We start from the raw sequence: 55,648 nt of genomic DNA, 5'->3' as shown, positions 1-55,648 counted from the left end.
CCTGCCGGACGACCTGATCCACGCCGCCCGAATGGACGGAATCGGGGAGGCGGAGATCGTCTGGCGCATCGTGCTGCCCAATGCCTGGCCCGCCGCCACCGCCTTCGCGATCTTCTCCGTCGTCGCGCATTGGAACGACCTGTTCTGGCCGCTGATCGTGGTGAACGGCCCGAACTACGCCACCCCCGCGCTCGGCGTCCTCTACTTCCGATCGGATGAGGCCGGCGACGATTTCGGCGCGCTGATGGCGGCCGCGGTGCTGATGACGGCGCCGCTCGTCCTCGCCTTCCTCCTCGCGCAGCGCCGCTTCATCGAAGGCATCGCCACCACCGGCCTCAAAGGCTGAGGCCGCCCCAAAAGGAGTCCCCCATGTTCGCTTCCCCGCAGCTCAGCCGCCGCGTGGCGCTGTCCGCGCCGGCCGCCATGCTCTTCGCGCCGCGCATCCTGCGCGCCCAGGCGCCGGTTGAGATCACCGTGCACTACGCGCAGCCCTTCATCTACAAGGAGGCCTATGGCGCGCTGCTCGCCGCCTTCGCCCGGCGCGAGCCGAACATCAAGGTGAACTACGTCACCACCCCGAACTACGAGGAGGGCGCGCAGCTCATCCTGCGCCAGGCCGCGACGAACCAGCTGCCGGACCTCTCCTACCAGGGCTTCAACCGCCTGCGCGTCTTCGCCGAGCGCGGCATCGCCCAGGACCTGCTGCCCCTGCTGAAGGCCGAAGCGACGGACCCCGCCACGGCCGGCTACACGCCGAACCTCCTCGCCCTCGCCCATTTCGGCGGCTTCCAGTCCGGCCTTGCCTTCGCCGCCTCCAACCCCGTCACCTACTACAACGCCGATCTGGTCCGCCGCGCGGGCGGCGACCCCGACAACTTCCCGACGAACTGGAACGACGTGCTGCAGCTCGCCGGCCGGATCGACCGCCTCGGCGACGGCAATGAGGGCATGTGGTTCACCTGGAACGGCGACGACTGGATGTTCTCCGCCCTTCTCTTCGGCCATGGCGGCCGAATGCTGACGGAGGATGAGCGCGATGTCGGCTTCGCCGGGCCGGAGGGGCTGGGCGCGATCCGCCTGATTGACCGCATGGTGAAGGAGGGCGGCATGCCCAACCTCTCCGCCGCCGCGGCGCGCCAGGCCTTCACCGCCGGCAAGCTGGGCATAATCTTCCAGACCACGGCGCTGGTGCGCGGCATGGTCGCCGGCGCGGGCAACAACTTCGTCCTCCGCACCACCGGCATGCCGGTGATCGACCCCGGGAAGGGGCGCCTGCCCACCGGCGGCGCGGCGGGCATGCTGACCGCCAAGGACCCGGCGAAGCGGGACGCGGCCTGGAAGTTCCTCCGTTTCTCCACTGGCCCCGAAGGCCAGGCGCTGATGGTGAGGAACACGGGCTACCTGCCCTGCAACCAGATCGCGATCGACGACCCGCAGTATCTGGGCGAGTTCTACCGCGCCAACCCGCTCTTCATGGCGGCGGTGCGCCAGATCCCGATCTCCATCCCCTGGTATGCCTTCCCCGGCACCAACAGCGTGCGCGTGACGCAGACCATGGTGGACAACCTGGCGCGCATCGTCGAGCAGCGCGCGACGCCGGAGGAGGTGCAGCGCGACATGGCGGCCGAGGTGCGCCGCCTCCTGCCGCGCCGCTCCTGAACGTCTCGTGCGGCGCCGGCGGGGCACCCGCCGGCGCCCATCCTTCCCAGCAGCCGGCGCCGCAGCGCCTGAGGATGGTTCCATGGCCTTCCGTCTCGCCCAGATCAGCGACACCCATCTCTCCCCCCGGGTGCCCGCCTTCAGCGCGAATTTCAGCATCCTGGCGGACCACCTTCGCGGCCTCCGGCCGGACCTGGTGGTGAATACGGGCGACCTCTCGCTCAACGGCGCCGACGACGCGGCGGATCTCGTCCTGGCCCGCACCGCGCATGACGGCCTCGGGCTGGATTGGCTGGCGGTTCCGGGCAACCACGACCTCGGCGATGATCCCCTGCCAAAATGCCGTCAGCCCGCGAACGCGGAGCGCCTGGCCCGCTGGCGCGCGCAGATCGGCCCGGACCTGTTCCTGCGCGATGTTCCCGGCTGGCGCCTGATCGGCCTTAACAGTCAGATCACGGCGACGGAGCTGCCGGAGGCCGAGGCGCAGATCGAGGCCCTGGCGCGTGCTCTGGAAGGCGCTGCCGGCCGCGCCGTCGCCATCTTCCTGCACAAGCCGCTCTGCGAGGAGCGGATGGACGAGACCGGCGTCACCTACTGGTGCGTCCAGCACGCCCCGCGCCAGCGCATCTTCGATCTCCTCTCGCGCCATCGCCCGGCCTTCGTCGCCAATGGCCATGTGCACCAGTGGCGGGACCGGGGCGTCAGCGAGGGGCTCCGGCAGATCTGGGCACCCTCCGCCGCTTTCATCGTGGGCGATGCTTATCAAGCTGTCGTCGGTGAGAAGCAGCTCGGCTATGTCGAGCACCTGCTGCACGCCGACGGCACCTTCGAAAGCCGGCTGGTGACGCTGCCGGGCCTGATGCGCCACGACATCGGCGAGATGCCGGAGCTCTACGGGCCTCAGAAGCGGCTGGCGGCCTAGGTGGGGGACTCATTCAGGTCCACTCTGCGACGGCGGCGACGAGTGCGAGACTGGCGAGGTAATTTCGGGCCAGCCGATCGTAGCGCGTGGCCAGCCTTCGCCAGTTTTTGAGGCGGCAGAACAGGCGCTCGATGACGTTGCGGCGCTTGTAGGCGCGCCGGTCGAGTGGGTAGGGCACGGTGCGGGTGGCGGTGGAGGGGATGACGGCCTTGATGCGCCCCTCCTTCAGCCAGCGGCGCAGGCTCTCGGCGTCATAGGCCTTGTCCGCGATGAGACGGCGTGGCCGGGCCGCCGCCTGGAGCAGCGGCAGGGCCATGGTGATGTCGGCGATGTTGCCGGGCGTCAGCGCAAAGGCAATCGGGCGGCCACGATCATCGGCCAGGCAATGGATCTTGGAGGTGCGACCGCCGCGCGAGCGCCCGACCGCTTGCGTCCACTCCCCCCTTTTCCACCCGCGGCAGATCGGTGGGCCTTCACGTGGGAACTGTCGAGGCTCAGTTCCTGCGGAACCTCGCCGCAGGCAGCTACCTTTTCGAACAGGCGCTGCCAGAGACCGCGCTGGGACCACCTGTTGAAGCGGTTGTAGACGGTCGTTGGCGGGCCGTACTCGGGCGGCACATCGCGCCAGCGGCACCCTGTCTTAAGCACGTGCAGGATGCCGCTGATTACCCGTCGGTCGTCCACGCGCGGCTTGCCTGGTCTGCCACGCGGCAGGTGCGGATCGACCGCCGCCCAGGCCTCGTCTGAAAGCCAGAACAGACGCGCCATCTCAGCCTCCTGGTCACTCAAACCCCATCAGGAGGTAAAACGCCAGCAAACCCATGAAGTTGTTTGGGTTCCCTACCTAGGGCCCCAGCGCGGCGCCGTAATCCGGCATCACCAACCCGTCCGGCAGTCGGCGGAAGTCCAGCCCATAGACCTCCCGCAGCCGCGGGGGGTCCAACACCTCCGCCACGCTGCCCTGCCCCGCCACGGCGCCGTCCCGCAGCATCAGCACCCGGTCGGCGCCGATCGCGGCCTCGTTCAGGTCGTGCAGGATGACCATCACGGCCAGCCCCTCCCCCGCCAGCTCCCGCAGGATGCGCAGCAGGGCCACGCGATGCGCCACGTCGAGGCTCGCCGTGGGCTCGTCCAGCAACAGCGCGGCCGGGCGCGGCGCGCCATCCAGTTGCGCGAGCGCGCGGGCCAGCTGCACCCGCTGCTGCTCCCCGCCGGACAGGGTGGCATAGGCCCGGGCCGCCAGGGGCAGCACACCCGCCCGAGCCATGGCCTCGCGCACCGCCTCCTCGTCCCGCGCCGAGCCGGGGTGGCCGTGCCAGGGCAGTCGGCCGAGGCCGACCACCGCCCGCGCGCTCATCGGGAAGGCCAGGTTCGCGTGCTGGGTCATCACCGCGCGGCGCCGCGCGAGGTCCAGCGGCCGCCAGGCCGGCAGCGCCCGCCCCTCGGCCAGCACCACACCGGCATCGGGCCGCAGGTCGCCGCAGAGCAGCCGGAGCAGGGTGGACTTGCCCGCACCGTTCGGCCCCACCACCGCCAGCACCTCGCCGGCGGCCAGTTGCACGGAGACATCCCGCAGCAGCGCCCGCCCGCCTCGGCGAAGGCTCAGGCCCTCCCCCGTGATCATGCCGATTGCCGCCGCAGCAGCAGCAGGAAGAAGGGCGCGCCCAGCAGCGCGGTGACGACCCCCACCGGCAGCTCCGCCGGCGCCGCCAGACTGCGCGCCACGAGATCGGCCGCGACGAGCAGCGCGCCGCCCAGAAGCCCGGCGCAGGGCAGCACGATCCGGTGCTCCGCCCCCACCGCCATGCGCACGAGATGCGGCACCAGCAGCCCGATGAAGGCGATGATGCCGGAGAAGGCCACCCCCGCGGCCACCGCCACGGCGGCCAGCACCACGGCCACGCGCTTCGCCGTCTCCACCTGCACGCCGAGATGGAAGGCCTCGCGCTCGCCCAGCATCAGCGCGTTCAGCGGCCGGGCCAGCCGCAGCAGCCCAAGGCAGGGCAGGCCCACCAGCGCCAGCAGCACGGGAAGATGCACCCAGCGCGCCCCGGCCAGGCTGCCCAGCAGCCAGAAGTTAATGTCGCGCGCCTGCCGGTCATCCGCGATCGCCACCAGCAGCCCCAGCCCGGCGACGCAGAGCGCGTTCACGCCGATGCCCGCGAGAAGGAGGTTCGCCACGCCCACGCTGCCCTCCCGCATCGCCAGCCGCGCGATGAGGAAGGTGGCGCCGAGCCCGCCCGCGAAGGCCAGCAGGGGCAGCAGCCACAGGCCGAGCAGGCCCGCCCGGCTGCCCATCAGCCCGCCGCCGAAGACGATGCCCGCCGCCGCCATCAGCGCGGCGCCGGAGGAGACGCCGATCAGCCCCGGATCGGCCAGCGGGTTGCGGAACAGCCCCTGCATCACCGCCCCCGCACAGGCCAGCCCCGCCCCGATCAGCGCGCCCATCAGCGCCCGCGGCGCCCGGACGACGGAGAGGATGGCTCGGTCTCCCGCAAATTCGGCGGGCAGCGGCGCGAGGCCCAGCAGGTCCGCGACCACGGCCAGAAACCCGGCCGGGGAGACGCGCGCCGGCCCCAGCAGCACGGCGGCCAGGAGCGAGGCGAGCAGCAGCCCCGCCGCGAGCGGCACTGCCCGTGCCGGCGCCCGCAGGGCCAGGCCGGTGCCGCCGATTCCGTCTACCCCCGCAGCCATGGGCGCTCCGGCAGGGCGGGAAGGGTGGCGCCGGGGCGCAGGGCAAGGGCCAGGGCCCGGCGCGCCTCCGCGGCGCGCGGACCGAAATTCAGGTGGGAACCGGGCATCGGCACCACCCGGCGCGCGGCGGCGGCCGGCGTCACCGCCAGGGCGGGCATGCGCAGCACTGCCTCCGGGCCGCCCGCCGCCTCCAGGGCATGATCCATCATCAGGATGAAATCGGGCGCCATGCGCGCCGCCATCTCCGGCGAAAGCGGGCGATAGCCGCGATAGCCCTCCACGAGGTTCACGGCCCCCGCCGCGCGGATCGCCGCATCCGCATGTGTATCCCGCCCCGAAACCAGGGGAGCCCCGGACGAGCCGGACAGGACGAAGATCCCGCGCGGCCGCGTCGGCAGGGCGGCAATCGGCGCGTCCAGCGCGGCCCAGTCCTCGGCCAGGGCGGAAGCCATGGGCTCCGCCGGCAGCTCCAGCGCCTCGGCCACGGCGCGGAGCTTCGCGACGGCAGCCTCCCCGCCCGCCCCGTCGGGCACGGTGCGGATGGGCATGCGGGCGGCACGAAGCACCTCGATCGCAGCTGGCGGCCCCGCCTCTTCCGACAGAAGGAGCAGGTCCGGATGGAGGGCGACCAGCCCCTCCGTCGGCAGGGCGCGCATATAGCCGATATTCGGCAGGCGCTGCGCCGCGGGCGGGACAAGGCTCGTCGTGTCCACCGCCACGAGGCGGCTCCCGGCCCCCAGGGCGAAGGCGCATTCCGTCAGCGCGCCGCCCACGCAGACCACGCGGGAAGGCACGGCGCGCGCGGCCCGGGCGGCAAGCAGCGCCGGCCCGGCCGCCAGGAGAGAGCGGCGCCGCATGGGCTTCAGGCGGCCGCGCCGAGCGGCGTGGTGCCCACCACCTGTTCCACCAGCGCGCGCCAGTCCTCGCGCTCCGGCACGCCCGGCTTGCGCGCGCCGAACAGGAGGGCGACCGGCGCGCCATGCGCGTCCAGCAGCTCGATGCTCGTCACCGGCCCGTCCGTGGTCGGCTTCACCACGCGCCAGGCCTCGGCCACCCCGGCTTCGCGCAGATGCAGGTTGAAATCCGGGTCCAGCACGTTGAACCACCCCGGGATATCCATGAGGCGGCTCACCGGCCCCGTATGGATCTGGATGGCGTGGCGGTTGCCGACGAAGACCATCACCGGCTGGCCGGAACCGGCGGCGAGGCGCAGCGCGGCGGAACCGGCGATGCTGTCCAGCCGCAGCGCCAGGTCCTCCCCGGCCAGGCGGAAGGCCTGGCGGCGGCTTGCCTTATGGCGGCGCAGCAGGGTCACGAAGTCATGCGTGTCCTGCAGCGCCAGCCAGTCGTCCCGCAGCGCCTTGGCATCCACCAGCGTCTCGGCCGCCGGGGGGGTCGGGGCGGCCGCCTCCTGGGGCGGGAGCGGGGCATCGGGGGCGGCGTGGCGCGCGACCAGGGCGGCCCAGGCGTCGCGGTCCGTCGCCTCGGTCGCATAGACCTTGTGCACCGCGTTGCCGTCCCGGTCGAAGATCTGGATCGAGCGGCGCTCCCCCTCCAGCGCATAGGCATGGGCCCAGGCGCCGGGGAACAGCCGCAGGTCGATATCCGGCCCCACCACCAGGATATGGCCCGGGCCGGAGGAGACATCCTGGAAGGCGCCGTGGCGCTCATGCACCGCATGGTCGTTGCGGGTCAGCGCCATGATCCGGCCGAGCTGCGGGAACTCCGCGAAGAGCGTGCCCCAATCGGCGCGCAGCGGCGTCGCCCTTCCTTCCGTGCCGGCGGCCACCAGCGCGGCCTCGGTGGTGCCGAGGGCCGCGGCGGCATCCCGCACCCGCAGCCGCGGCTGCTCCCGCCGGAGGGTCGAGTGGCGCTCCAGAAGTTCGTTCATCCTGTCCTCTCCCTACCAGCGCATCACGACGTTGACGGCGACGTATCGCCCGGGCTGCGCATAGAGATCGCGCGTGGCGCTGTTCGCCGCCACCCCGACCACATCGGTGGCCAGGAAGTACTTCTCGTTCGTCACGTTGAAGAGGCCCGCATTGATCGAGAGATTGCGACCCAGGTCGTAATGCACGGCCAGGTCGACCACCGTGTAGGACGGTGCGCGGAAATAGGTGCCGGTGCTCACCTGGTTGTGCCGCAGGGCGTGGGTGACGTTCACCTCCGCCCCCAGCCCCGAGCCGCTGCTCCAGGCCAGGCCGCCGACCACGCGGAAGGGATCGACGGAGTCGATGGCGGTGCCGGTCTCCTTGTCGATGCCGCGGGCATAGGCCGCGCTGCCCCGCAGCGCCCAGCCGCGCGCGAACTGCCACTCGCCCCGCGCCTCCACGCCATAGATGTCGACGCTGCTGAGGTTGCGGTACTGGAACTGCGTGAGCCCGGCGGCGGTGGTGCCGATCACCTTCGTGTCGATGAAGTCGGAATAGTGGTTGTAGAAGCCGCTGATCTGGAAGTTGCTGCCATCCGCGAAGCGGCCGCGGATGCCCGCCTCGAAGCCGTCGCTCGTCTCCGGCTTCAGGTCGAAGCTGGGCAGGATTTGGTAGCGCTGGACCGAGTTGGTGAAGCCGAAATTGGCCGTGTCATAGGGCGGCGCGCGGAAGCCATGCGCATACTGGCCGAACAGGCTGATATCGTTGTCCAGCCGGTAGAGCGCGCCGAGCTTGGGCGATACGGCGAACTCATCCATGTCGCGTACCCGCGCCGCGATGGCGGCGCCGGCCGAGTTGATGAAGGCCTGGTCGGGCGAGACGCGCAGGGAATACTGGTCCAGCCGCAGCCCGGGCGTGATGGAGAGGCGCCCGATGGTGATCTCATCCTGCACATAGGCGCCGAACTGCGTGGTTTCCGTATCCGGGAAGTTCTTGTTCGGATAGGTCTCGCCCGCGATGGCGTTGGTCACCGCGCCGGTCTGCAGGTTCTGCTCGAAGCGGTTGCGCGGCCGCGCGGTCTCGATCCGCTCGAGCGTCGCGCCATAGATCACGCTGTTGGGCAGGCCGAAGGCGGTGAAGTCGCTGCGGAGCTGCACCTCGCCGCCATAGATGTCCTGCTGGAAGCGGAAGTCGCTGTAGCGCAGCCGGTTGGCGCCCGCCGCGGCGGTGGTGGTGGACCGGTACTGCTCCGTCCGCTCCCGCCGGTCGAGGCTCACCACCCAGCCCCGCAGGTCAATGCGGTCTGCGAAGAGGAAGGGCGCGTCATGCGTGTATTGCGCGCTGATCCGGGCGCGCCGGCTGTAATCCTCCCCGAAGGAGGAGAGAACCGCCGCCCCCGCGGCGTTCGACAGCTCGGAGTTCAGCGTGGTGTCCACCTGGCGCTCGAACAGCTCGCCCGTCACGCGCAGATGGTCCGCCGGCGTCAGGTGCCAGATGCCGGTGCCGAGAAAGTTGTTGACGGTGTAGTCCTGCGGGTTCGGCAGCACATTGCCGTTCGGCCGTACCTCGCTCCCCGTGCGGTTGGTGAACTGCGCCAGCGCCTCCACATCCCCCGCGCGCGCCGCGCCCGTGATGGTGCGGGAAAAGGACTGGTCCGCGCCGCTATAGCCGAAGCGCAGGTTGAAGCCGAGGTTCCGCCCCTCCTCGATATAGTCCGAGGGATCGCGGGTGATGTAGCTGACCACGCCGCCCAGCGCGTCCGAGCCGTAGAGGGCCGAGGCCGGGCCGCGCAGGATCTCGATCCGCTTGACGCTCTCGAGGTCCACGAAGTCGCGGGTGTAGTTCCCCGCCCCGCTGTTGCTCTCGGGGAAGTCGGGGATGCGCACGCCATCCACCTGCACCCGCACGCGGTTGCCGCCGATGCCGCGGATGTAGAAGTTCGTGCCCCCGTTGCGCGCGGGCTGGTTGCCGAAGGAGACGCCGGGCTCGTAGCGCAGCGCCTCGCGCGGGCTGTTGGCGTTCTGGCGGTCGATCTGCTGCGTGTCGATCACCGTCACCGTTGCCGGCACGTCATCGACCGAGCGCTCCTCGCGCGTCGCCGTCACCGTCACGGGCGGCACGGCCACAGGATCGGCGGCGGGGGTCACGGCCGCCTGGGCCAGGGCGGCGCCCGGCAGAAGGACGAAGGCGGTGAGGGCGGCAGGCGCGCGTCGCGGGAGCAAGGTTGTCTTTCCAGAAGATCGAGATCACGGATTCTCTATCCAAAATGCGACTGATTTGCAAAGCCATTCGCAACGCAGCGATACACAAGCTCTTGCGTCAGCTGAAACGAAGGTAGCCCGCCATCTGGAAATGCCTCGCTGGCCCGCGAAGGCAGCTTTCGCCCGCCCGCCGGCCGCCGGGCTGGCCCAGGCAGCGCCGAAGCCGGGGGCGGCTACCCCGCCGCCGCGGGCGCCCCGGCGCTGCCTGGGCGCTGGGCGCGCAACAGCATCAGCGCGAGGAAGGAAAGCGCGGTCAGACTGCCGGACAGCGCCAGCGCCCAGTACGGGCCCGCTCCGTCCAGCACCATGCCGAAGAGCAAGGGTGCCCCACCCTGCAGGATGCGCGCCGGCGCCGCGATCAGCCCGCTGCGCAGCCCGTATCCCGCCGGCCCGAACAGGGCCAGCGGCAGCGTGCCGCGCGCGATGGTCAGAAGCCCGTTCCCCGCGCCATGCAGCAGGGCGAAGGCCATGGCGGCCGGCGCCCCCAGCAACGCCACCACCGCCACGCCGCAGGGATGCAGCGCCGCGGCCAGCCGCGCGGAGGTAAGCGGCGAGAAGCGCCGCAGCAGGCCGTATTCCATCAGCCGCGCCGCCACCTGGGCCGGCCCGATCATGGCGGCCGCCGCGATCGCCGCGGCCGGCGCCGCGCCCAGCGCCAGAAGCAGCCGCGGCAGATGCGCCGCCATCGCCGCCGCGACGAACCAGCAGGCCGCGAACACCCCGGCCAGGATGTACATCGCCCGTGGCGTGGCGGCGGGATCGGCCTCTGGCTCCGCCTCCACCACCGGCGGCGGCGCCTTGGGCACGAGGAGCCGGTTCAGCGGCAGCCCCATGGCCAGGTGCAGCACCGCCCAGGCGATGCAGGCGCCCCGCCATCCCAGTGCCTCGATGAAGAAGGCCGTGGCCGGCCAGCCCACCGTGCTGGCGAAGCCGGCGATCAGGGTGATGCCGGTGATCGACCCCCGCGCCGCGCGGCCGTAGAGGCCCGCCAGCGTGGCGAAGGCCGCCTCATAGAGGCCGAAGCCCATCCCCGCCCCGATGACCGCCCAGGCCAGCACCAGCCCGGCCAGCCCATGCGCCGCCGAAAGCAGCAGCAGCCCGGCGGCGAAGACAAGATTCGTCAGCACCAGGATGTCCCGCCCGCCCCGGCGGTCGATCGCCGCGCCCGCCATGGGCCCGAGCAGGCCGGAAAGCAGCAGGGCCGCGGAGAAGACGCCGAAGAACCAGTCGCGCGAGAGGCCGAGCTCCGCGGCCACCGGATCGGCGATCACCGCCGGCAGGTAGTAGGTGGAGGCCCAGCTCAGCGTCTGGGTCAGGCCAAGGGCGACGACGACCGCCCGGGGCGAGGTGGTTGGCACCTCCGGCGGCTCAGGCCGGCTCGCGCCGGGGGGCGCAGCAGGCCACCACAGGCGCGGGCGCCACGGCCGGCGCCACCCCGCAGCAGCCCCCCGCACCGGCCGGTTGCAGCGGCGCCACCGCCGGGCCCGCATGGCATACGCCGGTTTCCGGCAGGACCAGCTCCACCCGCCCTGCCGCGTCCACGTCACCGGCCAGGGCGGCCGCGATGGAGCGCACCTGCTCGTGCCCCGTGGCCAGCAGGAAGGTCGGCGCGCGGCCATAGCTCTTCATGCCCGCGATGAAGAAACCGGGTTCCGGATGCGCCAGTTCCCGCGCGCCATGGGGGCGCACCGTGCCGCAGCTGTGCAGGTTGGGGTCGATCAGCGGGCCGAGCGCCGCCGCGCATTCCAGCCAGGGATCGAGCCCCAGGCGGATCTCCCTGAACATGGAGAGATCGGGCCGGAAGCCCGTGGCCACGACGAGGGTATCGGCGGTGAAGGCGCGCGGATGCCCGGCGCCCTCCCCCAGCACCCGCAGGCCCTTCCCCTCCCGCCGAATCTCCGCCACATGAAAGGGAGAGACGACCTCCACGGCACCGCTTTCCACCAGTTGCCGCGCCGCGCTGCCCAAGGCGCCCCGGGCGGGCAGCCCGTCCGCCGCCTCACCGCCGAAGGCCTCCTCCAGCCGCTGCTTCCGCGTGACCCAGAGGATACGCGTGCTCGGACACTCGCGCCGCAGCGCGGCCAGGTCGATCAGGGCGTTCAGCGCGGAATGCCCGGCGCCGATCACCGCCGTCACCCGGCCGGCATGGCGGGCGCGATCCCGGCCGAGAACATCGGGGATGCCGGTTGCGATCCGGTCGGCCGCCGCCGCCTCGCCGATCGCGGGCAGCCCATCGGCACCGGCCGGGTTCGGCGTCGTCCAGGTGCCGGAGGCGTCGATCACCGCCCGCGCCTCGATCAGCCGCAGCGCGCCGTCCGGCTCCTCGACCCGCAGCACGAAGGGCAGCGCCTCCCGCCCCGCCGTTCGCATCTTGTCCGCCCCGCGCCGAGTCACCGCCACCACGCGGCTGTTCAGCCGGATGTGCGGGAGCAGGGCGGCCAGAGGTTCGAGGTAGCGCGCCACCAGCTCCGCGCCCGTCGGCACGGCTTCGGCGGGCGGATGGACCCAGCCGGCCTCCTCCAGCAGCGCCCGTGCCGCCGGATCCACGCAGTAGCGCCAGGGCGTGAACATCCGCACATGCGCCCAGGCGCGGATGCTGTGGCCGACCGCCGGCCCCGCCTCCAGCACCAGCGGGGTGAGACCGCGCGCGCGGAGATGCGCAGCCGCGGCCAGCCCGACCGGACCCGCGCCGATCACCGCGACGGGAAGCGCGCCGTCCGTCATGCCCGAAGCCCTTCCTCTCGGGAAAGGCCGCCCAACCCGGAGCCGCAACCCCGGTCACGGCCGCAGCAATTCTCGGTCAGGAAGCCGACCAGCCCGTTCATGGCCGCGTATTCAGCGGCATAGATCAGGGACCGCCCCTCGCGCCGGAAGGTGACCAGCCCCGCCTGGCGAAGCTGCGTCAGATGGAAGGAGAGGGTGGCGGAGGCCAGGCCAAGGCTCTCCCCGATGGCGCCGGCCGGCATACCGGCCCCGCCGGCCTGGACCAGCAGCCGGAAGATATCGAGCCGCGTCTCCTGGGCCAGGGCTCCAAGGGCGGCAATGACGGCCTTCTTATCCATATCTCCACAATATTGGAGATATGGAGATGGTCAAGCCGGGTCCCGGGCGCCGGTCAGAACCCGTAGAGGCGGGCCGGATTCTTCACGAGCAATCGTTCCAGCCCCGCCTGATCGGCCATCAACGGCAGCAGTTCGAGAAGGCTGGCATCGTCCTCCACGATGTGACGGGGGTTCGAATGCGGGAAATCCGTCCCCCACAACACGCGGTCCGGCGCCGCCGCGATCAGCGCGCGGGCGAAGGGCAGCGCGTCGTGGAAGGGTGGGCCGGCGGTGGAAACGCGGTCCGCACCCGAGACCTTCACCCAGCAATTCTCCCGCCGTACCTGCTCCAGCAGCGCAAGGAAGGCGGGCTGCTCCACGCCGCCCGCCGCATCCACCCGGCCCATATGGTCGATCACGAAGGGGATGCGCAGCGCGTCCAGCTCCTCCCGCAGCTCGATCAGGTCGGCCGCGTCCAGATGGATCTGCGCGTGCCAGCCCAGCGGGGCGATGCGCGCGACGATGCGGCGGAAGAAGCCGAGATCGGGCCGCGCCTTCAGGTGCTTCACGAAGCCGAAGCGCACGCCGCGCACCCCGCCCTCATGCAGAGCCTCCAACGCGCGCTCGTCGAAGCTGTCATCCACCAGCGCCACGCCGCGGTAGCGGCCACCGCTGGACGCGATGGCGTCCAGCATCGCGCCGTTGTCCGTGCCATGCACGATCGCCTGCACGATGACGGACCGCTCGATGCCCAGCCGCGCATAGAGCGCCGCCAGATCCTCCTTGCCACGATCCGGCGGCGTGAAGGGGCGGCCCTCCGCGAAGGGGAAGCGCGCCGCCGGACCCCAGATGTGGCAATGCGCGTCGCAGGCGCCCGGGGGCGGGGTGTATCGGGGCGCCATCAGTCCGGCTTCACCCCGGCGGCGCGCACCACCTCCGCCCAGCGCCCCACCTCGTCCCGGATGAAGGCCAGCGCCTCATCCGGCTTGCTGACGATGATCCGCGCGCCCTGGCTCGTGAACTGCCCAGCCGTCGCCGGCTTCGCCATGGCGGCAGCCGTTGCGCCATGAAGCCTGGCCACCCGCTCCGCCGGCGTGCCGGCGGGCGCGAGGATGGCATACCAGTTCTCGATCTCCATGCCGCTCACCCCCGCCTCCGCGAAGCTGGGCACGTCCGGCAGGGCCGGGGAACGCTGCGCGCTCGTCACCGCCAACGCCCGCAGCCGCCCCTCCTGCACATGTGGCAGCAGCACGGGCAGGTCGAGGAAGGCGATCTCCACCTCATTCGCCAGAAGCGCGGTGATGGCGGGCGCCGCCCCGCGATAGGGCACATGGGCGATGTTGACGCCCGTGTTTAGCTTGAAGCGCTCCCCCGAGAGATGCGGCGTTCCGCCCGGCCCCGAGGAGCCGAAGTTCAGCCGGCCCGGCCGCGCCTTCGCCAGCGCCACCAGCTCCGCCACGCTGCGCGCCGGGAGCTGCGGATGAACGCAGAGCAGCGTCGGCACGCCCGCCACGATGGAGACGGGCGCGAAATCCTTGCGCGAATCATAGGGGTTGTTCGGCATCAGCGTGACGTTCACCGCCACCGCGCCGGTGCTGCTGAAGCCCAGCGTGTAGCCATCGGGCGCGGCCTTGGCCACCGCATCCGTGCCCACGACCCCGCCGGCTCCCGAGCGGTTCTCCACCACCACCGGGCTCTTCAGCTCCTCGGAGAGGGCCTGCGCGACGATGCGCGCGGAAAGATCGACCGGCCCGCCCGGCGGAAAGGGCACGATCAGCCGGATCGGCCGGTCCGGGAAGGACTGCGCCAGGACGCCTGAGGGGCGCAGCGCCGGCAGGGCGAGAGAGGCGCCCAGCAGACCCCGGCGCGTCGGCATGAGATGGTTCAGTCGCATCGGACGGACATTCCTCCATCGACCACGATTTCCGTGCCGGTGATGAACCGCGCTTCGTCGGAAGCGAGGAACAGCGCGGCATTGGCGGTATCCCGCCCATCTCCGGCGAAGCCCATGGGAATGCGCTTCACGCGCGAGGCCAGCAGCGCCTGCGCGTCACCGCCCGCGCGCTGCCCGGCGAGGCGCACCTCCACCATCGGCGTGTGCATCTGCCCCGGTACCACCGTGTTCACGCGGATGTTGCGGCTGGCATATTCCACCGCGACGACTCGGGAGAACTGGATGATCCCCGCCTTGGAGGCCGCATAGGCCACCTGCGCCGCGCCGGTCCAACGGATACCGGAGGTGGAGGCGGTGTTGACGATCGCGCCCCCGCCCTGCGCCTCCATGATCGGCAGCACATGCTTGCAGGTCAGGAAGACGCTCTTGAGGTTGTAGTCGATCTGGGTGTCCCAGACCTCCTCGCTCATCTCCACCGGCCCGCCCTTGGCGGAGCCGCCGACATTGTTCACCAGGATGTCGATGCGCCCGCATTCCTTGTGGGCGGCCTGCACCATGGCGGCGATGGAGGCGCCGCTCATCACGTCGCATTCGCCCATGACGAAGCGCCCGCCTTCCTCCCGGATGCGGGCGGCGGTCTCCTCCATGGCGGAGAGGTTCTTGTCCACGCCATAGACCAGCGCGCCTTCGCGCGCGAAGAGCACGGCGGCGGCACGCCCGTTCCCCCAACCGGGACCGACCGATCCCGCCCCGGTGATGATGGCGACCTTGCCTGCCAGACGTCCTGCCATGGTGCTGTCCTGCGTTCCGTTCATGCGGCCGGCGCCGGGCCGGCGGGAGGGGCCGGGCGAGGCCCGGAGGGGAGGGAGAGCGTCACGCGCCCCGGTCCCGGCGGGGGATGCGAACACCTCACCTCGCTTAATCCATCGTCACATTGGCGCGCCGGCCGATGGCTCCCCATCGCTGCGTCTCCGCCACGATGAAGTCTCGGAATTCGGCGGGGCTGTTCCCCACAGGGCGCGCGCCCTGCTCGCCATACGCCTTGACCAGCTCCGGGTCCTTCAGCGCGCGGGCCGCGGCCTCATGCAGCAGGTTGCGGATCGGCTCCGGCGTGCGGGCGGGGGCGACCAGCCCGTACCAATTCTCCGCCTCCACGCTGGGCTGGCCCGCCTCGGCCAGGGTCGGCGTTTCCGGCAGCAGCGGGGAACGCTCCTTGCTGGCCAGCGCCACGGGCCGCAGCGCGCCGGACTGCACCTGCGACATCATCGCCGGCATGTCCGCGAACATCATCTGCACCTGGCCCGCCATCAGGTCCGTCACGGCCGGCGCGGCACCGCGATAGGGCACGTGCACGATGTCGATCCCCGCCGCGGCCCGCAGCGATTCCCCCGCCAGATGCGGCATGGAACCATTGCCCGAGGAGGCGAAGTTCAGCTTGCCCGGGTTCCGCTTCGCATAGCCGATCAGCTCCGCCAGCGTCCGCACGGGAAGCGAGGGCGTGACGGCCAGCAGTTCCGGCATCAGCGCGACAAGGGTGATCGGCGCCAGGTCCTTCGCGGCGTCGAAGGGCATCGGCGCGCCCAGGGCGGGGGAGATGGCGATGGCTCCGGCGCTGGTCAGCGCCAGGCTGCGCCCGTCCGGCGCGGACTTCGCCACATTGTCCGTGCCCACCACCCCGCCGGCGCCGGAGCGGTTCTCCACCACCAGGTTGCGCTCGAGGATCGGGCCCAGCTTCTGGGCCAGCACGCGGGCCACCAGGTCGTTCGGCCCGCCCGGCGGGAAGGGAACGACCAGCCGCATCGGGCCGTCCGGCAGGCGCGCGGGCTGGGCGATGGCCGGGCGCGCGAGCGGCAGCAGCGCCGCGCCGGCCATGATCGCGCCGAATTGGCGACGGGTATTCATCTCGTGTTTCCTCTCCCAGTTCTGGTTGCTTGCTTCCGGGCGCGGCTCAGCCGCCGGGCGCCCCCTGCGTGTTGACGTAAAGCGCGTAAAGGGAGTGGCTGGCGGCCATGAAGAGCCGGTTCCGGTGCCGCCCGCCGAAGCAGAGATTCGCACAGCGCTCGGGCAGCGCGATATGCCCGATCGGCTGGCCCGACGGGTTGAAGACCCGCACGCCGTCCAGCTCCGGGTCGCCCATGCCCCAGCCGCACCAGAGGTTTCCATCGACATCCACGCGGAAGCCATCCGGCGTGCCCGCCCCGGCCTCCAGCAGCACGCGCCCGTTGCGCAGCCGGTCTCCCTCCACGTCGAACACCCGGATGGTGCGCGGACGGGAGCGGGATTCGATGACGTAGAGCCTGGATTCATCCGGCGAGAAGGCGAGCCCGTTCGGCCCGCTCACATCATCCGCCACGACCGTGGCGCGGCCCGTCGCGCCGTCGATGCGATAGACCCGCTCCGGCAGCTCCTGCGGCGCCTTCACCCCCTGGTAGTGGCCCAGGATGCCGAAGGGCGGGTCGGTGAACCAGATGGAGCCGTCCGACTTCACCACCACGTCGTTCGGCGAGTTCAGCCGCTTTCCCTCGAAGGAATCGAGCAGCACGGTGATGGCGCCGTCATGCTCCGTGCGCGTCACCCGCCGCCCGCCGGAATCCCCGCCATGCTCACAGGTCACCAGCCGCCCCTCGCGGTCCCGCGTGTTGCCATTGGCGTTGTTGGACGGTGCGCGGAACGGCGTCACCTGCCCCGTCACCTCGTCCCAGCGTAGGATCCGGTCGCTCGGCACGTCGCTCCAGAGCAGGCTGCGCCAGGCGCCGAACCAGACCGGCCCCTCCGCCCAGCGGCAGCCGGTGTGCAGGCGTTCCACCCCCGCCAGGGCGAGGTGGTATTTTTCGAAGCTCGGATCCAGCGCGCGGATGGCCGGATCGGGGTAGCGCAGGCTCGGCTCCCACATTGGCGCGTCAGCCTACCGGCATGGGGTCGCCCGGCTCCGCCCCCAGCTCGGGTGCGAAGGCTTCGGGCAACCCGATCTCGAAGACATTCAGCGTCATCGCGACCAGCGCGTAATAGCCCAGGATTCCCACCAGCTCGACCATGCCGCGCTCGCCCAGCGCCGCCACGCCGCGCCAGTATAGCGGCTCCGGCACGCGGCGCGTGGCAAGCAGCGTGGAGGAGACGTCATAGACCGCGCGCTCGGCGTCGTCGCGCAGCGCGGGCTCGCGCCGCGCCGCGATCGCAGCCACCACCTCCGGGTCCATCCCGGCCTTCAGCCCCTCGCGCTTGTGCACGGTCCATTCGTAATGGGCGGTCCAGTGCCGGGCGGTGACGAGGATGGCCAGTTCGCTGAGGCGCGGTTCCAGCGTAGTCTGGTAGCGCAGCAGCTCGCCGAGCTTCTGGCCGCGCCGCGCCAGCTCGGGGTTCTTCAGCCAGGCGATCATCGGCGCGGGCACGCGGCCGCGGATGCCGGAGATGGCCTCCTGGCAAACCGCCTGTTCCTCGGGGCTCCGCTCCGCCTCCGGCGTCAGCTCAATCCGGGCCATGCTTCTTGTCCTCTCCCCTTGCCGCCTCAGCGCGCGGCTGCCTGGAGGCGCGCAGGATCGCCACCCAGATCGCGCGTCATCGCCGCCGCTTCCCGCATCACCAGCGGAACGCAGAGCGCCTCCACCTCCGGCGTGAAGCGGTAGAGCGGCACGGAAATGCCGATGGAGCCCGCCACGCCGCCCGCCGAATCCAGCACGGGGCAGGCAATCGCGGCGATCTGCGGCAGGCGCTCGCCACGGCTCACCACGGGCAGGCTCTCGCCATTCTCCAGCGCAATCAGGGATCGCCCATGCGCGCCGCGCCCCAGCGGCTGCGCCTCGCCCACATGCGCGACATCCCGCACCAGCTGCGGGGAATCGAGGCGGAACACGCAGCGGCGCTGGTCGCCCTCGCGCACGAAAAAGGCCGCGCTCTCCCGGCTCTCGGCGCGCAGCCGCTCCAGCGCGGGCATCACATGGTGCTCCAGCCGGAGGGAGCGGCGGAACAGGTCGCCGAGCAGCAGCAGAGTCGGGCCGAGAAGATAGCCGCCGGAGGGGAGGCGCTTGACGAAGCCATGCCCCTCCAGCGTGCCGAGCAGCCGCAGCGCCGTCGTCATGTTCAGCCCGGCCCGGCGGGAGAGTTCGGTCAGCCCCAGCGGGCCGTCCTCCTCCCGGAAGGCCCGCAGGATCACCAGCGCGCGGTCCACGGCCCGCACGCCGTCGCCGCCAAGCCCGCGCACCTCCGGCGCCGGCGCGACGGAGCGCAAGGCACGCGGGGCCGTCCCCGCGGTCGCGTCCTCTACCAACTTCTCGGCCCCTGGCTGCGCCCTGGCGCGTCGCGGCTGCTTTCCCATGCGCCGAGCCTAGCACGACTTCCGTCAGATGGAAGTCACTTGCATATGATGAAAGTTGCCGCCTAGGATGGCCGCAGGCCGCCGGCACAGGCGGACCGGCAGCTGTTGCCGGAACGGACGGAGGAAGCTTGATGGTGATCCGGCGGCGCGGCGCGCTCGGCCTCATGGCGGCGGGCATGGCAACCGGCCTGGCGCGGCGCGCGGCCGCGCAGCCCGCATGGCCCTCCCGGCCCGTGAGCTTCATCGTTCCCTTCGCGGCCGGCGGCGCCTCGGATGTCGTGGCGCGCGCCAGCGGCAACCAGATGTCCCAGGCCATCGGCCAGCCGGTGGTGGTGGAGAACAAGCCCACCGCGAACGGGCAGATCGCCGCGCGGCAGCTCGCCCGCAGCGCGCCGGACGGCTACACGGTGCTTGTCGGCTCCATCGGGGTTTTCGCGCTCAACGCCGTGCTCTACCGCGACCCCGGCTACGACCCCCTGCGCGACTTCGCGCCGGTCACGCTGGCCGTCACCACCCCCAACGTGCTCGTCACGAACCCCGAGAAGGTGCCCGCCACCGACCTGCCAGGCGTGATCGCCTGGATGAAGGCGAATGCGGGCCAAGTCTTCCACGCCACCAGCGGCATCGGCTCCTCCCCGCACCTGACCATGGAGCTGTTCACGCAGAAGACGGGCACGGAGGCCACCCATGTCCCCTCCCGCGGCGGCGCGGCGGCGGTGACGGACCAGTTGGCCGGCCGCACCCAGATCTCCTTCCAGGGCCTCGGCACCATCATCGAGCCGGTGAAGGACGGGCGGCTGCGCGCCATCCTCGTCACCTCCGCCGAACGGAACCCGTTGCTGCCCGACGTGCCCACCGCCCGGGAATGCGGCCTTTCGGACTTCGAGGTCAGCTCCTGGCAGGCGGTCATGGAGCCGGCCGGCCTTCCCGCCCCGGTGCTGCGCCGCCTGCATGAGGAGGTGGTGCGCGCCCTGCGCCACCCGGAGGTGGCGCCCCGGCTGGAAGCGGCCGGCTATGGCGTGGTGGGCAACACGCCGGAGGAATACGGCGCCTTCCAGCGTGCCGAGATCGAGCGTTGGCGCCGCGTGGCCAGCGCGGCGCGCATCTCGCTCGACTGACGGCGGAGGACGGATCGTGACGCAACGCCGCAGCCTGTTGCCGCTCCTCGCCACGCCCTTCGTCGCCGGCCTGGCGCGGCCCGCCTCGGGCCAGCCGGCCTGGCCCAGCCGCCCCGTGCGCGTGGTGGTGCCCTTCCCGCCCGGTGGCAGCAACGATGCCGTCGCGCGCCCCCTCGCCGAGGAATTGCAGCGCGCCCTCGGCCAGCCCTTCATCGTGGAAAACAAGGGCGGCGCCGGCAGCACGCTGGGCACGGCGGAGGTCGCGCGCGCGCCGGCCGACGGCCACACGCTGCTCGTCACCTCCTCCACCTTCGCCACCAGCGCGGCGGTGCAGAGCACGCCCTATGATGCCGGGCGCGACCTCGCCATGGTTGGCCTCCTTGCCACCGCGCCCCTCGTGATGCTCTCCGGCCCGGATTTCCCGCCCGGCACCATGGCGGAGGCCATCGCCTATATCCGCGCCCGTCCGGGCAAGGTGGATTACGGATCGGCCGGCATGGGCAGCATCGGCCATATGGGCGGCGCGCTCTTCGCCCTGAAGGCGGGGCTGGACATGCAGCACGTGCCCTATCGCGGCACCGGCCCCGTGCTGAACGACATGATCGCGAATGTCATCCAGCTCACCTTCACCACCGCCACTGCCGCCGCCGGGCTGATCAGCGGCGGCCGGGTGAAGCTGCTGGGCTGGACCTCCGAGGATCGTCCCGCTGCCGGCCCCGCGGCCCCCACGCCGCGCGAAAGCGGCCTGCCGGATTACGAGGCCGGGATCTGGTGGGGCCTGATCGGCCGCCGCGACATTCCCGAACCCATCCGCGCCCGGATCAACGCCGCCGTGAACACCACCCTGTCCGGCGGAAGGCTGGCCACGAACCTGGCGAATGAGGGCGCGACGGCCCGCCCCTCCTCGCTCGAGGCCGGGGAGGGGTTCCTGCGGCAGGACCTGGCCCGCTGGCGCGAGGTGGCGCAGGCCGCGAACATCCGCCTGGAATGACGGGGCGCGGCGCCTCCCTTCAGTCCGCGGCCGAGGAGGGCGCCGAGGCCCCTCCCCGCCCACCGCGCAACCGCCCCAGCAGGGCCTGCACCGGCGGTGCAAGCGTGCCGACGAGCGGGATCAGCGCGGCCCCGACCAGCAGCCCGAAGATGCCGGAGGCCGCGGCCGTCACCAGCCATTCCGCCATGCCCGCGGCGGCCGGTGCCGCATGGCCCACCGCCTCCGCTGTCCGGTGCACCGCATGGCCCACCATGCCCAGGTGGAACGCCTCCAGCCCGTGGATGATGATGCTGCCGCCCACCCAGACCATGGCGGCCGTGCCCACGATGCTCAGCACGCGCAGGAAGACCGGCATGCCCAGCACCAGGCCGCGCCCCAGGCCCTGGGTGAGCGGCCGCAGCAGCCGGTCCGCCGCGCCGGGCTCCCTGGCCCGCCCCCCCAGGCCGGAGACCGGCCGGTCGTTCCGCGCCAGGGCCACGCCCACGTCATCCGCCTTCACGATCAGCGCCACCCCGCCATAGACGAGGGCCGTCAGCGCCAGCCCCACCACAGCCAGCACCGCCACCTGCGTCAGCAGGGAGGAATCGGGCACCGTGCCGAGCGTGATGGCCATGATCTCGGCCGAGAGGATGAAGTCCGTATGGATCGCGGAGCGGACCTTCTGGTCCTCCAGGCGCTTCGGATCGAGCCCCGCAGCCCCCGTCGCCACTTCATGGGCCTCGGCCCGGTGCGGCAGGATGGCGTGGTAGACCTTCTCGCTCCCCTCGTAGCAGAGATAGGCGCCGCCCAGCATGAGCAGGGGCGTGATGAGCCAGGGTGCGACGGCGCTCAGCAGCAGCGCCGCGGGCAGCAGGTAGAGCAGCTTGTTCTTCACCGAGCCGAGCGCGATCCGCCCGACGATCGGCAGCTCGCGGGCGGCCGAGAAGCCGGTGAGGTAGCGCGGCGTCACCGCCGCGTCGTCGATCACCACCCCCGCCGCCTTGGCGCCGGACCGGGTGGCCTGGGCGGCCACGTCGTCCAGGGATGCGGCGGCGACCTTGGCCAGCCCCGCCACGTCGTCGAGCAATGCGATGAGGCCTGTGCTCATGGGGACTCCTGCCGAACAAGGCCCTATAACCGGCCGCCGCGCCGGGCGTTTCGGTCCATGGTTCAGGCCCCCTCCGCAAAGCGGTCTCGCCCGCCCCTCAGCCGCTCGCGCGCCGCATCGATGATCGGGGCGGCGAAGCGGATGCCGCCGGCCGCGCTGAGCTCCTCCGCCTCCTCCAGCAGGCCCGCCGCCTCGGCCTCCCGCCCCGGCGGCAGGATCCCGGCCAGCAGCGCCAGCCCATAGGGACGCAGCAGCCCCGCCCCCATGGCGGCATAGTCGCGCAGGCCCTGGCGCAGCAGCGTCTCGCCCTCCGCCGCGTCGCCCATGCGGGCGCGCGCCCATCCCTCCAGCATCGCGCCCCAGGCCGACCAGTATGGAAACTCCGGGGCGGCCGCGACGGCCTGCAGCTCGCGCGCGGCGGAGAGGCAGGCCGCGGGATGCCCGGCGAACTGCGCCAGCGCGCAGCGGAAGGCGAGTGCGAAGCAGAGGCTATGCGCATGGCCCATCGCCCGCGCGGCCGCCACCCCCTCGGCATCCGCCGCGAAGGCGCCGTCGGCATCCCCCTGGAACCAGCGCGCCCAGCCCAGATGCGCCCGCGCCAGCACGGCCGGGTCGGAGCCGTAGTCGAAGCGTTGCGGCTCGTCCCGCGCCGGGTCGTACAGCGCCAGCACCCGCTCCAGATGCACCTGCGCCTCCGCATGGCGCCCGAGATAGAGAAGGCCGAGCCCGAAGGGCCGGTGCGCCTGCAGCAGCACCGCGGCATCCCGCTCCCCCGCCATCAGCGCCATGATCCGCTCGCCGATCGCATGGCCCTCGAGCACCGCGCCGCGGACGAGGTGAAAGGTCTGCAAGCCCCGCAGCGTGCGCAGCAGCAGGGACCGGTCGTCCAGCCGCAGCGCCGCCGCATGGGCGGTGGCGAAGGCCTGGCCCACCTCCGGCACGGCATTGCCCCGCGTGATCGTCAGCTGGGATGCCAGCCCGATCTGCAGCGGCGCCTCCATCGTGTCGCGCTGGGTGGCATCATCCAGCTTCGGCAATTCCGCGATGGCGGCGCGGAAATGCCCGGCGGCCTCGGCATGGGCGCCGGCGCGCATGGCTCGCCCGGCCGCCTTCTCATAGGCCACGATGGCCTCCCGGGCCGCGCCGCCCGCCGCCAGATGCCGCGCCAGCATCTCGGGGCGGGCCGAGACCATCTCCCCGAACCGCTCCGGCAGCAGGCGCGCCAGGGCCAGGTGCAGGCTCGCCCGCCGGCTTCGCAGCAGCGTCTCATAGGCCATGTCGCGCATCAGCTCGTGCCGGAAGGCATAGCCCGTGGGGGCCTCCGCCGGCCCCTCCGGCTCCATCAGCCCGGCCTCCACCAGCCGCCGCAGCGGCCGGCGCGGGGAGGGTAGCCCCACCGTCTCGGCGAGGGCCGTGATGAGATCCCCCCGGAAGGACCGGCCGATCACCGCGGCAAGCTGCGCCACCGGCTTGGCCTCCGGCATCGCGTCCAGCCGCGCGGTCAGCCCCGCGCGGAGGCTCAGGGGCAGCGTGGCGTCGGATTGCGCGTCCCGCGCCGCCTCCACCAGGAAGATCGGCACCCCGCCCGCGCGGCTGATGATCCGGTCCAGCAGGCCGGGATCGGCTCCTTCCGGCGCGGCGGCGGCGGCGAGATGCCTCGCCTGCTCCTCGCCCAGCCTGGCCAGGCGCAGGGTGAGAGGCGCGGGCCCGGGCAGGTTGGCTCCCTCGGTCCGCCGGGTCAGCAGCAGCAGCATCGGCGTCTCGGGGGCCGCGCAGGCATCGGCCAGGCTCCGCAGGACGGCCAGCGTGCTCTCATCCGCCCAGTGGATGTCCTCGGCGATGAAGAGCGGGGTGGGCCCGGCCGCCCCGGCCCGCAGCGCCGCCAGCAGCGCGGCCAGGTTCCGCCGCCGCCGGCGACGCCCCGCCGCCTCCATCTCCGCCGCCTCCTCCGGGGTCGCGCAGTCCATCAGCACGGCCAGCGGCGCCGCGTGCTCGCCGCCTTCCAGGCCACGGCCCGCCATCCATGCCCGCAGCGCCTCCCGTGCCGCCGCCGGCGGGGTGGCCGGGTCCGTCCCCGCGGCGCGGGCCAGCCAGGCGAGCAGCGGGCGGAAGGCGCTGGCCTCCTCCCCCGCGCTGCAGGCGACCAGCACCGCCCCGGGGCCCGCCTCGCCCAACCGCAGCCGGAACTCCTCGATCAGCCGGCTCTTTCCATGCCCCGGCTCGGCCTCGATCATCACCGCCGTGCCCGCGCCCTCCTGGGCATCGCGCCAGGCGGCGAAGAGGCTTCGCAGCTCGTCCTCGCGCCCCACCATCGGCAGCACGGGCGGGACCAGCCCGGGCGGCAGCTCCGCCTCCAGGCGATGCGCGAGCACGGGCCGGGGCAGCCCCGCCAGCGTCACTTCCCCCTGCGGCGCGTAGCGGAAGCGCCGCGGGGCCAGCCGGCGCGTGGCCTCGCTGACCCAGACCTCGCCCGGGCCGGCCGCATGCTGCAGCCGGGCGGCGATAGTGGTGGCCTCGCCGACCATGGCCCCGGGTTCCGCCGCCGCCCCATGGCCCAGCGTGGCCACGACGACGATTCCGCTGTGCACCGCCACGCGCACCCGCAGCGCGGGTTCCAGCCGTTCCCGAAGCCGCCCCACGGCGGAGACCAGGTCCAGCCCCGCCCGCAGGGCCCGCTCCGCATCGTCCTCACGCGCCAGGGGGAAGCCGAAGCGGGCCAGCAGCCCGTCGCCCTGGTGCTGCGCCAGGCTTCCGCCATGCCGGGCCACGACGGCCGCCGCCGCCTCCCGATAGGCCAGCAGCAGGCGGCGGAGATCCTCGGGGTCCAGCCGCGCCGCCAGGGCGCTCGATCCCACGAGGTCCGCGAAGAGGACCGTGACGGGCCGCCGCTCCCCCGCCTCGGCCGTCACGCCCCCCGCCGGCTCGCGCAGCCGGACCCCGCACCCGCCGCAGAACCGCATGCCCGGAGGGTTGGCGAAGCCGCAGGCCTGGCACGGCTCGATGGGCGGAAAGCGGTTCAGGGCCGGGCCTCCAGGACGGGGCGGAGCAGAGCCGGAGCCCGGCGGCAGTGCCCTTCAGAGGCCGCCGGGAGGTGACGAAAGTTGCTGCGGGGCAACATTAGGCCCTGCTAGCCTCCGGGGACCAGGGGGAGGGGTGAACGCTGTTCGAAACGGACACCGCGGGCCCTGGTGCGGCCCGCTTCGGCGTCGATCCGGTCCTCCGCGCGGCCGCCTTCGCCCTGGCCATGAATCCCGGACAGTCGGAATTCGGGGTGCTCGCCCGCATCCCGGAGGGCGGCACCATCCGCCCGCGCCCCGGGATCCGCTTCGGCCATGCGGTGCGGGAGGCGGACGGCACGGTCCTGCCACCGGACGGCAGTGCCCCGCGGGCGGAGGGCCCGCTCTATGTCTCCCTCCGCATCGATCTTGCCCCCGGTCCGCCGGAGGAGATGATGCGCGGCCTCCTCACCACGCTGGGGGATCTCGCGGAACAGGGCTGGGCCATGCAGGTGCAGCAGCTGGCGGGCAGCCCTTTCTCCACGACCCTGGCCGCCCTCCACGCGGAGCCCGCCGCCCTGCCCCACTTGCCGGGCGGCCCCGCCGATGGCGCCGGGGTACTGGTCGGCGTGGTGGATTTCGGCTGCGCCTTCGCCCACCCCGCCTTCCGCCACGGGCCGGATGGGCTGGGCGGCACGCGGCTGCGCCTCCTCTGGGACCAGAACGGTCCCACCCAGCCCGGCGCGGCCCTGCCCGGCCGCTTTCTGGACCCGGCCGAGCTGGACGGGTTCCTCGCCCGGCCGGATCCCTATGCGGCGGCGGCCTACCTCCCCTGGGAGAACGGCTACCGGCTGCAGGACCCGGCGACGCGCGGGGATCCGGCGGCGGAGCTGGAATTCCGCACGGCCGTCCACGGCACGCATGTGCTCTCCCTGGCCGGCGGCCGGCGCCCGGCCCAGGGGCCCTGGGCCGTTCCCACCCCGCCCGGCGTCGCCCCAGGGGCCGCCCTCGCCTTCGTGCATCTCCGCCCGCGCGCCCTCGTCTCGGAAGGCGACGCGACGGATGTCTTCGACGGCGTCTGCGCCCTGTTCCACCTGGCCGCGCGGGAGGGAATGCCCGCCGTGGTCAATCTCAGCATCGGGGCCAACACCGGCGCGCATGACGGCCAGGGGCTGATGGACCGCGCCTTCGATGCGCTGCTCGCCACTCCCGGCCGCGCCATCACGGTCGCGTCCGGCAACATGCGGGAAGCCGGGCTGCACCGGGCGGGGGAGGTGACGCCGGAGAAGCCGGCCACCCTCACCTGGCGCTTCGCCGCCGGGGACCGCACCGCCAACATGCTCCGCATCTACACCCCGATGCAGGAGGGCATGCCGGCGCTCGACCTCTCCCTCGGCCGCCCGGGCGAGGCGCCGGACTCCCTGCTCGAGCCCGGGCGCCTCCGCGACGACCCCGCCATCGTGCTGCGGGACCGGGAGGACGCGATGATCGGAACCGCCGTCTCGACCACCCGCCCGCCCCATACCGAGGCCCCCCTCCAGCATTTCGAGATCCGCCTCATGCCGTCCGGGGCCGAGGAGAGCTGGCAGGTCACCCTGCGGCTGGCGCCCGACGCCGTGCCCGCGCCCCGCCCCTTCCAGGCCTGGATCGAACGCGACGACCGGCGCCCCGACAGCTCCTCCTGGTTCGAGCCGCGGCTTCCCCCGCCGGGGGAGACGCTTGACGGGGCCGGCTGCTCCCTGGGCTCCCTGGCCTGCGCCGAGCGCCCGGTTTGCGTTGCCGCCTATGCCCTTCCGGGTCAGGCTCCCGCGCAGTTCAGCTCCATGGGCCCGACCGGCAGCGGGACGGAGAAACCCGACCTCGCCGCCCCCGGCGTGAATGTCCCCGGCGCCTCGGGCCTGGGCGGGCTGCGCGACGGCGACGGCATGACGCATCGCGCCAGCGTCCCCATGACAGGCACCAGCATGGCGGCACCGCAGGTGGCCGGCATCGTCGCGCTCATGCTCCAGGCCCGGCCGCACCTGCCCGCCGAACGCATCCGCGCCATCCTGCGCGAAACCACGCGGGAGGCACGGGCGGGCGCGGCATGGACCCCCGAACTCGGCGCGGGCCGCGTGGACGCGGCCGCGGCCCTCGCCCGCACGCTGGAGGAACCCGCATGAGCCTCGTCGGCGGCTCCCCGCCCCTGCACCGGCCGATGAAGGTGACGATCGGCTACACCCAGTCCTGCAACCTCGACTGCCGGGTCTGCTACGCCGACTGCACGCGCACCCCCTCCGCGCGCGAGCTGCCCGCCGCGACATGGACCGGCCTGCTCGACGAGTTCTTCGAGGCCGGTGTGATCTCCGTGATGATCGAGGGAGGCGAGCCGCTGCACCGGCCGGATGTGCTGGAGGTCATCGCCCATGCCGCCCCGCGCGCCATGACGCGGCTGCGCACCAACGCCACCCTGGTGGACGACGCCATGGCCGCGCGGCTGAAGTCCATCGGCCTCGGCGATGCGATGGTCGATCTCCTCGGCGCCACCGCTGCGACGCATGACGGGCTGACGGGTGTGCCAGGAAGCCAGGCGCGCAGCCTGGCCGGAATCCGCGCCCTCCGCCGGGCCGGGCTTCCCGTGACGGTGCTCGTCATCATGAACCGCGAGAACCGCCGGGAGCTGCAGGCCCTGCTGGAGCTTGCCCATGCGGAGGGCGTGGAGGCCGTGGGCGTGCTGCGCCCCTATCCGCTCGGCCGCATGCGGCGGGACTGGGCCACGCTCTCCCTCTCGCTGGAGGAGATGATGACGGCCATCGCGGCGCTTCGCCCGCCGCAGGGGCTGCGCCTCATGCAGTCCTGGCACCCGAACGACGCGAATTGCTGCTGGCAGATGGCGGCGGTGAATGCCTATGGCCGCTCCATCGGCTGCATGTACCTGCGCGAATATGTGGACTACGGCGACGTCACCACCACGCCCTTCCTGGAAACCTGGGAGCATCCGCTCTACCGCCGCCTGCGCGCGGGGCAGGTGGAGGCGAGCTGCGCCGGATGCGCCTCCACCCAGCACACGCATGGCGGCTGCCGCTCCACCGCCTATGCCTTCCACGGGCGCTGGGACGCGCCGGACCCATTCGATGCGGGGCTGAACGACGGCACCGACCTTCGTGTCCTGCCCGCGCGGGAGGCCCTGCCCGATGCGCCATAGCCGCGCGCCCGGCCTGCGGCTGCGTCCCGTGCCCGAACTCGGCGCCTGCCTGGCCTACACGCCCGCCGCACCGCGGTTGCACCAGCTCAACGCCACCGCCTGGCTGATCCTCGAGCTCGTGGACGGGCGGGACGATACCGCGCTGGAGGCAGCCTTCTTCGAGCGCACGACGCCTGCCCTGAACGCGGAGACCGCGCGCCAGACCCTGGAGGCCGGCCTGGCCGATCTCCGCGCCGGCGGCCTGCTGCAACGCATCCCCTTCCCGGAGTGTCTCCCATGAGCGACGCAGCCGATCCAGCCCGTGCCGCCGAGGCCCTTCTTCGCGCCCAGGGCCATGTGCCCCCGGCCAGCGTGGCGCCGCTCGTCTCCGTGGTGCGGAGCGGCGAGCAGTTCCTCCTCGTGCCACCGGCCTCCAGCAGCGGGACAGGCGGCGGAACGGCGCCCGGCACGGGGGCGGCGAACACGCGCCGCATCCTCCTCGAATGGGGCTATGAGGTGCCGCGCGAGCAGTACGGCGCGTTCCAGACCTTCATCAGCGACAGCAACGCCACGCTCCTCGCATGCCCGGCCGGCATCGCCTATCTCGGCACCTACACCGTCTTCCAGCAGAGCGAGCGCAGCCTTGGCAGCTTCCGCACGATCTGGGGCTTCGAGCGCCTCTCGCTCATGGAGGAGATGACGCTGCGCGTGGCCGACCCGAAGGACGACTGGGGCAAGGCCGTGAAGCAGCTGATGGCCTTCCGTGACCCGAGCTACGCGGCGGGCCGGAGCCAGGTGATCCTGCAGCTCGCCGCGGCGACGCTGATGGCGTGATCCCTCATCCGCGGGAAGCGGCGGCGTAGCCCTCCTCCACCTCCGCCTCCAACGCCTCGGGCCGCAGCAGCAGCACGCCGCCGCGCGTGGAATCGGCCAGCCCCTCGCGCTGCATCGCGCTCAGCGTGCGGGACACCACCTCGCGCCGCGTGCCGATGCGCGATGCGAGCTCGTGATGCGGACGCGGCGGGGAGACGATGCGCCCGCCCCCTTCCCTCGGGCGGGAGAGGCGCAGCAGCAGCGCCGCCAACCGCGCGCGCACCGGCAGCACGGCCAGCTCCAGCAGCCGCGCATCCTTCTCCCGCACCAGCCCCGCCAGCATGCGCATGAGGTGATGCGATGCCTCGGGGGTGGAGAGGGCGAAGGCCATGAAGGGTGCCGCCGCGATGGAGCAGACCCGCGCGCGGGTCAGCGCCACGATGCTCACCGATCGCGGCCCACCATCGATGGCCGCGATCTCGCCGAACACGCCGCCGGGACGCAGCTCGTTCAGGATCATCTCATGCCCGCCGCTGCTGCGCGCGACCACGCGCAGCTCTCCCTCCGCGATGAAGCACACGTCCTGGGCCACATCGCCGGCTTCCAGCACCGTCTGCCCGGCCGTGAATCCGCGCCACCGCGCCACCGCGACCAGCGGCTCCAGCGCATCTTTACCGAAGCTCCGGAAGAAGGGCAGGCGAAGGAGATCGTCCATCACACAGGGCTCATCCGGCCAGATTGGCGCCGCGGCACGCCGCCGTAAATGCACGGACGCCCCGTTCGCCCTGGCGTAGCGGCGGCCATCCCGGAACCTCGCCGCGGAGGAGTCCTCCGCGCGGCAGCAGGCGGACATCTTGCGCGGATCCATCCGGCGCCTCCGGAAAGGGGAAGGGCCGGAGTCTCCTCACGCCGCCCTCCGCGCGGTGTGACGAAGCGCACAGCGCCCGGAACGGCGGCGCGGCCAGTCTCCCCGCCTCCGACCGGAGGAGTGATCCCATGTTCGCGCCGACTGCCCTCGCTGTCCTTCTGCTGGCCCCCGCGGCCGCCGCGGCCTGCTGCCAGGGAGGATTGCAGATCGAGCTGACGGGCTGGCCCGGCCTCGGCGCGCTGCACATCGCCCGCCCCGACCTCCCGCACGCTCCGCCCCTCGTCGTCATCCTGCCGGACCGCCTAGGGCGCGACCGCCGCGCGGATGTCTATGTCGAGCGCCTGAACGCCGAGGGGATGGCCACACTGGAATTCGACCCCGGCGACGAGGACGAGGCGGAGCCTGATCCCGGCCGCCTCGCGGAGGCCCTCGCGGCGGTGGTGACGGAATCGCGGCTCGACGCGCGGCGCATGGCCTTCCTCGGCTTCGGCCGGGGCGGCCGGCAGGCTCTCGCGCTGGCCCAGGGACGGCCCGCGGCGGCCCTCTATCCCGGCTGCCCGCCATCCTCCGCCATCACCGCATTCCCTGCCCTCATCCTCTCGCCCGGCCTCCCCTGCGCGGCCGGAGCCCCGGGACTCGCCGAGCATGCCTATCCCGGCGCTACCCATGCCTGGGATTATGCCGACGGGGCCTGGCCAGAGAGCCACCAGAGCCTGCCGGCGCCCGAGGGCGGGATGCGCCTTCCCTCGCGCAGCGACCCGCAGGTGACGGAGAACGCGGTCGGGCGGGTCGCAGCTTTCCTCCGCGCGGCGCTACGGCCGGTGCCGGCGGAGCTGCGCCGATGACGCGCGTCGCAGGCCAGAGGTCCCTGAGGCGCCCGCCCCTGGCATTCCGCGGCTGGGCTGTGGTGGCGGGCTCCTTCACGGTGCAGGCCATCAGCTTCGGCGCCATCTACTCCTTCCCCGCCTTCGCCGTGCCGGTGCGGGAGAGCTTCGGCGCCTCCCATGCCTCGGTCACCCTGCTCTACGCCATCAGCGGCGCCATGGCCTTCGCCGTCGGTGCGATCAGCGGCCCAATCTCGGACCGCTTCGGGGCCCGCTGGCCTGTCTCCATCGGAATGGCCACCATCGCGCTCGGCTTCCTCCTCGCGGCACGGGCAGAGAGCTTCGCGGAGGTGCTGCTCTGCTACGGGCTGATGGTGGGGACAGGTGCCGGCCTGGCCTATGTGCCGGCGCTGGCCGTGGTGCAGCGCTGGTTCGTCGCCTGGCGCGGCCTGGCCTCGGGCATCGCGACGGCCGGGGTGGGGGTCGGCACCGCGCTCGTCCCCCTTTCCGCGACCCTTCTCTCCGCCTGCGGAAGCTGGCGCGCGGCCTTTCCCGTGGCGGGCCTCGCCATCGCCATCCTCGGCCTGCTGGCGGCGCAGCTCCTGGCCCCCTCTCCCGAACGCTGCGGCCTGCGCCCCGATGGCCTGGATAGCCCGGCCCGGGAGCCGGTGCCCTCCAGTCTGGAGGGGGTGAGCATCGGCCGCGCCATGGCCGGCCGGCGCTTCCCCTGGCTGATGGCCGGCTGCCTTCTCGTCTCCGCGCCGATCGCCCTGCCCTTTGCCGAGATCGTCAACACCGCACGCGCCCGCGGCCTCGACGCGGCGGAGGCGCTCTGGCTCCTCGGCCTCATCGGCCTCGGCTCCATCATCGGCCGCCTGGCCCTCGGCGCCGTGGCCGACCAGCACGGGCGGGGGCAGACCCTGCTCGCCTGCTGCCTGGGGGTGGCGGCCAGCATGGCTTGGTGGGCCCAGGCCAGCAGCGCCCTCGGCTTCGCCGCCTTCGCCCTCGCCTTCGGCATATTCCAGGGCGGCTTCGTCGCCCTGCTGCCCAGCGTGGTGGTGGATCTGTATGGCCGCCGCTGCGCGGGCGGGGTGATCGGCGCCCTCTTCGCCGGGCGTGCCCTGGCGGTGCTCCTCGCCCCGCCCGGCATGGCCGCCCTGGCCGGCATCACCGGTCCCGATGCCCCGCTTCTCCTCTCCGGCGGCCTCGCCCTGCTCGGCACGGCCGCCCTGGCCCTCGCGTTGCGGGCGTGCCCGGCCGCGGCGCCCCTGGGCGGCCGCTATTCCTCGCCCCGGCCCTGAAGCGCCAGGGCCCCGCGAGGGCATGCAAGGAACCGGATGGGCCGAGCCCGCGTTTGCCGCCTGCCCACAGCATGCACCGGGGAGAGAGATGACGGCGAAGAGGAAGGGCCTCGAATGGCTCGCGCGCCTCGGCTACGCGGCACGTGGCCTTGTCAGCCTCCTGGTCGGCCTCATCGCCCTCCTCGCCGCGACCAGCGGCGGCGGCGAGGTGGCCGGCTCCAAGGGCGCGCTGCAGGCCATACCCTCCCAGCCCTGGGGCGGCGCCCTGCTGCTGGTGGTCGCCCTCGGGCTGTTCGGTTTCGCACTCTGGAGGGCCATCCAGTCCCTCACGGATGCGGACGGACTCGGCACGGGGTGGCGCGGCCTCGGCCCACGGATCGGTCAGCTTGTCTCTGCGATCATCTATGTCGGCCTTGGCCTTTTCGCCCTCGACCTTCTCCTTGGCTCGGCCCCGCGCGGCGGCGAGGAACAGGCGGCGAGGGACTGGACCCGCTGGCTCCTCGCCCAGCCCTTCGGCCGCTGGCTGGTGGCCGGCGCGGGAATCGCGGTGCTCGGCGCCGGCCTCGGCATGGCGGCGAAGGCCTGGACCGCATCCTTCCGGCGCCATCTCGTCTGCGGGCCTGGCACAGCGGGCTGGGTGGTGCCGCTGGGCCGCGCCGGCTATGCGGCGCGGGCGGTGGTCTTCGTCATCATCAGCGCCTTTCTCGTCATCGCGGCCGTGCAGGCGGATCCGAGCGAGGCGCGCGGCCTGGGCGGCGCCCTGCTCGCCCTGCAGGAACAGCCCTTCGGGCGCGTCGCCTTCGGGCTGGTGGCGCTCGGCCTCGCGGCCTTCGGCGCCTTCCAGTTCGCCGAGGCCCGCTACCGGCGGATCGCCACCTGAGCGGCTTGCAGGGCCTCAGCTCTTCAGCCGCGCGTCCTCCACGCCTTCCAGCGTCGGTGTGCCGCGCGGCGCGGCGGGTTCGTCCGGCCGGGCCGGCGGAAGGGCTGCGGGCAAACCCGCAGCCCCGGGGCGCCCTTCGGGCGGGTTGGCGCTAGAAGAGGGCCGAGGGCGCGACGGTGGAACCCGTGCCGCCCTGGATCTTCAGCGGCTGCACGGCGAAGGCGAACTCGTATTGCCGCCGCTGCGCCAGCACATCCAGCTTCATGTTCTCCAGCAGGTGAACGCCGTGCACGGCCAGGGCCAGCTGATGCACCGGCAGGCTTGCATCGGGCATGGTCTTGGAGGGCGCGCATTCCACCGGCCAGTTGTCCGAGCCCATCAGCATCGGGTTCTGGCGGATGATCCATTCCGCGGCCGCCACGCCCAGCCCGGGGCAGGAGGCGACGTAGCGTGCGTTGTCGCGGGCCCAGAGCAGCCCCCAGCCCGTGTGGATGAGGACGGCATCCCCCTCCTCGATCCGCGTGTTCTGCCGGGCCAGCGCCTGCTCCAGATCCGCCGGGGTGATCTCATAGGTGTCGGGCAGGGTCGCCACGCCCTTCAGCGCCGCGACATCGATCAGCACGCCGCGCGTGAAGATCGTGCCCACGCGGTCCACGCCCATCTCGGTGAAGCCGTTGCGGCTGGAGATGCGCGGGATGTTGACGCAGTTGTAGCCCTCATCCCCAATGGTCTGGTGTGGGAAGGCGTCGAGCTGCGTGCCCACCTGCGCGATCTCCGCCACCACCAGCTCCTCGTTGGAACCGCGGCGGTTCGGCTCGGGGTTCATGAAGGTGCGCTTGAGATGCACGTCGAAGCGGCGCGTGCCGAAGAAGGGCATGGTCTGGGCCAGGGTCTGCCCGCATTCCACGATCTCGCCCGTGCGGATGAGTTGCGCGGCGCGCTTGGCGCGTTCGGGCGTCATCAGGTTCATGGAGCCGCGGCGGTCGGCCGCGCCCCAGCGCGAGGGGCAGCGATCGGCCGCGGCCGGCGGCGACCAGCGCTGCGCCTCCTGGGCCTGCACGGCGGAGGCGAACAGCCCGTGCATCCCGGCACAGGCGAGGCAGGCCGTGCCGAACAGGGTCTTGCGGCGCGATAAGATGGTCATCTGGCATTCCTCCCGGCGCGCTCTCCGGCCATGATGCATGGCTTCGGGCGGCCAGGGCCCAGCATGACGGGAGGAATGGGCGCGGGCCTACACCATCCCGCCCTGCCGGGGCGTTGAATTGACCCTTGCGCGATCAAAACCGCTTGCGCATTCCGCCGCGCGGCATGAGGGATGGGAGTGAGACACCTTGGGACAGCTGCGCATCTGGGGTCGGTCCAATTCGGTCAATGTGCAGAAGGTGCTGTGGGGCTGCGACGAGCTGGGCCTGCCCTTCGAACGCCTCGATGCCGGCATGCAGTTCGGCGTGGTGGACTCCCCCGAATACCGCGCGTTGAATCCGAACGGGCGGGTGCCGACCCTGGTGGACGGGGACGTGGTGCTGTGGGAATCGAACAGCATCCTCCGCTACCTCGCGCTGCGGGAGATCGAGCGGACCCCGGATTCCGAAGCCCGCCTTCTCTACCCCACCGGCGCCGCGGACCGCGCGCGGGTGGAACGCTGGATGGACTGGACGCTTTCCACCATGCAGCCGGCCGAGCGCCCGCTCTTCTGGGGCCTGGTGCGCACACCGCCGGCGGAGCAGGACTGGGCCGCCATCAACGCCGCCGCCAAGGCGACCGGCGCGGCCTGGGCCGTGGTGGATGCGCATCTCGCCGGGGGCCAGGGCTATCTGGAGGGGACGGACTTCACCCTCGCCGACATCGTGCTCGGCTCCTATGTCCGCCGCTGGTTCGCCATGCCGGTGGAGGGCCGCCCGGAACTGCCTGCCCTGCGCCTCTGGCATGACCGCCTGGCCGGGCGCCCGGCCTTCCAGCGCCATCTCGGCATGCCTCTCTCCTGAGACGCCACGCCCCGGCCACCACCCCGGTGTCATCAGCCGGCAACAGGGCTGACACCATGCTGTAGCGCCCGCGCACTAAGGGTCCGCCGCCTTCGGACCTTTTCGCGGACAGCATGCCCTCCTCCTCCAGCTCCCCACGCAACGTGCTGCTGGTCGTCGTCGACCAGTGGCGCGCCGACTTCGTCCCCGCCCTCGGCGCCGGCTTCCTGAAGACGCCGAACCTCGACCGGCTCTGCCGCGAGGGCGTGACCTTCCGCAATCACGTCACCAACACCGTGCCCTGCGGCCCGGCGCGCGCGAGCCTGCTGACCGGCCTGTACCTGATGAATCACCGGGCGGTGCAGAACACCGTGCCGCTGGATGCGCGGCACACCAACCTGGCGAAGGAGCTGCGGCGTATCGGCTACGACCCGGCGCTGATCGGCTACACCACCACCACCCCCGACCCGCGCACGACGGGCGAGCGCGACCCGCGCTTCACCACGCTGGGCGACCTGATGGACGGCTTCCGCGCCGTGGGCGCCTTCGAGCCGACGATGGACGGGTATTTCGGCTGGCTGGCGCAGAAGGGCTACGAACTTCCGCCGAACCGCGAGGATATCTGGCTGCCCGAAGGCGAGGACAGCCTGCCCGGCGTAACCAGCCGCCCCAGCCGCATCCCCGCCGAGTTCTCCGACACGGCCTACTTCACCGAGCGCGCGCTGACCTATCTGAAGGGCCGCAACGGCAAGCCCTGGTTCCTGCATCTCGGCTATTACCGCCCGCACCCGCCCTTCATCGCCCCTGCGCCCTACCACGCCATGTACCGGCCGGAGGACATGCCCGCGCTGCACCGGCGCGACACCTGGAAGGAAGAGGCCGGGCAGCACCCGCTCCTCGATTTCTACCTGCGCGGCATCAGCCAGGGCTCCTTCTTCCACGGTGCCGGCGGTGCCGCGACGGAGCTGGATGCAGGCGCCATCGCCCAGATGCGCGCCACCTATTCCGGCATGATCTCGGAGGTGGATGCCGCGCTTGGCCAGGTCATCGCGCATCTGGACGAGACGAACCAGTGGAAGGACACGCTGGTCATCTTCACCTCCGACCATGGCGAGCAGCTGGGCGACCACTACCTGCTCGGCAAGGTCGGCTACCATGACGAGAGCTTCCGCATCCCGCTGGTGATCAAGGACCCCGATGCACCCGCCGGCACCGCCGGCCGCATCGAGGACGCCTTCACCGAGAGCGTGGACGTGATGCCGACCATCCTGGAATGGCTGGGCGGCGAGACGCCGCGCAACGCGGATGGCCATTCCCTGCTGCCGCTGGTGGCCGGAGAGAGGCCCGCGGATTGGCGCGACCACCTCTTCTACGAATACGACTTCCGTGACGTCTTCTATTCCCGCCCGGAGGACGACCTGGGCCTGCACATGGACGACTGCTCGCTCTGCGTCGTGCAGGACGAGCGTTGGAAATACGTGCATTTCGCCGCCCTGCCGCCGCTCCTCTTCGACCTGGAGACGGACCCGCACGGGTTCCACAACCTGGCGAACAGCCCCGCCCATGCCGGCGTGGTGCGCGATTACGCCCAGCGCGCCCTCTCCCACCGCATGCGCCATGCCGAACGCACGCTCACCCATTTCCGCGCCACCCCCAAAGGCCTTGAGGAGCGTAACCCGTGATGCTGTCCCGCCGTCCCCTCCTGCTCGGCGCCGCCGCCGCGGCGTCGCTGCCGCGCTTCGCCATCGGCCAGTCCGACCAGCGCCCCTCCATCAACATCGCCGTCCAGAAGATCTCCAACTCCAACACGCTGGAGGTGCTGCGCGAGCAGTCCAACGTGGGCGAGCGGATCTTCTTCTCCTCCCTCTGGGAGGGGCTGATCGGCCGTGACTGGCTGAACGAGCTCAAGACCGTCCCGATGCTCGCCACGGAGTGGCGGCGCATCAGCGACAGCGTGGTGGAGCTGACGCTGCGCGAGGGCGTGCGCTTCCACAATGGCGACGTGATGACGGCCGAGGACGTGGCCTTCTCCTTCGGCCGCGAGCGCATGTTCGGCGACACCCAGCCCACCGCCCAGGGCCGTACCATCTCCGTGCGCGGCGACATCATCCCCTCCCCCGCCCAGCGCGAGCTGCCGGCGGAGGTCACGGGCGTCGCCCGCCGCTCCTGGCCCGCGCTGGAGCGGGTGGAGATCGTGGATGCCCGCACCGTGCGCTTCCACAACGCCACCCCCGACGTGACGCTGGAAGGCCGCCTCTCCCGCTTCGGCAGCGAGATCATCTCCCGCCGCGCCTATCAGGAGGCCAATGGCTGGTTCGACTGGGCGCGCAAGCCCGTCCTCACCGGTCCCTACAAGGTGGTGGAGTTCCGCCCGGACCACTCCCTCACCCTCGTCTCGCATGACGAGTACTGGGGCGGCCGCCCGCCGCTGCGCCAGATCCGCTTCCTGGAGGTCCCCGAGGTTTCCGCCCGCGTCAACGCGCTGCGCACGGGCGAGGTGCAGTTCGCCTGCGACATCCCGCCGGACCAGATCGCGGGCATCGAGCGCGAGCGCGCCTATGAGGTGCAGGGCGGCACCATCCTGAACCACCGCCTGACCTGCTTCGACAAGAACCACGCCGCCCTGCGCGACCCGCGCGTGCGCCGCGCCTTCACCCATGCCATCGACCGCAAGGCGATCGTGGACAGCCTCTGGGGCGGCCGGACCGTCATCCCCCGCGGCCTGCAGTTCGAATACTACGGCGAGATGTATGTGCAGGACTGGGAGGTGCCGAAGTTCGACCAGGCCGAGGCCCGGCGCCTGCTGCGCGAGGCGAACTACAAGGGCGACCCCATCCCCTACCGCCTGCTGAACAACTACTACACGAACCAGACCCCCACCGCGCAGATCCTGGTGGAGATGTGGCGCCAGGTCGGGCTGAACGTCTCCATCGACATGAAGGAGAACTGGTCCCAGATCCTCGAGCGCGGCGACAGCCGCGCCGTGCGCGACTGGTCCAACTCCGCGCCCTTCAACGACCCCGTATCCTCGCTCGTCGCGCAGCATGGCCCGAACGGGCAGCAGCAGCAGGTGGGCGAGTACAGCAATGACGAGCTGAACCGCCTCTCCGTGGAGCTGGAGACGGGCACGGACCGCGCCCGCCGCAAGCAGGCCTTCCGCCGGATGCTGGAGATCGCCGAGCGCGAGGACCCGGCCTACACCGTGCTGCACCAGAACGCGACCTTCACCGCCAAGCGGCGCGACATCAAGTGGCGGGCGGCTCCGGCCTTCGCCATGGATTTTCGCCAGGGCAACTGGGGCTGACCCCGATGCCGGTCCTCTCCCGTCGCACCGCGCTGGCCTCCGCCGGCGCGGTTCTCGCCCTGCCCCGCTTCGCCATCGCGCAGGCCGACCAGCGCCCCTCCGTGACCGTGGCGGTCCAGAAGATCGCCAACACGAACACGCTGGAAACCCTGCGCGAGCAGTCGAATGTCGGCGCCCGCCATGGTGGGTCCTATGGCGAGGCGCTGATCGAGCAGGACTGGCTCGGCGACCTCACCCTTCAACCCGGCCTGGCCACCGAATGGCGCCGGGTGGACGACCGCACGCTGGAATTTACACTCCGCCCCGGCGTCCGCTTCCATGACGGGCGAGAGATGACGGCCGAGGATGTCGCCTTTTCCTTCGGCCCGCAGCGCATGTGGGGCGCGGACCCGGCCGCGGCCCGCAACCTCTTCGGCAACGTCCCCGGCCGCACGGGCGGCAAGGAGCCGCCGCCCGAGGCCGCCGCCATCGCCCGCCGCACCTATCCGGGCTTCGAGCGGATCGAGGTGGTGGATGCGCGCACCGTGCGCTTCGTCAACCGCATCCCCGATCCGGCGCTGGAGGGACGGCTGTCCCGCACCACCGGCATGGTGCTCTCGCAGGCCGGCTTCGAGGCCGCGAATTCCTGGCTGGACTGGGCGCGCAAGCCCGTGGGCACCGGCCCCTACAAGGTGGCCGAGTTCCGCCCGGACCAGTCCCTCACCCTCGTCGCGCATGACGAGCACTGGCGCGGCCGCCCGCCGCTGCGCCAGATCCGCTTCATCGAGGTGCCCGAGGTCTCCGGCCGCATCAACGCGCTGCTCTCCGGCGAGGCGGACTTCGCCTGCGACATCCCGCCCGACCAGACCGATGCGCTGGACCGCTCCGCCCGGCATGAGGTGGTGGGCGGCCCGATCATGAACCACCGGCTGACGGTGTTCGACAAGTCGCACCCCAGCCTGCGCGACGCCGGCATCCGCCGCGCCTTCACCCATGCGGTCGACCGCAAGGCCATCGTGGATGCCCTCTGGGGCGGCCGCGCGCCGGTCCCGCCGGGGCTGCAATTCGCCTATTACGGCCCCATGCTGGTGGAGGGCTGGGAAGCCCCGCGCTTCGACCCCGCCGAGGCCCGCCGCCTGCTGCGCGAGGCGAACTACCGGGGCGAGCCGATCCCCTATCGCCTGCTCAACAACTACTACACCGCCCAGGTCCCCACCGCGCAAATCCTGCTGGAAGGCTGGCGCGCGGTCGGGCTGAACGTGGTGATCGAGATGAAGGAGAACTTCCCGCAGGTTCTCTCCAACGCCGGCGCGGGCACGCCCGCCGGGCGCGGCGTGCGGGACTGGTCCAACTCCGCCTCCTTCAACGACCCCGTCGCCTCCCTCACCGCCCAGCACGGTCCGGAAGGGCAGCAATGGCAGATCGGCGAGTGGCGCAACGAGGAGTTCGGCCGGCTCTCCGCGGTGCTGGAGGGCTCCATGGACCGCGAGGAGCGCCGCCGCGCCTTCCGCCGCATGCTCGAGATCGCCGAGCGCGAGGACCCCGCCTACACGGTGCTGCACCAGACTCTGAACTTCACCGCCAAGCGCCGGGACCTTCCCTGGAAGGCCGGGCAGTCCTTCTTCATGGACTTCTCCGCCCGCAACTGGGGCGCCTGATGCACCCGCTGGTCGAGATCCGCGGCCTCACCGCCGCCTTCGACGGCATTCCCGCCCTGCGCGGCGTGGATCTCGCCATCGGGCGGGGGGAAGCCGTGGCGCTGGTGGGGGAGTCCGGCTGCGGTAAGTCCGTCACCTGGCTCGCCGCCCTCGGGCTCCTGCCGGGCAAGGCGAAGGTGGGTGGCAGCGTGCGGCTGGACGGGCAGGAGATCCTGCACGCCGCCCCTTCCGTGCTGGACGAGGTGCGCGGCGGCCGCGTGGCGATGATCTTCCAGGATCCCGCCAGCAGCCTGAACCCCGTCCACCGCATCGGCCGCCAGATCACCGAGGCGCTGCGCCTGCATCGCGGCATGGCGGGCAATGCCGCGCGCGAGGAGGCGCGCCGCCTGCTGGACCGCGTGGGCATGCCCGATGCGCGCCGCCGCCTGGATGCCTATCCGCATGAACTCTCGGGCGGGCAGAACCAGCGCGTGATGATCGCCATGGCCCTCGCCGGCCAACCGGAGCTTCTGGTGGCCGACGAGCCCACCACCGCGCTGGACGTGACCATCCAGGCGCAGATCCTCGAATTGCTCGCCGAGATCCGGCGCGACACCGGCATGGCCCTCGTCCTCATCTCCCACGACCTCGGCGTCGTGGCGGAGACCTGCGAGCGGGTCTGCGTCATGTATGCCGGCCGGATCGTCGAGGAGACGGCCGCGGCCGACCTCTTCGCCGCCCCCGCGCATCCCTATGCCGCCGGGCTGCTTGCCGCCCTGCCGCCCATCGATGGCCCGCGCCGGCCCTTGGCCGCCATCCCCGGCGGCGTGCCGGAGCCCTGGGCCATGCCGCCCGGCTGCCCCTTCGCCCCGCGCTGCCCGCGCCATGTCGCGGCCTGCGACGCCGCGCCCCCCGCGCTGATGACCGTGGCGCCCGGCCACCGCGCCGCCTGCATCCGGCCCATCGAGCCCGCGCACAACCCGGAGCTGATCCCGGCATGATCGACCCTGCGCCCGAGCCGCTGCTGCACGCCCAGGGCCTTGTCCGCCGCTACACCATGCGCCAGGGCTTCTTCGGCCGCCCGGTGGAGGTGCGCGCGGTGGATGGGGTCTCCCTCACCCTGCATCGCGGCCGCACGCTCGGCCTGGTGGGGGAATCCGGCTGCGGCAAGTCCACCACCGGCCGCATGGTGCTGGGGCTGGAGGTGCCCGATGCCGGTGGAGTCGCCTTCCGCAACGAGCAGATGCCGCATCCCGCCTCGCCGGAATGGCGCCGCCTGCGCGCGCGCATGGCGATGGTCTACCAGGACCCGCTCGGTGCCCTCGACCGCCGCCTCGACATCGGCACGCAGGTCGCCGAACCGCTGGAGATCCACGGCATCGGCACCCGCGCCGACCGTCCCAGGCGGGTCGAGGCGCTGCTCCGCGATGTCGGGCTGCGCCCCGACCATGCGGCGCGCTATCCGCATGAGCTCTCCGGCGGCCAGCGCCAGCGCGCCGTCCTCGCCCGCGCCCTCGCCACGGGCCCGGACCTGCTGGTCTGCGACGAACCGATCAGCGCGCTGGACGTGTCCATCCAGGCCCAGGTCATGAACCTCCTTTCCGAGGTCCAGGCCCGCACCGGCATCTCCATGCTCTTCATCTCGCACGACCTGCGCGCGGTGCGGCAGATGAGCCACCGTGTCGCGGTCATGTATCTCGGCCGGGTGGTGGAGGAGGGCGAGCCCGACGACGTGCTGCACGCCCCCGCGCATCCCTATGCCCAGGCCCTCGTCTCCGCCATCCCGCATCCCGGCCGCAAGGGCGGCCGTATCGTGCTGCGGGGCGACCCGCCCAACCCCGCCGCCCGCCCGCCCGGCTGCGCCTTCCACCCGCGCTGCGCCCTCGCCGCCGCCCTCTGCGCGCGCGAGGTTCCGGCCCTGAAGCGGCGCGCCAGCGATGGCCGCCTGGTGGCCTGCCATGTGGCCCATGGCGAGGTGGCGCCGAACGAAGGCGCGGTGCCCACCGCCATCTCCCAACCCCTGCCCACGCGCGAGGCCGCCTGATGCTCCGCTTTCTCGGGCTGCGCCTGGCCCGCGCGCTGCTGACCCTCGCGCTGGTCGTCACCTTCGCCTTCGTCGTGCTCCGCCTCTCCGGCGATCCTGCGCTTCTCATCATGTCCGCCGACGCGCCGCCGGAGGCCATCGCCGCCTTCCGCCGCGCCTGGGGCCTCGATGACCCGCTCTGGGAGCAGTATGTCCGCTACTTCGCCGCGATCTTCCGGGGCGACCTCGGCCAGTCCATGCGCGACGGCCGCCCGGCCATCGAACTGGTGGCCGAGCGCATTCCCGCCACCCTGGCCCTCACCCTTCCCGCCCTGCTGATCAAGATCGGCCTGGGCATCCCGGCCGGCGTCTATGCCGCACTTCACCGCAACTCCTTCGCCGACCGCGCGGTGATGCTGCTGGCCGTGGCGGGCTTCACCGTGCCATCCTTCGTGCTCGGTCTCGTGCTGGTGCTGGTCTTCGCCGTCACGCTGGGCTGGCTGCCCTCGGGCGGGCAGGAGAGCTGGCGGCATGCGATCCTGCCCGTGATCACGCTGGGCATCGGAGGCGCCGCCGTGCTGGCACGCTTCACCCGCTCCGCCATGCTGGAAGTGCTCGGCCAACCCTACATGCGCACGGCGCTGGCCAAGGGCGTGCCCTGGCATGTGGCCGTGCGGCGCCATGCCCTGCCCAACGCGGCCATCCCCACCGTCACCATCGTCGGCTTCATGGTGGGCAGCCTGCTCGCGGGCGCGGTGGTGGTGGAAAGCGTCTTCTCCTGGCCCGGCGTGGGCCGGCTGCTGGTGGTGGCGGTGGCGAACCGCGACCTGGCGGTGGTGCAGTGCATCCTGCTTCTCGTCGCGGCCACCATGGTGACCGCCAACCTGATCGTCGACCTGCTGTACGGTGCCCTGGACCCGCGCCTGCGCGTGGCGCCGAAGGGAGCCAGCGCCTGATGTCCGACATCACCCTGAACTCGGCGCCGGCGGCATCCGCCACCGCCGCCCCGCCCGCCCGCAAGCAGGCCCGCATGCCGGCCCTCGTGGTCTTCGCCATCGCCTGGCTGGCGATGATGCTCCTCACCGCCCTCGCGGCGGACCTCGTCAGCCCCTATTCCTACACAGCGCTGGACCTGCGGAACCGCCTCACACCACCTATCGGCCTGGGCGGGGAATGGGTGCATCCGCTGGGCACGGACGAGCTGGGGCGCGACGTGCTCTCCCGCCTCATCCAGTCCATCCGCATGAGCCTGCTGATCGCCTTCGGCGCGACCACGATCGGTGCCGTGCTCGGCGTCTCCCTCGGCTTCCTCGCCGCGCATTTCCGCGGGATGGTGGAACAGGCGGTGCTGGCGCTGGTGGACTTCCAGGCCGCCATGCCCTTCCTCATCCTGGCGCTATCGGTGCTGGCCTTCTTCGGCAACTCGCTGCCGCTTTTCATCTGCCTCCTCGGGCTGCATGGCTGGGAACGCTACGCCCGCATCGCCCGCGGCCTTGCCGTTTCGGCCGGGGCGCAGGGCTATGCGGCGGCGGTGCGGCAGCTCGGCGCCTCGCCCTGGCGCGTCTATGGCCGCCACGTCCTGCCGAACATCGCGTCCACCCTCATCGTCTCGATGACCCTCGCCTTCCCCGAGATCATCCTGCTGGAAAGCGGCCTCTCCTTCCTCGGCCTCGGCGTGCAGCCGCCCATGACCTCGCTGGGCAACATGGTCGGCTACGGGCGCGAATACCTGACCCGCGCGCCCTGGATCCTGCTGGCGCCCTCATCGGTGATCGTGCTGACCACGCTCTCGGTCAGCCTGCTGGGCGACTGGCTGCGGGACCGGCTGGACCCGACGCTGCGGTAAGACCCTGGAGGGAAGCGCGGCTTCCCTCCAGCCCTGCCCGGGCCGCGTTGGCGCTCGGCGCGCCGCCTGAACATTCGGCAGCTTCAGGGGCTCAGCGTTCCGTCGGAAGGCTCACGGGAGGGGCAGGGTCGTCCCCAGATGGAACCGCCTTCCTCATCTCGACCGCGTAATCCCGGAACCCGAAGCGGCGGTACAGCGCCGCAGCCTCGGCGTTCCCCGCCAGAACCCCGATCATCAGCCGCGGCACGCCGCGCGCCGCCGCCAACCGCTCCGCCTCCGCGAGCAGGGCACGGCCAATTCCCCGGCGCCGCGCCTCCTCCCGCACAAACAGCTCGGAGATATAGGCGTAGGGGCGCAGCGCCGCGCGGACCGCGCGGACATAGGCCGCGTCCTCCTCGAAAGTGAGGAAGAGGTGGCCAGCCACGGCGCCCCGCCATTCGGCGATCAGGGCTGCGCCGCCGGTGCGCTCCACGCGCTCCAGCGCGGCGTCGAGCGATTCCTCCGCCCCCGCCAGGTCGGTCCGGCGATTGCGCGCCAAGGGTTCCTCGTAGCGGTTGAGGGCGAGGAACTGCTCGACCAGCGCAGGCCGGTCCTCCGGCCGGCAGGGCCGGATGAGAAGGCCCGCTGGGATCACCCCACCCGCCCGCCATCCCGGATAATGGCGCCGCGCCCCTCGCCCGCCAGGACGATCCGCTGGCGGTAGTCGCCCGCGCCCGTCTCCAGCACCCGGCGCTCACGCGGTGCCTCGCCAGCCAGCACGGACCGCCCGGCCATCGGCGCCGTCGGGGCCACGCCCAGCAGCGACAGCAGCGTGGGCGCGATGTCGATCAGCCCCACCGGCGCCGCATCCTCCCCGGCCTCCACCCCCGCCATCCGCAGCGCGATCAGGTTCGCCATCTCCTGCCGGTGCAGCCCGCCATGCATGCCGCCGCCCAGCGGGAAGTCCTTGCCCACGATGGGGCTGTTGCCCGCCAGGCCCCAGCGGTCCGGCTCCGGCCCGCCCCGCATGCCCAGCAGCAGCGGCGCCGAGCGCGGGTGCTCCACATTCAGCAACGCCAGGTCGAAGGTGCCGGGCCAGGGGCCTTCGATGCCGTTCCCGCCCGCCGCCAGCAGGGCGCCGCACCACGCCTTCTCCCGCAGCGCCGCCACCAGCCGCCCCAGGCGCACGGCATCCGCCACCGAGGGCCAGAGCCAGCAGAGCGTCCCCGCCGCGATCGAGAGATCCTCGCCCGGCCGGTCCAGCGTGCCCTGAAAGCCGAGTGCATCGAGCTCGCCCACCAGATCGAAGGGCTCCGTCGTGCCGACATGGCCGTGGTCGGACATGGCGATGACCGCCATCCTCTCCGCCTGCGGCAGGGCCGCGGCCGCGGCGAGCACCCGCGCGAAGGCATCGTCGGAAGCGCGCAGCGCCGCACGGGTCGCCGGCGTGTCCATGCCGCTGTAGTGGAAGGACCAGTCCGGCTCCGTCAGCCAGAGCAGGGCGACATCCGGCCGCAGCTCGGGTAGCACCACCTCCGCCATGGCCTTTCCGGCGTAATCCATCAGCGGCACCTTGTCCGCCGCCACGGGCGGTGCGCCGATCCGCGCCGTCACCGCGTCCCACAACTCCGGCGTCTCGCTCGCCTCGCGCCCGGCCAGGCTCATCACCGCCGAGCCATTCGCCCGCGCGCGGGGATCGAGCAGATAGGCGCCGCCGGCCGAGCCGCTATGCACCAGGGCGAAGCGTCGCCCCGCGGCGGCCAGGGCATCGGCGAAGCGGGGCGTGGCCACGAAGCCCGGTCCGTGATGCCGCGCCGCGCGCCGCATGTCCTCGGCCGAGGCCGTGTTCAGGAAACGCCCCTCCTGCGCCGCGGCATCGGGGAAGGCATTCTGGATGATGCCGCTCACCGCCGGCGGCTGGCCCGTTGCGATGGTGGTCGCGCAGACCCGGGTGAGCGAGGGAAAGACCGAGGACGCCTCCGTGAAGCGCCGGGCATCGGCCAGGAAGGCCGAGAGCGCCGGCATGCGGTCGGGCGTGACGAGGTCCGGCCGCAGGCCGTCGAACAGCACGATCAGCACGCGGCTGGCCTGGGGGTGAGGCATGGATTCCGCTCCGCGGGGTCGGGATGGAGGCGTCAGCGCGCCGGGTCGTGCTTCGCGCAGAAATCCTCGGCGCTCAGGCTGCGGAAATCCCGCAGCGCCTCGCCCAGCCGCTCATGCGGCCAGTTCCACCAGGCGATGCGGTGCAGCGCCGCGATGATCTCGGGCGAGAAGCGGTAGCGCAGCACCCGCCCCGGCACGCCGACGACGATGGCGAAGTCCGGCACGTCCTTCGAAACCACCGCGCCGGCCCCTATCGCGGCGCCGGTTCCGATCGTGACGCCGGGCAGGATCACCGCCCCGTGCCCGATCCATACATCGGGCCCCAGCACCACCTTGTGCTCGCGCCGCCATTCGAAGAACGCCGCATCGTCGTCGCCCATGCCATAGGCGGAGGAGCGGTAGGTGAAGTGGTTGAGCGCCACGCGCTCCAGCGGATGGTTGCCCGGGTTGATCCGCACCTGCGCGGCGATGGAGCAGAAAGGGCCGACATCGGTGTGCATGATGTCGCTGTCATTCGCGACATAGGCATAGTCACCGAAGCGGCTCTCCGCCACGCGGCTGCGCGCGCCCACCTCGCACCAGCGGCCGAAATGGCTGTCGCGCACCCGCGCGCCGTCATGCAGGAAGGGAGCCTCTCCCAGCGCCTTCCCGGCGCTGTCGGGATGGGCGGTCAGGGTATCGGGATGAGTGTCCATGATGGGCGCGGACCCTCTGACACATCCGGATGATTCGCCCGCTCGCCTCGGTGACGCTTCGGGGAAGGATTGGTGACGGGTCGGCACCCCGATTTGTCACCCGCAACCGCCCCACCTAGTCTGCCGCGCCCCGGGCGGCCGGGCCTTTCCCGTATCCAGGACGACCATGGCCTCCTCCGCCCATCCAGCCCCGCCCGATGCCGAGGAGACGAAGCCCCTGGCGGTGCGGGACGCCGAGGCGCTCCGCCTCGCCCTGGCCAGCGCGGAGCCTGGCTCGGTGGTGGAGATCGGAACCTCCTTCACGCTCGGCGAGGCCCTGCGCCTGGACCGGCCCCTGCATCTGCGGGCCGCCCCGGGCCCCCGCCCGGTGCTCACCCTGGCCGGAGAGGCGTCGCTGATCCTGGGCGCCGGGGCTGGCGGCGGCAGCCTGCGCGGCTTGGGCCTGACCAGCCGCGGGCACCGCGCCCGCCCCCTGCTGGAGCTGCGCGGCCCCGCGCGCGTCCGGCTGGAGGACCTGCTGCTCACCGAGGCCGAAGGCGCGGGGCTGGAGGCCAAGGGCTGCGCGGAGCTTTACCTGCGCGACATCCTGCTCGCGGAACTGGGCCTCCAGGGCGCCAGCTTCTCCGCCTGCACGAATCTCGATGCGGCGCTGATCCTTTCCGGCATCGGCCGCCGCGCCCGCTCGGCCGGCGTCACGCTCACCGGCGGCGGCGGCACGCTGCGCCTGCGCGCGGCCGAGGTCTCGGGCAATGCCGTCACCCTCCAGCCCGGCGAGGCGGAAGCTGGCCACGACATCGCGTTGGAGGCCACGCAGAGCTTCCGCGGCCTTGCCATCATGGGCAGCGCGGAACGGGTGGTGGGGGGTGCCACCGCCCATGTGGTGGCGGAGGAGATGGACGATGTCGCCGTCCTGCTCAGCAACTGCCGCGGCATCACGCTGGATCTGCACGCGCGCCGCTGCGCCCCGCTGCAGCTGAATGGCGGCGCGGGGGCGCGGGACTGCCGCATCGCCCTGCACTCGGACCGTCCCGGCCAGGTCGTCCAGCGCGGCGGCAGCGGCGGCAACATGATCATCGACGAGCCCCTCGCCGGCTGGCCGGCCACCGAGCCGCCGCCGCGCCTCGCGGCCTATCCGCGGCACGAGGTGGAGGAAACCTGCTCGGTCTGTGGCTGGCATGGGCGCTTCCGCCGCACGCACCGGCTGCTGCGGGAAACCTTCGCCTGCGGGTCCTGCCGCGCCACCTTGCGCTATCGCTCCCAGGCATCGGCGCTGCTCGCCAGCCTTGCCGGCGGCCTGCATCCCACGATGAAGGCGCTCGCGGAATCCGGCTGGCTCGCGGACAAGGCGGTGTTCGAGCCCGGGCAGTCCGGTCCGCTCCGCCCCTATCTCTCCCGCGCCCAACGGTATGCCGTCTCCACCTTCCGCCCCGGCATTCCCAGCGGCGAGATGTGGGAGGGCGTGGAGTGCCAGGACCTGACCGCGACCAGCTTCGCGGATGAGAGCTTCGACCTCGTCGTCAGCTCCGACATCATGGAGCATGTGCGCCGGCCCGAACGGGCCTGGGCGGAAATCCGCCGCATCCTGAAGCCCGGCGGCCTGCACGTCTTCTCCATCCCGCTCGTCGCGCCGATGCCGCCGCATTCGGTCGCGCGGGTGGACGTGTCCGGCGAGGAGGACGTGCACCTGCTGCCCGAGGTCTATCACGGGGACGGCGCGGGCGGCCGCTCCCTCGTCTACACCGATTTCGGCGCCGACCTCCTGGACCAGCTCGCCGCCCTCGGACTGCCCACCCAGGCCTTGCTGCATCCCGGCGGCGACCCGGTCTGCGCCCCGGCCCTGAGCTTCGTGTCCCGCCGCCTGAACCGATAAGGCGCCGAAACGGCCCATTGACAGGCTTTAACTATTTTATCCAATCTCTCTGCTGCACTGCGAGGGCGATGGTGGACCATGCCGCTGCTCGAGGTTCGCGGCGTGACCCGTTCCTTCTACGGCGTGCACGCCCTCAACGGCGTGGAGCTGTCGGTGGAGGCCGGCCGGATCACCGGGCTGATCGGCCCGAACGGCGCCGGCAAGACCACGCTGTTCAACTGCATCACCGGGGTGGTGCCGCCCAGCACCGGGCGTGTGGTCTTCGATGGCGAGGACATCACCGGCTGGCGGCCGGATCGCATCAGCACGCGCGGCCTCGTCCGCACCTTCCAGATCGCCCGCGGCTGCCCGCGCCTGACGGTGCGGGAGAACCTGCTTCTTTACGGCGCGCACCAGCCCGGGGAAGGCGTGCTCACCGCCCTGCTCCGCACCCGCGCCGCCCTGGCGCGGGAGGAGGAGCTGCAGGCGCGCGCCGAGGCCATCGCCGCCCGTCTTCGCCTGACCCAGGTGCTGGACAACAAGGCCTCCGCCCTCTCCGGCGGGCAGAAAAAGCTGCTGGAGATCGGCCGCGCGCTGATGACCGCGCCAAAGCTCATCCTGCTGGACGAGCCCTGCGCCGGCGTGAACCCCAGCCTGACGCGCGAGATCGGGGAGCGCCTGCGCGAGATCGTGGCCGAGGGCATCAGCCTGCTGCTGATCGAGCACCAGATGGACACCATCGCGCGGCTCTGCGACCACGTGATCGTCATGGCGGAAGGCCGCCACCTCACCGAAGGGACCTTCGCCGAGGTGGCGGCGAATGCCACGGTGCAGGAAGCCTATATGGGGCGGCCGCGATGGGCCTCCTGACCGTCTCCGGCGTGGTCGCCGGCTATTCCGCCGCCGACCAGATCCTCAAGGGGCTCGATTTCCGGGTGGACCCGGGCGAGATCGTCTGCATCGTCGGCCCGAACGGCGCCGGCAAGTCCACGTTGCTGAAGGCCGTCGCCGGGCTGCTCAGGCCCTCCGCCGGCTCCATCCTGCTGAAGGACCGCCCCATCGCCGGCCTGCGCCCGCGCGAGGTGACGAAGCTCGGCATCGCCTATGTCCCGCAGGAGCACAATGTCTTTCCCTCCATGACCGTGCGCGAGAACCTGGAGATGGGCGGCTATGCGGACCCTGCCGCGGCCGCGCGGCGCCTGGACGGGGTAATGGAGCGCTTCCCCGTGCTTGGCCGGAAACGCCGCCAGGCCGCGCGCACGCTTTCGGGCGGCGAACGCCAGATCCTCGCTATGGGCATGGCGCTGATGGTGGAACCCGCGGTGCTGCTGCTGGACGAGCCCTCGGCCGGCCTCTCTCCCGTAGCGGCCCAAGGGCTCTTCGCCGAGATCCAGGCGATCAACCGTGACGGCGTCGCCATCGCACTGGTCGAGCAGAACGCCAATGACGCGCTCGAGATCGCTCACCGCGCCTACATCCTGGTGGATGGCCGCAACCGCTCCGACGGCATCGCGCGCGAGCTGGCGGCCGATCCGGAAATCCGACGCATCTTCCTGGGCGGGTGAGCCGCCGCAGCATTCAACGGGAGTCCCGAGCATGACCGGATCCACGCCTCTGCTGCCCCGCCGCACCGCGCTCCTCGCGGGCATGACGGCCCTCGCGGCCCCAGCCGTTTCGCGAGCCCAGGGGACAAGCGCGGGAGCGCCGCTGCGGCTGGGCATCCTCACCCCCCTCACCGGCGCCGGCGGCTTCGACGGCCCGCGCATGCTCAAGGCCATGCAGGCGGTGGGCGAGGAGATCAACGCGGCCGGCGGGCTGCTTGGCCGCCGCATCGAATTCGCCGTGGAGGATGACCAGACCAACCCCGAAGGCGCGGTGCGCGCCGCCCGCAAGCTCATCGACGTGGACAAGGTGCCGGTCATCATGGGCACCTGGGCCTCGGCCGTCACCGCCGCCGTGGCGCCGGTCTGCTGGGAGAGCAAGACCTTCCTCACCACCGTCTCCGGCGCGGATTCCATCACCCAGCTGCCGCACCAGGGCTATCTGATCCGCACCCAGCCCAACAACCACCTCCAGGCCGGCAAGCATGCCGAGTTCATCGCGGGCACGGGCGCGAAGAAGGTCTTCGTGATGTCGCTGCAGTCGCCCTTCGCCATGCCCACCCAGAACCGGGTGCGGGAGGTCCTGGCGCAGAAGGGCGCGCAAATGACGGGCGCCCTTCTCTACGAGAAGGACAAGACGAGCTACCGCTCCGAGGTGGACCAGGCGCTGCGCACCCGCCCGGACCTCATTTACCTCAACGGCTACACTCCCGATGTCACCATCCTGCTGCGCGAGCTCTACCGCGCGGGCTTCGAAGGGCCCCGCTTCGCCCAATCCTATTCCGTGACCGACAAGGCGCTGGAATCGCTGCCGAGGGAGGTCACCGAGAAGGTCTATACCGTCCAGCCCTCCTCCGACGTCGACAGCCCGGCCTTCGAGGCCGCAAAGAAGCGCCTCGGCACCGGGGTAGATTCCTACGAGGCGCAGGCGACGGACTGGATCAGCCTCGTCGCCCTGACCATCGCAAAGGGGCGGGAGGCGACGGGCACCGCCCTGCGGGAGAATGTCCGCAAGATCGCCCAGGGCGAGGGCACCAAGGTCTACACCGCCGTGGAGGGCCTGCGCCTGCTCGGCGAGGGCAAGGAGATCAACTACGAGGGCGCGAGCGGCCCCTGCGACTTCACCGAGATCGGCGACATCGTGGACTGCAAGTTTCGCTACCAGATTGTCGAGAACGGCGCCTTCCGCTTCCTGAAGGTCGCGTAAGCGGGTGCTGTCCGAGATCCCCCAGCTCCTCATCAACGGCATCATGGCCGGCGCCATCCTCGCGGTGCCGGCCATCGGCCTCACGGCCATCTATGCCGTTCTGCGCTTCCCCAACTTCTCCCTCGCCTCCCACGCCACCATCGGCGCCTTCGCGGGCTACGTGGCCAACACGCAGCTCGGCTTCTCCGTAGTGCCCGCGCTGTTCTGCGCATTCCTGGTGGCGGGGCTCGTCGGGCTTCTCAGCGACGAGTTCGTGCTCAAGCCCTTCCGCTCCGCCGGCTTCATCACCACGGCCATCGGCTCCATCGCCCTCACCATCGCGCTGGAGAACGTGGTGCGCTTCATCTTCGGCAACTCACTGAACGGCTATGACCTGCCGATGCAGCGGGACTGGCGCTTCGGCGACCTGCGCATCGGGCCGCAGCAGGTGGAGAACCTGGCGATCTCGGTCGTCGTCATGGCCGTCGTCTTCGCCTTTCTCTCCTTCACCCGCACCGGCAAGGCCATGCGCGCGGTGGCCGACAATCCCTCCCTCGCCGATATCAAGGGCATCGATGCCGCCCGCATCGCGCGGATCGTCTCCTTCGCCGGCATGGGTCTGGCCGGGGTGGGCGGCATGCTGATCGGGCTCGATACCAGCATCGACCCCCTCACCGGCTTCCGCGCCATGCTCTCGGTCTTCGCTGCCGCGGTGGTGGGGGGGCTCGGTTCCATCCCCGGCGCCGTGGTGGGTGCCCTGACCGTCGGCATCGGGGAGGAGCTGTCGCTGCTCTTCCTCTCCCCCTCCTACCGCAGCGTCATCGGCTTCCTCGCGATTCTGCTGGTCCTCATTCTGCGGCCCCGCGGCATCCTTGGGCAGCGGGCCTACTAGGATGGAGAACTACCTCATCGCCATGGGGGTGTCGGCGGGCATCTACGCCCTGATGGCGCTCGGGCTGAACGTCATCTGGGGCATGGCCGGGCTGGTCAATCTCGGCCTGGTCGGCTTCTTCGCGGTCGGTGCCTACACCTCCGCCCTGCTGACCACCAAGCTCGGCCTGCCCATCCTCCTCGGCGTCGTCGCCGGCGCGGGCATGGGGGCGCTGGTGGGCGTGCTGGTCGCGCTCATCACAGCGCGGTTGCGCGGCGACTATCTCGCCATCGTCACCCTGGGCTTCGCCGAGGCGCTGCGCGTCATCGCCAGCAACGAGGTCTGGCTGACCAACGGCACCGACGGCATCTCCGGCATCCCCGGCCCCTTCCGGGCCGATCTGGGCCCGGTCGGCTTCAACCTCTTCTTCCTCATCCTCGTCGCCGCCCTGGTCACGGCCGTGTTCTTCGCCTTCGAGCGGCTGAGCTATTCCCCCTTCGGCCGCGTGCTGCGCGCCATCCGCGACGACGACCAGGTGGCCGCCGTCGCGGGAAAGTGGGTCATCGCCTACAAGGTGCAGGCCTTCGCCATCGGCTGCGCCGCCCTCGGCCTCGCCGGCGCGCTCTACGGCCACTACACCTCCTATATCGCGCCCGAAATCTTCGTTCCGCTGCTCACCCTCTACATCAAGCTCTCGCTGCTGGCGGGCGGGGTGGGCAACAACCGCGGCGCCGTGATCGGCGCCGTGCTCGTCGTCGCCTTCCTCGAATCCACCCGCTTCATCATCCCGCTCCTGCCCGGCCTCTCGGCCGTCCAGGGCGCGGCGCTGCGCGAGATCATCGTCAGCGGCGCGCTGATCGTCCTGCTGCGCTTCCGCACCCAGGGGCTGGTGCCCGAAGCCCATTCCCACCCGCTGATCCCGCGCCAGCCGGGCGCCGCCGCCAAGGAATCGCCCACCCATGCCTGATGCCGCCATCACGCTGGACGACATCGCCCGCATCGACGCAATCATCGCGGAGAGCGATCCGGCGGTGGCCTATGCCGCCATCGACGCCCTGGCCAAGCGCGCCTTCGACCACTGGCTCTTCACCGTCACCCGCTCCATCCACGCCACCATGGAGGTGGAGCGCGTCTACTCCTCCAATCCTGCCGCCTATCCCGTGGGCGGGCGCAAGAAGAAGCAGGGCACGCCCTGGGGCGAGCAGGTGCTGGACCGCGGCCAGCCCCTGATCTGCCACAGCCCCGAGGACATCCGCCGGGTCTTCGCGGACCACGAGCTGATCCTCAGCCTCGGCATCGGCGGCATGGTGAACATCCCCGTGCTCTTCGCCGGGCAGTCCCAGGCCACCATGAACATGTCCCATGCCGGGGACCGGTTCAGCGAAGCGGACTTCCCCGCCCTCCGCCTCCTCGCCAGCCGGCTGCTGCCGCTCGTGCTGGCTGAGAAGGACTGATCCGGTCGAGCTCTTGTTCTGATCTGTCCGTCCGTCCCGGGAAAGGAAGAAGGAATTTTTCCTCTCCCCGGACCCCATCGAAGGCAGTGCCTTCGACCATCATCTTTTTCTTCGAGTCGGAGTCACTCGGCTGACGGTGCGCCTCGGGTCATGAACCCGGGGCGCCTGCAAAGGCAGGAAAAGCACCCGCCCACCAGAGACCCCTTCGATCATCGTATCCACGGCAGTCAGACGGCGTTCCAAGGGCCTCAGGCCCTTGGCGGGTGAGGGCGGTGCCCTCCCCGGACCAGCCAGCCCCCAGCAGAACGACCTAACCGCCCCTTCCGCCTCAGCGTGGAAAGGGGCGGCTGAGGAAGGCCGAGCCCTCCAGCCCGAAGCGCCAGGGCGTCTCCGCCCCGCGCGTGATGCCGATGCGCGGCCCGGCGACGACCGGGACCGGGCGCGCGGCCGGCCGGAGCGCGAAGGGCGCGCGGTCCAGCGGCTGCCCGTCCAGCAAGCGCGTCACGCCCAGGGCCTGGCTGAGCCGCCCCGGCCCGCTGCAAAGGAGCCGCGCCTCCGCCACCCCGCGCCGCTCCCGCATCGCCTCGAGGCCCGCGACGGGTTCCAGCGCGCGGATCAGCACCGCGCTTCCCGTGGCCCCGGCCCCGCAGACGAGATTGAGGCACCAGTGCAGCCCGTAGGAACGGTAGACATAGGCATGCCCCGCGGGCCCGAACATCGCCGCATTGCGCGGCGTGGGACCCCGGAAGCTGTGGGAAGCCGGGTCCTCCCGGTCATAAGCCTCGGTCTCGACCACCACGCCGCCGACACCGTCCACCAGCAGCGTCACGCCGATCAGGTCCCGGGCCACGTCGGGGGCGGCACGCTGGAAGAACGGTTCGGGCAGCAGATCCAACGGAACCTCGATGATCGGGCAAGGGACGGAGCGGGGCCGGCCCCGTTCCGATACAGCCCGGCCCGGCACACGTCATCCCAGCCGGGCAACCAGACCGGCGCGCATCTCGTTCGCTCGTCGGAGCCACCCCGCCCAGGGATCATGCGTCCACGCGCCCCGGCGCCGCTCCGCGCAGCAAGGACCTCTCCCCCATGCCCCAGTCCGCCGGCTCCACCGTCATCGTCATCACAGGCGCGTCCAGCGGCATCGGCCGGGCCACCGCCCAGGCCTTCGCCCGCCTCGGCGCATCCCTCTCGTCCTGGCCGCCCGCCGGGCGGAGATGCTCGCGGATGCTGCGCGCGAATGCGAGGCGCTGGGTGGCACCGCCCTGGCCGTGCCGACCGACGTGACGCGGGAGGAGGAGGTGGAAGCGCTCGGCCGCCGCGCCATCGAACACTTCGGCCGGATCGACGTGTGGTTCAACAATGCCGGCGTCGGCGTGTTCGGACGCCTCGAATCCATCCCCTCCGAGGCCTGGCGGCACGTCATTGAAACCAACCTGTTCGGCTGCATGCACGGTGCCCGGGTGGCCATCCGCCAGTTCCGGGCCCAGGGGCGTGGCACGCTGATCCAGAATGCCTCCATCGTCGGCTGCACCGCCAAGCCGGACGGCTCCGCCTACGCCACCAGCAAGTTCGCCATCCGCGGCTTTTCCGAGGCCCTTCGGCAGGAGGTGCTGGACCAGCCCGGCATCCAGGTCTGCACCGTGCTCCCATCGGTGATCGACACGCCCTTCTTCCAGCACGCCGCCAACTACAGCGGGCGCCAGGTGCGCGCGGCCCCGCCGGTCTATACGGCGGAGGAGGTGGCCCAGACGGTGGTGGATCTCGTCCGCCAGCCACGGGCCGAGGTGATCGTCGGCGGTTTCGGCAAGATCGCCAGCGCCCAGAAGCAGTTCGCCCCCGGCTTCACCGCCTGGCTCACCGGGCGCGCGCTGCACACCGGCTTCCTCTCGGGGGAGCCAAGCGGCGACACCCCAGGCGCCCTGTTCGAGCCGATGCGGGACGGCCGCGCCGTCAGCGGCGGCTGGCGCGAACGGCCGGAGAGCGGCGGCGCCCCGCTCGCCGCCATGACCTCCATGGCCGGCCTCTCGATCGACTTAGCGACACTGCCGCTGCGCATGGCCGATGCCGGGCTGACCAGCGCGGCCCGCATCCTCGAATCCATCACCCCGCCCGGCCCGCCTGGCCCGGCCTCGAAATAGGTCCGCCCCGGAGGGGATCCTCCTAACAGGTCGCTGAATTACTCGGCGTTCTGGAGCGTTTTCCCGTCGGAGGGACCAGCGGCTTTGCGCGTCCGGCCCGTTCCTACGAGCGGCATGGACGCCGGATGCCGGTTTTCGGCTTCATGCTGCCAGCAGCCGGGGCAGTCGGGCCAGGTTGTTGGCGACCATCGTCAGGATGAAGCGGGATCGCACGCGTTCGATGCGACGATAGACGGTCTGGGCCATGCCGCCGACGGTCTTGGCCCAGCCGAAAGCCTCCTCGATGCGCTTGCGGTGTTTCTGGGACAGGGCATGGCTCTCGTG

General features: G+C 72.0%; 53 protein-coding genes (1 of these 53 cut by a window edge). 28 read left to right on the top strand and 25 right to left on the bottom strand.

What is annotated here, in order from left to right:
• From BUB97_RS04005 to BUB97_RS03995, 3 genes are all read left to right on the top strand, one after another.
• A protein-coding gene (locus BUB97_RS04005; RefSeq protein WP_073131734.1) for a carbohydrate ABC transporter permease crosses the window boundary here: on the top strand, positions 1-346 show its end. 488 nt of this gene lie to the left of the window's left edge; the window shows 346 of its 834 coding nt (coding positions 489-834); its start codon lies beyond the left edge, outside the window; the stop codon is at positions 344-346.
• Between the two features lie 23 nt (positions 347-369).
• On the top strand, positions 370-1,659 hold the full coding sequence (locus tag BUB97_RS04000) for an ABC transporter substrate-binding protein (RefSeq protein ID WP_073131731.1): 1,290 nt from the start codon (positions 370-372) through the stop codon (positions 1,657-1,659).
• Positions 1,660-1,741: 82 nt separating this feature from the next.
• A complete protein-coding gene (locus BUB97_RS03995; RefSeq protein WP_073131729.1) occupies positions 1,742-2,581 on the top strand; it encodes a metallophosphoesterase family protein in 840 nt (279 codons plus the stop codon).
• A 13-nt stretch (positions 2,582-2,594) separates the two neighbouring features.
• Here BUB97_RS03995 and BUB97_RS03990 read toward each other — a convergent pair.
• The 16 genes from BUB97_RS03990 to BUB97_RS03910 all read right to left on the bottom strand — a co-directional run bounded on the left by BUB97_RS03990 (position 2,595) and on the right by BUB97_RS03910 (position 18,654).
• Positions 2,595-3,349 (bottom strand): IS5 family transposase gene (locus tag BUB97_RS03990; RefSeq protein ID WP_217659564.1). Its coding sequence is split into 2 segments (ribosomal slippage): positions 2,595-3,016 and positions 3,016-3,349, totalling 756 coding nucleotides; the frame shifts between segments, so codons are not numbered across the junction.
• A 76-nt stretch (positions 3,350-3,425) separates the two neighbouring features.
• A complete protein-coding gene (locus BUB97_RS03980; protein ID WP_073131727.1) occupies positions 3,426-4,205 on the bottom strand; it encodes a heme ABC transporter ATP-binding protein in 780 nt (259 codons plus the stop codon).
• Positions 4,202-5,275 carry a FecCD family ABC transporter permease gene (locus BUB97_RS03975; RefSeq protein WP_073131725.1) on the bottom strand — a complete coding sequence of 358 codons (1,074 nt, stop codon included), beginning with the start codon at positions 5,273-5,275 and terminating at the stop codon, positions 4,202-4,204. Before BUB97_RS03975 ends, BUB97_RS03980 begins: the two co-directional genes overlap by 4 nt.
• Positions 5,260-6,132, bottom strand: coding sequence for a heme/hemin ABC transporter substrate-binding protein (locus tag BUB97_RS03970; RefSeq protein WP_073131722.1), 873 nt, complete (start codon positions 6,130-6,132; stop codon positions 5,260-5,262). Before BUB97_RS03970 ends, BUB97_RS03975 begins: the two co-directional genes overlap by 16 nt.
• A 5-nt stretch (positions 6,133-6,137) precedes the next feature.
• On the bottom strand, positions 6,138-7,166 hold the full coding sequence (locus tag BUB97_RS03965) for a hemin-degrading factor (protein ID WP_073131719.1): 1,029 nt from the start codon (positions 7,164-7,166) through the stop codon (positions 6,138-6,140).
• A 12-nt stretch (positions 7,167-7,178) separates the two neighbouring features.
• Entirely contained in the window at positions 7,179-9,368 is a 2,190-nt protein-coding gene (locus BUB97_RS03960) for a TonB-dependent hemoglobin/transferrin/lactoferrin family receptor (protein WP_073131717.1), read from the bottom strand.
• A 212-nt stretch (positions 9,369-9,580) separates the two neighbouring features.
• Complete coding sequence (locus BUB97_RS03955) at positions 9,581-10,765, bottom strand: MFS transporter (protein WP_073132196.1); 1,185 nt, start codon at positions 10,763-10,765, stop codon at positions 9,581-9,583.
• A gap of 10 nt (positions 10,766-10,775) precedes the next feature.
• Positions 10,776-12,131 (bottom strand): FAD-dependent oxidoreductase, encoded by a 1,356-nt coding sequence (locus tag BUB97_RS03950; protein ID WP_073131715.1) that lies wholly within the window; start codon positions 12,129-12,131, stop codon positions 10,776-10,778.
• The gene (locus BUB97_RS03945; RefSeq protein WP_073131713.1) at positions 12,128-12,469 is read right to left on the bottom strand and encodes an ArsR/SmtB family transcription factor; all 342 of its coding nucleotides are present in this window, start codon (positions 12,467-12,469) and stop codon (positions 12,128-12,130) included. Before BUB97_RS03945 ends, BUB97_RS03950 begins: the two co-directional genes overlap by 4 nt.
• Positions 12,470-12,522: 53 nt before the next feature.
• A complete protein-coding gene (locus BUB97_RS03940) occupies positions 12,523-13,350 on the bottom strand; it encodes an amidohydrolase family protein (RefSeq protein ID WP_073131711.1) in 828 nt (275 codons plus the stop codon).
• On the bottom strand, positions 13,350-14,342 hold the full coding sequence (locus BUB97_RS03935) for a Bug family tripartite tricarboxylate transporter substrate binding protein (protein ID WP_245818187.1): 993 nt from the start codon (positions 14,340-14,342) through the stop codon (positions 13,350-13,352). The genes BUB97_RS03940 and BUB97_RS03935 overlap by 1 nt, the downstream gene beginning before the upstream one ends.
• A complete protein-coding gene (locus BUB97_RS03930) occupies positions 14,333-15,133 on the bottom strand; it encodes an SDR family NAD(P)-dependent oxidoreductase (RefSeq protein WP_073132191.1) in 801 nt (266 codons plus the stop codon). Before BUB97_RS03930 ends, BUB97_RS03935 begins: the two co-directional genes overlap by 10 nt.
• 127 nt (positions 15,134-15,260) lie before the next feature.
• On the bottom strand, positions 15,261-16,244 hold the full coding sequence (locus BUB97_RS03925) for a Bug family tripartite tricarboxylate transporter substrate binding protein (protein ID WP_073131708.1): 984 nt from the start codon (positions 16,242-16,244) through the stop codon (positions 15,261-15,263).
• Positions 16,245-16,290: 46 nt separating this feature from the next.
• Positions 16,291-17,235, bottom strand: coding sequence for an SMP-30/gluconolactonase/LRE family protein (locus BUB97_RS03920; protein WP_073131706.1), 945 nt, complete (start codon positions 17,233-17,235; stop codon positions 16,291-16,293).
• A gap of 7 nt (positions 17,236-17,242) precedes the next feature.
• Positions 17,243-17,821: a carboxymuconolactone decarboxylase family protein gene (locus BUB97_RS03915; protein WP_073131704.1), complete on the bottom strand. Its 579-nt coding sequence runs from the start codon at positions 17,819-17,821 to the stop codon at positions 17,243-17,245.
• Positions 17,822-17,847: 26 nt separating this feature from the next.
• The gene (locus tag BUB97_RS03910; RefSeq protein WP_086061885.1) at positions 17,848-18,654 is read right to left on the bottom strand and encodes an IclR family transcriptional regulator; all 807 of its coding nucleotides are present in this window, start codon (positions 18,652-18,654) and stop codon (positions 17,848-17,850) included.
• A gap of 131 nt (positions 18,655-18,785) precedes the next feature.
• Between BUB97_RS03910 and BUB97_RS03905 the strand changes: the two genes are divergently transcribed.
• Positions 18,786-19,772, top strand: coding sequence for a Bug family tripartite tricarboxylate transporter substrate binding protein (locus BUB97_RS03905; RefSeq protein ID WP_073131702.1), 987 nt, complete (start codon positions 18,786-18,788; stop codon positions 19,770-19,772).
• Between the two features lie 16 nt (positions 19,773-19,788).
• Positions 19,789-20,763 carry a Bug family tripartite tricarboxylate transporter substrate binding protein gene (locus BUB97_RS03900; protein ID WP_175562554.1) on the top strand — a complete coding sequence of 325 codons (975 nt, stop codon included), beginning with the start codon at positions 19,789-19,791 and terminating at the stop codon, positions 20,761-20,763.
• A 19-nt stretch (positions 20,764-20,782) separates the two neighbouring features.
• Here BUB97_RS03900 and BUB97_RS03895 read toward each other — a convergent pair whose 3' ends face one another.
• On the bottom strand, positions 20,783-21,850 hold the full coding sequence (locus tag BUB97_RS03895) for a DUF808 domain-containing protein (protein WP_073131700.1): 1,068 nt from the start codon (positions 21,848-21,850) through the stop codon (positions 20,783-20,785).
• A gap of 62 nt (positions 21,851-21,912) precedes the next feature.
• Entirely contained in the window at positions 21,913-24,759 is a 2,847-nt protein-coding gene (locus tag BUB97_RS03890; protein WP_175562553.1) for an adenylate/guanylate cyclase domain-containing protein, read from the bottom strand.
• 362 nt (positions 24,760-25,121) lie between these two features.
• Here BUB97_RS03890 and BUB97_RS03885 point away from each other — a divergent pair, with 362 nt between their 5' ends.
• Genes BUB97_RS03885 through BUB97_RS03870 form a run of 4 tightly spaced genes read left to right on the top strand, consistent with a single transcriptional unit; the run spans position 25,122 to position 28,843 of the window.
• A complete protein-coding gene (locus BUB97_RS03885) occupies positions 25,122-27,008 on the top strand; it encodes a S8 family serine peptidase (protein ID WP_073131696.1) in 1,887 nt (628 codons plus the stop codon).
• The gene (locus BUB97_RS03880) at positions 27,005-28,030 is read left to right on the top strand and encodes a radical SAM protein (protein ID WP_073131694.1); all 1,026 of its coding nucleotides are present in this window, start codon (positions 27,005-27,007) and stop codon (positions 28,028-28,030) included. The genes BUB97_RS03885 and BUB97_RS03880 overlap by 4 nt, the downstream gene beginning before the upstream one ends.
• Entirely contained in the window at positions 28,020-28,310 is a 291-nt protein-coding gene (locus tag BUB97_RS03875) for a PqqD family protein (protein ID WP_073131692.1), read from the top strand. The genes BUB97_RS03880 and BUB97_RS03875 overlap by 11 nt, the downstream gene beginning before the upstream one ends.
• Positions 28,307-28,843 (top strand): hypothetical protein, encoded by a 537-nt coding sequence (locus BUB97_RS03870; RefSeq protein ID WP_073131690.1) that lies wholly within the window; start codon positions 28,307-28,309, stop codon positions 28,841-28,843. The genes BUB97_RS03875 and BUB97_RS03870 overlap by 4 nt, the downstream gene beginning before the upstream one ends.
• A gap of 4 nt (positions 28,844-28,847) precedes the next feature.
• Here the strand turns inward: BUB97_RS03870 and BUB97_RS03865 are convergent, their stop codons facing one another.
• The gene (locus BUB97_RS03865; protein ID WP_073132184.1) at positions 28,848-29,537 is read right to left on the bottom strand and encodes a Crp/Fnr family transcriptional regulator; all 690 of its coding nucleotides are present in this window, start codon (positions 29,535-29,537) and stop codon (positions 28,848-28,850) included.
• A 281-nt stretch (positions 29,538-29,818) separates the two neighbouring features.
• Between BUB97_RS03865 and BUB97_RS27180 the strand changes: the two genes are divergently transcribed.
• The 3 genes from BUB97_RS27180 to BUB97_RS03850 all read left to right on the top strand — a co-directional run bounded on the left by BUB97_RS27180 (position 29,819) and on the right by BUB97_RS03850 (position 32,695).
• Positions 29,819-30,535, top strand: a complete 717-nt coding sequence (locus BUB97_RS27180; RefSeq protein ID WP_073131688.1) for a dienelactone hydrolase family protein — start codon at positions 29,819-29,821, stop codon at positions 30,533-30,535.
• A complete protein-coding gene (locus tag BUB97_RS03855; protein WP_073131685.1) occupies positions 30,532-31,815 on the top strand; it encodes an MFS transporter in 1,284 nt (427 codons plus the stop codon). Before BUB97_RS27180 ends, BUB97_RS03855 begins: the two co-directional genes overlap by 4 nt.
• An 88-nt stretch (positions 31,816-31,903) precedes the next feature.
• Entirely contained in the window at positions 31,904-32,695 is a 792-nt protein-coding gene (locus BUB97_RS03850) for a DUF1206 domain-containing protein (RefSeq protein ID WP_073131683.1), read from the top strand.
• A gap of 151 nt (positions 32,696-32,846) precedes the next feature.
• Here BUB97_RS03850 and BUB97_RS03845 read toward each other — a convergent pair whose 3' ends face one another.
• Positions 32,847-33,839 carry a cyclase family protein gene (locus BUB97_RS03845; protein ID WP_073131681.1) on the bottom strand — a complete coding sequence of 331 codons (993 nt, stop codon included), beginning with the start codon at positions 33,837-33,839 and terminating at the stop codon, positions 32,847-32,849.
• Positions 33,840-34,026: 187 nt separating this feature from the next.
• Between BUB97_RS03845 and BUB97_RS03840 the strand changes: the two genes are divergently transcribed.
• The 8 genes from BUB97_RS03840 (at position 34,027) to BUB97_RS03805 (ending at position 43,448) form a co-directional block, all read left to right on the top strand.
• Positions 34,027-34,680 (top strand): glutathione S-transferase family protein, encoded by a 654-nt coding sequence (locus tag BUB97_RS03840; protein ID WP_073131679.1) that lies wholly within the window; start codon positions 34,027-34,029, stop codon positions 34,678-34,680.
• A 113-nt stretch (positions 34,681-34,793) separates the two neighbouring features.
• Positions 34,794-36,341 (top strand): phosphoric/sulfuric ester hydrolase PehA, encoded by a 1,548-nt coding sequence (gene pehA, locus BUB97_RS03835; protein WP_073131677.1) that lies wholly within the window; start codon positions 34,794-34,796, stop codon positions 36,339-36,341.
• Positions 36,341-37,963: an ABC transporter substrate-binding protein gene (locus tag BUB97_RS03830; protein ID WP_073131675.1), complete on the top strand. Its 1,623-nt coding sequence runs from the start codon at positions 36,341-36,343 to the stop codon at positions 37,961-37,963. Before pehA ends, BUB97_RS03830 begins: the two co-directional genes overlap by 1 nt.
• 5 nt (positions 37,964-37,968) lie before the next feature.
• Positions 37,969-39,600 (top strand): ABC transporter substrate-binding protein, encoded by a 1,632-nt coding sequence (locus tag BUB97_RS03825; RefSeq protein WP_073131673.1) that lies wholly within the window; start codon positions 37,969-37,971, stop codon positions 39,598-39,600.
• On the top strand, positions 39,600-40,580 hold the full coding sequence (locus tag BUB97_RS03820) for an ABC transporter ATP-binding protein (RefSeq protein WP_073131671.1): 981 nt from the start codon (positions 39,600-39,602) through the stop codon (positions 40,578-40,580). The genes BUB97_RS03825 and BUB97_RS03820 overlap by 1 nt, the downstream gene beginning before the upstream one ends.
• Positions 40,577-41,623, top strand: a complete 1,047-nt coding sequence (locus BUB97_RS03815; protein WP_086061881.1) for an ABC transporter ATP-binding protein — start codon at positions 40,577-40,579, stop codon at positions 41,621-41,623. Before BUB97_RS03820 ends, BUB97_RS03815 begins: the two co-directional genes overlap by 4 nt.
• Positions 41,623-42,558: an ABC transporter permease gene (locus BUB97_RS03810; protein ID WP_073131669.1), complete on the top strand. Its 936-nt coding sequence runs from the start codon at positions 41,623-41,625 to the stop codon at positions 42,556-42,558. The genes BUB97_RS03815 and BUB97_RS03810 overlap by 1 nt, the downstream gene beginning before the upstream one ends.
• Complete coding sequence (locus tag BUB97_RS03805; protein ID WP_086061879.1) at positions 42,558-43,448, top strand: ABC transporter permease; 891 nt, start codon at positions 42,558-42,560, stop codon at positions 43,446-43,448. Before BUB97_RS03810 ends, BUB97_RS03805 begins: the two co-directional genes overlap by 1 nt.
• A gap of 91 nt (positions 43,449-43,539) precedes the next feature.
• On the opposite strand, the gene BUB97_RS03800 is transcribed toward BUB97_RS03805, so the two are convergent.
• Genes BUB97_RS03800 through BUB97_RS03790 form a run of 3 tightly spaced genes read right to left on the bottom strand, consistent with a single transcriptional unit; the run spans position 43,540 to position 46,225 of the window.
• Positions 43,540-44,082: a GNAT family N-acetyltransferase gene (locus tag BUB97_RS03800; protein ID WP_073131667.1), complete on the bottom strand. Its 543-nt coding sequence runs from the start codon at positions 44,080-44,082 to the stop codon at positions 43,540-43,542.
• A complete protein-coding gene (locus tag BUB97_RS03795) occupies positions 44,079-45,530 on the bottom strand; it encodes an alkaline phosphatase family protein (protein ID WP_073131665.1) in 1,452 nt (483 codons plus the stop codon). The genes BUB97_RS03800 and BUB97_RS03795 overlap by 4 nt, the downstream gene beginning before the upstream one ends.
• Positions 45,531-45,562: 32 nt before the next feature.
• Positions 45,563-46,225, bottom strand: a complete 663-nt coding sequence (locus BUB97_RS03790) for an LbetaH domain-containing protein (protein WP_073131663.1) — start codon at positions 46,223-46,225, stop codon at positions 45,563-45,565.
• Positions 46,226-46,391: 166 nt separating this feature from the next.
• Here BUB97_RS03790 and BUB97_RS03785 point away from each other — a divergent pair, with 166 nt between their 5' ends.
• The 7 genes from BUB97_RS03785 to BUB97_RS03755 all read left to right on the top strand — a co-directional run bounded on the left by BUB97_RS03785 (position 46,392) and on the right by BUB97_RS03755 (position 53,186).
• Positions 46,392-48,095: a class I SAM-dependent methyltransferase gene (locus tag BUB97_RS03785; RefSeq protein WP_073131661.1), complete on the top strand. Its 1,704-nt coding sequence runs from the start codon at positions 46,392-46,394 to the stop codon at positions 48,093-48,095.
• Between the two features lie 78 nt (positions 48,096-48,173).
• Positions 48,174-48,944 carry an ABC transporter ATP-binding protein gene (locus BUB97_RS03780; RefSeq protein WP_073131659.1) on the top strand — a complete coding sequence of 257 codons (771 nt, stop codon included), beginning with the start codon at positions 48,174-48,176 and terminating at the stop codon, positions 48,942-48,944.
• Entirely contained in the window at positions 48,932-49,639 is a 708-nt protein-coding gene (locus BUB97_RS03775) for an ABC transporter ATP-binding protein (RefSeq protein WP_073131657.1), read from the top strand. The genes BUB97_RS03780 and BUB97_RS03775 overlap by 13 nt, the downstream gene beginning before the upstream one ends.
• A 31-nt stretch (positions 49,640-49,670) precedes the next feature.
• A complete protein-coding gene (locus BUB97_RS03770; RefSeq protein WP_073131655.1) occupies positions 49,671-50,882 on the top strand; it encodes an ABC transporter substrate-binding protein in 1,212 nt (403 codons plus the stop codon).
• A gap of 4 nt (positions 50,883-50,886) precedes the next feature.
• Positions 50,887-51,753 carry a branched-chain amino acid ABC transporter permease gene (locus BUB97_RS03765; RefSeq protein WP_245818186.1) on the top strand — a complete coding sequence of 289 codons (867 nt, stop codon included), beginning with the start codon at positions 50,887-50,889 and terminating at the stop codon, positions 51,751-51,753.
• A gap of 1 nt (position 51,754) precedes the next feature.
• Positions 51,755-52,699 carry a branched-chain amino acid ABC transporter permease gene (locus BUB97_RS03760; RefSeq protein ID WP_073131653.1) on the top strand — a complete coding sequence of 315 codons (945 nt, stop codon included), beginning with the start codon at positions 51,755-51,757 and terminating at the stop codon, positions 52,697-52,699.
• Positions 52,692-53,186 carry a GAF domain-containing protein gene (locus tag BUB97_RS03755; protein ID WP_073131651.1) on the top strand — a complete coding sequence of 165 codons (495 nt, stop codon included), beginning with the start codon at positions 52,692-52,694 and terminating at the stop codon, positions 53,184-53,186. The genes BUB97_RS03760 and BUB97_RS03755 overlap by 8 nt, the downstream gene beginning before the upstream one ends.
• A gap of 328 nt (positions 53,187-53,514) precedes the next feature.
• Here BUB97_RS03755 and BUB97_RS03750 read toward each other — a convergent pair whose 3' ends face one another.
• Positions 53,515-54,081, bottom strand: coding sequence for a DNA-3-methyladenine glycosylase (locus BUB97_RS03750; protein WP_245818185.1), 567 nt, complete (start codon positions 54,079-54,081; stop codon positions 53,515-53,517).
• Between the two features lie 286 nt (positions 54,082-54,367).
• On the opposite strand from BUB97_RS03750, the gene BUB97_RS03745 reads away from it, so the two are divergent.
• Positions 54,368-55,324: an SDR family NAD(P)-dependent oxidoreductase gene (locus tag BUB97_RS03745; RefSeq protein ID WP_277614020.1), complete on the top strand. Its 957-nt coding sequence runs from the start codon at positions 54,368-54,370 to the stop codon at positions 55,322-55,324.
• A gap of 141 nt (positions 55,325-55,465) precedes the next feature.
• On the opposite strand, the gene BUB97_RS03740 is transcribed toward BUB97_RS03745, so the two are convergent.
• Positions 55,466-55,648: transposase (locus tag BUB97_RS03740; protein ID WP_175562552.1), on the bottom strand; the 183-nt coding region annotated here is incomplete at its 5' end.

The sequence above is a fragment of the Muricoccus roseus genome, assembly GCF_900141905.1.
In the GTDB taxonomy this organism is placed as follows: Bacteria; Pseudomonadota; Alphaproteobacteria; order Acetobacterales; family Acetobacteraceae; genus Roseomonas; species Roseomonas rosea.
Note: the sequence above shows the minus strand (reverse complement) of the source record. Positions and strands in the feature narration are given on the sequence as shown.

What these genes read in the sequence shown, in the direction of transcription:
- BUB97_RS04000 (WP_073131731.1), top strand. Translation starts at nt 370, where the DNA reads ATGTTCGCTTCCCCGCAGCTCAGCCGCCGCGTGGCGCTGTCCGCGCCG.
- BUB97_RS03995 (WP_073131729.1), top strand. Translation starts at nt 1,742, where the DNA reads ATGGCCTTCCGTCTCGCCCAGATCAGCGACACCCATCTCTCCCCCCGG.
- BUB97_RS03980 (WP_073131727.1), bottom strand. Translation starts at nt 4,205, where the DNA reads ATGATCACGGGGGAGGGCCTGAGCCTTCGCCGAGGCGGGCGGGCGCTG.
- BUB97_RS03975 (WP_073131725.1), bottom strand. Translation starts at nt 5,275, where the DNA reads ATGGCTGCGGGGGTAGACGGAATCGGCGGCACCGGCCTGGCCCTGCGG.
- BUB97_RS03970 (WP_073131722.1), bottom strand. Translation starts at nt 6,132, where the DNA reads ATGCGGCGCCGCTCTCTCCTGGCGGCCGGGCCGGCGCTGCTTGCCGCC.
- BUB97_RS03965 (WP_073131719.1), bottom strand. Translation starts at nt 7,166, where the DNA reads ATGAACGAACTTCTGGAGCGCCACTCGACCCTCCGGCGGGAGCAGCCG.
- BUB97_RS03950 (WP_073131715.1), bottom strand. Translation starts at nt 12,131, where the DNA reads ATGACGGACGGCGCGCTTCCCGTCGCGGTGATCGGCGCGGGTCCGGTC.
- BUB97_RS03945 (WP_073131713.1), bottom strand. Translation starts at nt 12,469, where the DNA reads ATGGATAAGAAGGCCGTCATTGCCGCCCTTGGAGCCCTGGCCCAGGAG.
- BUB97_RS03940 (WP_073131711.1), bottom strand. Translation starts at nt 13,350, where the DNA reads ATGGCGCCCCGATACACCCCGCCCCCGGGCGCCTGCGACGCGCATTGC.
- BUB97_RS03935 (WP_245818187.1), bottom strand. Translation starts at nt 14,342, where the DNA reads ATGCGACTGAACCATCTCATGCCGACGCGCCGGGGTCTGCTGGGCGCC.
- BUB97_RS03930 (WP_073132191.1), bottom strand. Translation starts at nt 15,133, where the DNA reads ATGGCAGGACGTCTGGCAGGCAAGGTCGCCATCATCACCGGGGCGGGA.
- BUB97_RS03925 (WP_073131708.1), bottom strand. Translation starts at nt 16,244, where the DNA reads ATGAATACCCGTCGCCAATTCGGCGCGATCATGGCCGGCGCGGCGCTG.
- BUB97_RS03920 (WP_073131706.1), bottom strand. Translation starts at nt 17,235, where the DNA reads ATGTGGGAGCCGAGCCTGCGCTACCCCGATCCGGCCATCCGCGCGCTG.
- BUB97_RS03915 (WP_073131704.1), bottom strand. Translation starts at nt 17,821, where the DNA reads ATGGCCCGGATTGAGCTGACGCCGGAGGCGGAGCGGAGCCCCGAGGAA.
- BUB97_RS03910 (WP_086061885.1), bottom strand. Translation starts at nt 18,654, where the DNA reads ATGGGAAAGCAGCCGCGACGCGCCAGGGCGCAGCCAGGGGCCGAGAAG.
- BUB97_RS03905 (WP_073131702.1), top strand. Translation starts at nt 18,786, where the DNA reads ATGGTGATCCGGCGGCGCGGCGCGCTCGGCCTCATGGCGGCGGGCATG.
- BUB97_RS03895 (WP_073131700.1), bottom strand. Translation starts at nt 21,850, where the DNA reads ATGAGCACAGGCCTCATCGCATTGCTCGACGACGTGGCGGGGCTGGCC.
- BUB97_RS03880 (WP_073131694.1), top strand. Translation starts at nt 27,005, where the DNA reads ATGAGCCTCGTCGGCGGCTCCCCGCCCCTGCACCGGCCGATGAAGGTG.
- BUB97_RS03875 (WP_073131692.1), top strand. Translation starts at nt 28,020, where the DNA reads ATGCGCCATAGCCGCGCGCCCGGCCTGCGGCTGCGTCCCGTGCCCGAA.
- BUB97_RS03870 (WP_073131690.1), top strand. Translation starts at nt 28,307, where the DNA reads ATGAGCGACGCAGCCGATCCAGCCCGTGCCGCCGAGGCCCTTCTTCGC.
- BUB97_RS03865 (WP_073132184.1), bottom strand. Translation starts at nt 29,537, where the DNA reads ATGGACGATCTCCTTCGCCTGCCCTTCTTCCGGAGCTTCGGTAAAGAT.
- BUB97_RS27180 (WP_073131688.1), top strand. Translation starts at nt 29,819, where the DNA reads ATGTTCGCGCCGACTGCCCTCGCTGTCCTTCTGCTGGCCCCCGCGGCC.
- BUB97_RS03855 (WP_073131685.1), top strand. Translation starts at nt 30,532, where the DNA reads ATGACGCGCGTCGCAGGCCAGAGGTCCCTGAGGCGCCCGCCCCTGGCA.
- BUB97_RS03850 (WP_073131683.1), top strand. Translation starts at nt 31,904, where the DNA reads ATGACGGCGAAGAGGAAGGGCCTCGAATGGCTCGCGCGCCTCGGCTAC.
- BUB97_RS03845 (WP_073131681.1), bottom strand. Translation starts at nt 33,839, where the DNA reads ATGACCATCTTATCGCGCCGCAAGACCCTGTTCGGCACGGCCTGCCTC.
- pehA (WP_073131677.1), top strand. Translation starts at nt 34,794, where the DNA reads ATGCCCTCCTCCTCCAGCTCCCCACGCAACGTGCTGCTGGTCGTCGTC.
- BUB97_RS03830 (WP_073131675.1), top strand. Translation starts at nt 36,341, where the DNA reads ATGCTGTCCCGCCGTCCCCTCCTGCTCGGCGCCGCCGCCGCGGCGTCG.
- BUB97_RS03825 (WP_073131673.1), top strand. Translation starts at nt 37,969, where the DNA reads ATGCCGGTCCTCTCCCGTCGCACCGCGCTGGCCTCCGCCGGCGCGGTT.
- BUB97_RS03820 (WP_073131671.1), top strand. Translation starts at nt 39,600, where the DNA reads ATGCACCCGCTGGTCGAGATCCGCGGCCTCACCGCCGCCTTCGACGGC.
- BUB97_RS03815 (WP_086061881.1), top strand. Translation starts at nt 40,577, where the DNA reads ATGATCGACCCTGCGCCCGAGCCGCTGCTGCACGCCCAGGGCCTTGTC.
- BUB97_RS03810 (WP_073131669.1), top strand. Translation starts at nt 41,623, where the DNA reads ATGCTCCGCTTTCTCGGGCTGCGCCTGGCCCGCGCGCTGCTGACCCTC.
- BUB97_RS03805 (WP_086061879.1), top strand. Translation starts at nt 42,558, where the DNA reads ATGTCCGACATCACCCTGAACTCGGCGCCGGCGGCATCCGCCACCGCC.
- BUB97_RS03795 (WP_073131665.1), bottom strand. Translation starts at nt 45,530, where the DNA reads ATGCCTCACCCCCAGGCCAGCCGCGTGCTGATCGTGCTGTTCGACGGC.
- BUB97_RS03790 (WP_073131663.1), bottom strand. Translation starts at nt 46,225, where the DNA reads ATGGACACTCATCCCGATACCCTGACCGCCCATCCCGACAGCGCCGGG.
- BUB97_RS03785 (WP_073131661.1), top strand. Translation starts at nt 46,392, where the DNA reads ATGGCCTCCTCCGCCCATCCAGCCCCGCCCGATGCCGAGGAGACGAAG.
- BUB97_RS03780 (WP_073131659.1), top strand. Translation starts at nt 48,174, where the DNA reads ATGCCGCTGCTCGAGGTTCGCGGCGTGACCCGTTCCTTCTACGGCGTG.
- BUB97_RS03775 (WP_073131657.1), top strand. Translation starts at nt 48,932, where the DNA reads ATGGGCCTCCTGACCGTCTCCGGCGTGGTCGCCGGCTATTCCGCCGCC.
- BUB97_RS03770 (WP_073131655.1), top strand. Translation starts at nt 49,671, where the DNA reads ATGACCGGATCCACGCCTCTGCTGCCCCGCCGCACCGCGCTCCTCGCG.
- BUB97_RS03760 (WP_073131653.1), top strand. Translation starts at nt 51,755, where the DNA reads ATGGAGAACTACCTCATCGCCATGGGGGTGTCGGCGGGCATCTACGCC.
- BUB97_RS03755 (WP_073131651.1), top strand. Translation starts at nt 52,692, where the DNA reads ATGCCTGATGCCGCCATCACGCTGGACGACATCGCCCGCATCGACGCA.